The sequence below is a fragment of the Paenibacillus sp. VTT E-133280 genome, assembly GCF_002264385.1.
In the GTDB taxonomy this organism is placed as follows: Bacteria; Bacillota; Bacilli; order Paenibacillales; family Paenibacillaceae; genus Paenibacillus_AQ; species Paenibacillus_AQ nitricinens.
In genome coordinates, this window is sequence record NZ_NFUX01000056.1 from 1 (window position 1) to 52,792 (window position 52,792).

The 52,792-nt window shown below is 42.6% G+C and carries 47 protein-coding genes and 1 pseudogene; 12 read left to right on the plus strand and 36 right to left on the minus strand.

From position 1 onward, the window contains the following. Positions 1–165: 165 nt before the first annotated feature. A pseudogene (locus CA600_RS21675) lies at positions 166–917 on the minus strand (TIGR00266 family protein). Between the two features lie 577 nt (positions 918–1,494). Between CA600_RS21675 and trhO the strand changes: the two are divergent. Then, positions 1,495–2,391 carry an oxygen-dependent tRNA uridine(34) hydroxylase TrhO gene (gene trhO, locus CA600_RS21680; RefSeq protein WP_094872820.1) on the plus strand — a complete coding sequence of 299 codons (897 nt, stop codon included), beginning with the start codon at positions 1,495–1,497 and terminating at the stop codon, positions 2,389–2,391. Between the two features lie 236 nt (positions 2,392–2,627). Here trhO and CA600_RS21685 read toward each other — a convergent pair whose 3' ends face one another. From CA600_RS21685 to CA600_RS21705, 5 genes are all read right to left on the minus strand, one after another. Beyond that, positions 2,628–3,299, minus strand: coding sequence for a YitT family protein (locus CA600_RS21685; protein WP_094872822.1), 672 nt, complete (start codon positions 3,297–3,299; stop codon positions 2,628–2,630). A 317-nt stretch (positions 3,300–3,616) separates the two neighbouring features. Then, positions 3,617–4,117, minus strand: a complete 501-nt coding sequence (locus tag CA600_RS21690; RefSeq protein ID WP_094872824.1) for a Crp/Fnr family transcriptional regulator — start codon at positions 4,115–4,117, stop codon at positions 3,617–3,619. A 271-nt stretch (positions 4,118–4,388) separates the two neighbouring features. Continuing rightward, positions 4,389–6,317 carry a PTS fructose transporter subunit IIABC gene (locus CA600_RS21695; protein WP_094872826.1) on the minus strand — a complete coding sequence of 643 codons (1,929 nt, stop codon included), beginning with the start codon at positions 6,315–6,317 and terminating at the stop codon, positions 4,389–4,391. Between the two features lie 38 nt (positions 6,318–6,355). Next, on the minus strand, positions 6,356–7,267 hold the full coding sequence (pfkB, locus tag CA600_RS21700) for a 1-phosphofructokinase (RefSeq protein ID WP_094872828.1): 912 nt from the start codon (positions 7,265–7,267) through the stop codon (positions 6,356–6,358). Between the two features lie 146 nt (positions 7,268–7,413). After that, a complete protein-coding gene (locus CA600_RS21705) occupies positions 7,414–8,178 on the minus strand; it encodes a DeoR/GlpR family DNA-binding transcription regulator (RefSeq protein ID WP_094872829.1) in 765 nt (254 codons plus the stop codon). A gap of 318 nt (positions 8,179–8,496) precedes the next feature. Between CA600_RS21705 and CA600_RS21710 the strand changes: the two genes are divergently transcribed. Further along, on the plus strand, positions 8,497–8,784 hold the full coding sequence (locus CA600_RS21710; protein WP_094872831.1) for a hypothetical protein: 288 nt from the start codon (positions 8,497–8,499) through the stop codon (positions 8,782–8,784). Between the two features lie 198 nt (positions 8,785–8,982). Further along, positions 8,983–10,092, plus strand: a complete 1,110-nt coding sequence (locus CA600_RS21715; RefSeq protein ID WP_094872833.1) for an AI-2E family transporter — start codon at positions 8,983–8,985, stop codon at positions 10,090–10,092. A 92-nt stretch (positions 10,093–10,184) separates the two neighbouring features. On the opposite strand, the gene CA600_RS21720 is transcribed toward CA600_RS21715, so the two are convergent. From CA600_RS21720 to rnhA, 3 genes are read right to left on the minus strand one after another with little or no spacing between them, the layout of a single operon-like run. After that, positions 10,185–10,589 carry a hypothetical protein gene (locus CA600_RS21720; protein WP_042190609.1) on the minus strand — a complete coding sequence of 135 codons (405 nt, stop codon included), beginning with the start codon at positions 10,587–10,589 and terminating at the stop codon, positions 10,185–10,187. A gap of 31 nt (positions 10,590–10,620) precedes the next feature. Further along, positions 10,621–11,289, minus strand: coding sequence for a uracil-DNA glycosylase (gene ung, locus CA600_RS21725; RefSeq protein WP_094872834.1), 669 nt, complete (start codon positions 11,287–11,289; stop codon positions 10,621–10,623). 44 nt (positions 11,290–11,333) lie between these two features. Continuing rightward, the gene (gene rnhA / locus CA600_RS21730) at positions 11,334–11,996 is read right to left on the minus strand and encodes a ribonuclease H (RefSeq protein ID WP_094872836.1); all 663 of its coding nucleotides are present in this window, start codon (positions 11,994–11,996) and stop codon (positions 11,334–11,336) included. Between the two features lie 309 nt (positions 11,997–12,305). Here rnhA and CA600_RS21735 point away from each other — a divergent pair, with 309 nt between their 5' ends. Further along, a complete protein-coding gene (locus CA600_RS21735; protein ID WP_094872837.1) occupies positions 12,306–12,878 on the plus strand; it encodes a hypothetical protein in 573 nt (190 codons plus the stop codon). Positions 12,879–12,965: 87 nt separating this feature from the next. On the opposite strand, the gene CA600_RS21740 is transcribed toward CA600_RS21735, so the two are convergent. The 4 genes from CA600_RS21740 to CA600_RS21755 form a co-directional block, all read right to left on the minus strand. Beyond that, a complete protein-coding gene (locus tag CA600_RS21740) occupies positions 12,966–13,538 on the minus strand; it encodes a type 1 glutamine amidotransferase family protein (RefSeq protein WP_094872839.1) in 573 nt (190 codons plus the stop codon). After that, complete coding sequence (locus CA600_RS21745) at positions 13,539–14,651, minus strand: DNA alkylation repair protein (protein ID WP_094872841.1); 1,113 nt, start codon at positions 14,649–14,651, stop codon at positions 13,539–13,541. A gap of 88 nt (positions 14,652–14,739) precedes the next feature. Further along, entirely contained in the window at positions 14,740–15,399 is a 660-nt protein-coding gene (locus tag CA600_RS21750; RefSeq protein WP_094872843.1) for a hypothetical protein, read from the minus strand. Positions 15,400–15,415: 16 nt separating this feature from the next. Continuing rightward, positions 15,416–15,946 carry a hypothetical protein gene (locus tag CA600_RS21755; protein ID WP_094872844.1) on the minus strand — a complete coding sequence of 177 codons (531 nt, stop codon included), beginning with the start codon at positions 15,944–15,946 and terminating at the stop codon, positions 15,416–15,418. A 188-nt stretch (positions 15,947–16,134) separates the two neighbouring features. Here CA600_RS21755 and CA600_RS21760 point away from each other — a divergent pair, with 188 nt between their 5' ends. Continuing rightward, on the plus strand, positions 16,135–16,353 hold the full coding sequence (locus CA600_RS21760) for a hypothetical protein (RefSeq protein WP_094872846.1): 219 nt from the start codon (positions 16,135–16,137) through the stop codon (positions 16,351–16,353). A gap of 88 nt (positions 16,354–16,441) precedes the next feature. Here the strand turns inward: CA600_RS21760 and CA600_RS21765 are convergent, their stop codons facing one another. Together CA600_RS21765 and CA600_RS21770 are read right to left on the minus strand one after the other, a co-directional pair. Beyond that, on the minus strand, positions 16,442–17,455 hold the full coding sequence (locus tag CA600_RS21765; RefSeq protein ID WP_094872848.1) for a Gfo/Idh/MocA family protein: 1,014 nt from the start codon (positions 17,453–17,455) through the stop codon (positions 16,442–16,444). Further along, on the minus strand, positions 17,449–18,327 hold the full coding sequence (locus CA600_RS21770; RefSeq protein WP_094872850.1) for a sugar phosphate isomerase/epimerase family protein: 879 nt from the start codon (positions 18,325–18,327) through the stop codon (positions 17,449–17,451). The genes CA600_RS21765 and CA600_RS21770 overlap by 7 nt, the downstream gene beginning before the upstream one ends. A 172-nt stretch (positions 18,328–18,499) precedes the next feature. Between CA600_RS21770 and CA600_RS21775 the strand changes: the two genes are divergently transcribed. Beyond that, a complete protein-coding gene (locus tag CA600_RS21775; RefSeq protein WP_094872852.1) occupies positions 18,500–19,405 on the plus strand; it encodes an AraC family transcriptional regulator in 906 nt (301 codons plus the stop codon). A gap of 357 nt (positions 19,406–19,762) precedes the next feature. On the opposite strand, the gene gnpA is transcribed toward CA600_RS21775, so the two are convergent. The 4 genes from gnpA to CA600_RS21795 form a co-directional block, all read right to left on the minus strand. Further along, the gene (gene gnpA / locus CA600_RS21780) at positions 19,763–21,931 is read right to left on the minus strand and encodes a 1,3-beta-galactosyl-N-acetylhexosamine phosphorylase (RefSeq protein WP_218832792.1); all 2,169 of its coding nucleotides are present in this window, start codon (positions 21,929–21,931) and stop codon (positions 19,763–19,765) included. 26 nt (positions 21,932–21,957) lie between these two features. Further along, the gene (locus CA600_RS21785; protein WP_256989959.1) at positions 21,958–22,812 is read right to left on the minus strand and encodes a carbohydrate ABC transporter permease; all 855 of its coding nucleotides are present in this window, start codon (positions 22,810–22,812) and stop codon (positions 21,958–21,960) included. 9 nt (positions 22,813–22,821) lie between these two features. Continuing rightward, entirely contained in the window at positions 22,822–23,763 is a 942-nt protein-coding gene (locus CA600_RS21790) for a carbohydrate ABC transporter permease (protein WP_218832793.1), read from the minus strand. Between the two features lie 90 nt (positions 23,764–23,853). After that, positions 23,854–25,332, minus strand: coding sequence for a carbohydrate ABC transporter substrate-binding protein (locus CA600_RS21795; protein WP_094872856.1), 1,479 nt, complete (start codon positions 25,330–25,332; stop codon positions 23,854–23,856). 431 nt (positions 25,333–25,763) lie between these two features. Here CA600_RS21795 and CA600_RS21800 point away from each other — a divergent pair, with 431 nt between their 5' ends. Then, positions 25,764–27,452, plus strand: coding sequence for a sensor histidine kinase (locus CA600_RS21800; protein WP_094872858.1), 1,689 nt, complete (start codon positions 25,764–25,766; stop codon positions 27,450–27,452). Between the two features lie 14 nt (positions 27,453–27,466). Further along, a complete protein-coding gene (locus CA600_RS21805; protein ID WP_256989961.1) occupies positions 27,467–29,074 on the plus strand; it encodes a response regulator transcription factor in 1,608 nt (535 codons plus the stop codon). 62 nt (positions 29,075–29,136) lie between these two features. Here CA600_RS21805 and CA600_RS21810 read toward each other — a convergent pair whose 3' ends face one another. Both CA600_RS21810 and CA600_RS21815 read right to left on the minus strand, forming a co-directional pair. Beyond that, positions 29,137–29,679 carry a DinB family protein gene (locus CA600_RS21810; RefSeq protein WP_094872901.1) on the minus strand — a complete coding sequence of 181 codons (543 nt, stop codon included), beginning with the start codon at positions 29,677–29,679 and terminating at the stop codon, positions 29,137–29,139. Positions 29,680–29,746: 67 nt separating this feature from the next. Further along, on the minus strand, positions 29,747–30,694 hold the full coding sequence (locus CA600_RS21815) for a helix-turn-helix transcriptional regulator (protein WP_094872862.1): 948 nt from the start codon (positions 30,692–30,694) through the stop codon (positions 29,747–29,749). Between the two features lie 141 nt (positions 30,695–30,835). Here CA600_RS21815 and CA600_RS21820 point away from each other — a divergent pair, with 141 nt between their 5' ends. Further along, positions 30,836–32,026 carry a coenzyme F420-0:L-glutamate ligase gene (locus tag CA600_RS21820; protein ID WP_094872864.1) on the plus strand — a complete coding sequence of 397 codons (1,191 nt, stop codon included), beginning with the start codon at positions 30,836–30,838 and terminating at the stop codon, positions 32,024–32,026. A 375-nt stretch (positions 32,027–32,401) separates the two neighbouring features. Here CA600_RS21820 and CA600_RS21825 read toward each other — a convergent pair whose 3' ends face one another. The 6 genes from CA600_RS21825 to CA600_RS21855 form a co-directional block, all read right to left on the minus strand. Beyond that, complete coding sequence (locus tag CA600_RS21825) at positions 32,402–33,541, minus strand: 5-methyltetrahydropteroyltriglutamate--homocysteine S-methyltransferase (protein WP_094872866.1); 1,140 nt, start codon at positions 33,539–33,541, stop codon at positions 32,402–32,404. A gap of 127 nt (positions 33,542–33,668) precedes the next feature. Next, positions 33,669–34,442, minus strand: coding sequence for an ABC transporter permease (locus CA600_RS21830; protein WP_094872868.1), 774 nt, complete (start codon positions 34,440–34,442; stop codon positions 33,669–33,671). Next, positions 34,420–35,403, minus strand: coding sequence for an ABC transporter ATP-binding protein (locus CA600_RS21835; protein ID WP_094872904.1), 984 nt, complete (start codon positions 35,401–35,403; stop codon positions 34,420–34,422). The genes CA600_RS21830 and CA600_RS21835 overlap by 23 nt, the downstream gene beginning before the upstream one ends. A gap of 433 nt (positions 35,404–35,836) precedes the next feature. Next, positions 35,837–36,940 (minus strand): alpha/beta hydrolase, encoded by a 1,104-nt coding sequence (locus tag CA600_RS21840; protein WP_094872871.1) that lies wholly within the window; start codon positions 36,938–36,940, stop codon positions 35,837–35,839. Between the two features lie 53 nt (positions 36,941–36,993). Continuing rightward, positions 36,994–38,343 (minus strand): MFS transporter, encoded by a 1,350-nt coding sequence (locus CA600_RS21845; protein WP_094872873.1) that lies wholly within the window; start codon positions 38,341–38,343, stop codon positions 36,994–36,996. 279 nt (positions 38,344–38,622) lie between these two features. Then, entirely contained in the window at positions 38,623–41,121 is a 2,499-nt protein-coding gene (locus CA600_RS21855) for a GH39 family glycosyl hydrolase (protein WP_094872877.1), read from the minus strand. 237 nt (positions 41,122–41,358) lie between these two features. Here CA600_RS21855 and CA600_RS31345 point away from each other — a divergent pair, with 237 nt between their 5' ends. Continuing rightward, the gene (locus CA600_RS31345; RefSeq protein ID WP_179281695.1) at positions 41,359–42,699 is read left to right on the plus strand and encodes a histidine phosphatase family protein; all 1,341 of its coding nucleotides are present in this window, start codon (positions 41,359–41,361) and stop codon (positions 42,697–42,699) included. A 161-nt stretch (positions 42,700–42,860) separates the two neighbouring features. Here the strand turns inward: CA600_RS31345 and CA600_RS21865 are convergent, their stop codons facing one another. After that, complete coding sequence (locus CA600_RS21865; protein ID WP_094872879.1) at positions 42,861–43,049, minus strand: hypothetical protein; 189 nt, start codon at positions 43,047–43,049, stop codon at positions 42,861–42,863. A 66-nt stretch (positions 43,050–43,115) separates the two neighbouring features. Beyond that, complete coding sequence (locus tag CA600_RS21870) at positions 43,116–43,748, minus strand: hypothetical protein (protein ID WP_094872881.1); 633 nt, start codon at positions 43,746–43,748, stop codon at positions 43,116–43,118. A gap of 96 nt (positions 43,749–43,844) precedes the next feature. On the opposite strand from CA600_RS21870, the gene CA600_RS21875 reads away from it, so the two are divergent. Then, positions 43,845–44,045, plus strand: a complete 201-nt coding sequence (locus CA600_RS21875) for a hypothetical protein (protein ID WP_042129998.1) — start codon at positions 43,845–43,847, stop codon at positions 44,043–44,045. Positions 44,046–44,168: 123 nt separating this feature from the next. Here the strand turns inward: CA600_RS21875 and CA600_RS21880 are convergent, their stop codons facing one another. Continuing rightward, positions 44,169–45,053, minus strand: a complete 885-nt coding sequence (locus CA600_RS21880; RefSeq protein ID WP_094872883.1) for a LysR family transcriptional regulator — start codon at positions 45,051–45,053, stop codon at positions 44,169–44,171. Positions 45,054–45,164: 111 nt separating this feature from the next. Here CA600_RS21880 and CA600_RS21885 point away from each other — a divergent pair, with 111 nt between their 5' ends. Further along, positions 45,165–46,550: an MFS transporter gene (locus CA600_RS21885; RefSeq protein WP_094872885.1), complete on the plus strand. Its 1,386-nt coding sequence runs from the start codon at positions 45,165–45,167 to the stop codon at positions 46,548–46,550. Between the two features lie 228 nt (positions 46,551–46,778). Here CA600_RS21885 and CA600_RS21890 read toward each other — a convergent pair whose 3' ends face one another. The 6 genes from CA600_RS21890 to CA600_RS21915 form a co-directional block, all read right to left on the minus strand. Next, complete coding sequence (locus CA600_RS21890) at positions 46,779–47,711, minus strand: hypothetical protein (RefSeq protein ID WP_094872887.1); 933 nt, start codon at positions 47,709–47,711, stop codon at positions 46,779–46,781. 96 nt (positions 47,712–47,807) lie between these two features. Then, a complete protein-coding gene (locus tag CA600_RS21895; protein WP_094872889.1) occupies positions 47,808–49,019 on the minus strand; it encodes an MFS transporter in 1,212 nt (403 codons plus the stop codon). Continuing rightward, positions 49,006–50,190 (minus strand): MGDG synthase family glycosyltransferase, encoded by a 1,185-nt coding sequence (locus CA600_RS21900; RefSeq protein ID WP_094872891.1) that lies wholly within the window; start codon positions 50,188–50,190, stop codon positions 49,006–49,008. The genes CA600_RS21895 and CA600_RS21900 overlap by 14 nt, the downstream gene beginning before the upstream one ends. A gap of 97 nt (positions 50,191–50,287) precedes the next feature. Then, positions 50,288–51,070 carry a COG4705 family protein gene (locus CA600_RS21905; RefSeq protein WP_373455901.1) on the minus strand — a complete coding sequence of 261 codons (783 nt, stop codon included), beginning with the start codon at positions 51,068–51,070 and terminating at the stop codon, positions 50,288–50,290. Positions 51,071–51,130: 60 nt separating this feature from the next. Next, complete coding sequence (locus tag CA600_RS21910) at positions 51,131–51,880, minus strand: ABC transporter permease (protein ID WP_094872893.1); 750 nt, start codon at positions 51,878–51,880, stop codon at positions 51,131–51,133. After that, entirely contained in the window at positions 51,855–52,610 is a 756-nt protein-coding gene (locus CA600_RS21915) for an ABC transporter ATP-binding protein (protein WP_094872895.1), read from the minus strand. Before CA600_RS21915 ends, CA600_RS21910 begins: the two co-directional genes overlap by 26 nt. Between the last annotated feature and the right edge of the window lie 182 nt (positions 52,611–52,792).

Sequence of the window (52,792 nt, forward strand, 5' to 3'; positions counted from 1 at the left end):
GCTCCATTTGGGCCATTTCACTCAAATCGAGAGCATTTTTGCCCTTCTTTCGCTCCATTTGGGCCATTTCCCAGAAATCGAGAGCATTTATGCCCCTCTTTCGCCTCAGCAAGGCCATTTCACTCAAATCCGGGGCATTTCTGCACTCTACTATCACTCACAACCTTATCTGCCATCCAGCAGATTGCCCAGTCCACCAAGTACACTGCCTTCTTCTTTGCGTCCGCTGTTACCGGCAGCAGACAAAATACGGTCAGCCATACGGCTGAACGGCAGTGACTGCACCCACACTTTGCCGGGTCCGCGCAGTGTGGCGAAGAACAGGCCCTTACCGCCGAATAGCGCGGTTTTGACACCTTTTACAAACTCAATATTATAATCAACTGATGACGTCATAGCTACAAGACAACCAGTGTCCAGTTTGAGCGTCTCTCCCGGTTGAAGTGTGCGTTCTATAACGTAGCCGCCAGAGTGTACGAATGCAAGACCGTCGCCTGCCAGCTTTTGCATAATAAAGCCTTCACCACCAAAAAATCCAGTGCCCAGCTTGCGCTGAAATTCAATACCGATCGAGACGCCCTTCGCCGCACAGAGGAATGAGTCCTTTTGACAGATCACTTTTCCGGCGTATTGCTGAAGATCAAGCGGGATGATTTTGCCTGGATATGGAGCAGCAAAGGTGACACTTTTTCGTCCATAAGAACCACTGTGTGTAAAGACGGTCATGAACAGGCTTTCCCCAGTCAGCAGACGCTTACCGGCACCCATCAGCTTACCCATCAGTCCGCTTCCGCGCGCCCCCCGCTACCATCACCAAAAATCGTCTCCATCGTAATTTCCTGATCCATCATCATGAAGCTTCCAGCTTCAGCAATTACACTCTCTCCGGGGTCAAGCTGCACCTCCACACACTGAATTTCCTAGCCCATAATGACAAAATCAATCTCGTGAGCACTCATCCCGCAGTCCCTCCTTATTATTTTAATGTCACCAAGTGACTCTTCGAATGAAAATTAATACACGCGTTGTGATTCACGGTTTCGCCAATCATAACAACCCATGTTATTCGCCTATATCCAGCAAAATGTAAACCAAAATTCTGGCTGACCTTAATCGTAGCATCCCCGAAAAATACAATTTACACCATCTGCCATCACCGCATAAATTGTTTCTTTAACAGGAATATAAAAGAGTGATCACACCAAAACGACTGCATCCAACATGATGAATACAGTACCTTCTTTGACTCCCACATCCACTGATCAGCAGCGACAAAATATCATCTCCCCCACTCGCATCGCCATTTCGCAGAATAGTCTCCATATGCATGATGATTCTGACATATTCATTTGCGCTGTTTTTCTTATTAATATCCAAGTTTTAACCATTACTGAATCAAGAGTTTCTCTTGTCAATGCTTGATAATATGTTACAATACTTTTTATACTTAAACGTTTATTTAGTAGTCTAATTCTAATGATAAAGGTGAAAAGAATGAAACCACAATCGGAATATGCAATTCTGCTATACTATAAATTTGTAAAAGTGCCGGATGCAGAACAATTCGCTCAGGAGCATTTGGCTTACTGCAAAGAGCTTGACGTAAAGGGACGAATTCTCATCTCAGATGAAGGCATTAACGGGACACTGTCTGGTACGATTGCCCAAACCGAGCAATACATGAAGGATTTGCGCGCAAATCCGATGTTCAGCGATATCGTCTTCAAGATCGATGAGGCAGATGGTCATGCCTTCAAAAAGATCTTCGTTCGTTATAAAAAGGAACTCGTGACGTTCCGGGTCGAGGATGAACTGGACCCCAACGTGATCACCGGAGAGCATCTGGCGCCTAAAGATTTCTATGAAATGATGCAGCGCGATGATGTGGTAATTCTGGATGGCCGTACCGGCTATGAATTCGATCTGGGTCATTTCCGCGGTTCCATCCGCCCTGAAGTTGACAGCTTCAAAGAATTCCCGGACTGGATTCGCGAGAATATGAGCGAGCTAAAAGATAAACCAATCCTGACCTACTGTACAGGCGGAATCCGCTGCGAGAAATTAAGCGGGTTTATGATGAAAGAAGGCTTCCAGCAGGTGTACCAGCTGGATGGTGGGATTGTGACTTACGGTAAAGACCCTGAGGTACAGGGACAACTGTTCGATGGAAAATGTTATGTCTTCGATGAGCGGATCTCCGTACAGATTAATCATACCGACGAGGATATCGTTGTTGGTCGTTGCCATCACTGCGGTCAGCCCGCTGACAAATTCATCAACTGCGCCAACGATGCTTGCCATCTACAGCATATTTGCTGTGAGGACTGTGAAAATGAGCATAGTGGACATTGCTCGGACGAATGCGAAGCTATCACGAATGCAGTGGGCTAAATAAGAGGGACAAGTGGTCGCAAATGTCTCTTCACGATTTAAAGACAAGCATAAGAGAGTCTTAAGTTAACAAAAAGGTGGCGCACAGGATTAATCCCGTGCGCCACCTTTGTTATGAGCGAAACGTCCAAGCAACGCCCCTGAAATCACTTATTCAACAAAAAAAAGTCAACCAGAAATTCTGGCTGACCTTATATATAGTATATCCCCGAAATAAGCTGTTTATACAGTCTTATTCACATTACCGTACCATCATGCGGTTTACGCAGCGTAGACTGAATCTTTGGCGCCTTCACTAACTTTGGTTTACCTAAAGAGGTTGTAAAGGTGATCACATAACCTGCGACGACTACCGCCATCACCGTATACATCGTTTCTCTAACAGGCATATAAAAGAGTGATAATGCCAGAACGATTACATCCAACATGATGAATACTGTACCTACTTTAATTCCCTTCCATTCACTGATCAGCAGCGACAAAATATCATCTCCACCACTTGCGCCGCCGCTTCGCAGAATAATTCCCGCGCCTAAACCTGTCAGTACGCCAGATAAAAGGGCTGCTAATGCCAAGTTGCCCTGCAAGTTGATGACCAAACCGGAATAACGTTCCATGAGTCCGTAAAAGATTGTAAAAGCTCCTACAGAAACAAAGGTGTTGCATACGAACGTTTTCCCTTTGAACATCCAAGCAATCAAGAGTACTGGAACGTCTAGAAGCAGAGTTGAAATTGAAGGTGATATTCCTAATACGTATTTGCCGAGAAGCGATAATCCTACGAATCCGCCCTCAGACAAATGGTTCTGAAAATTGATGTGATAATAAGCAAATGCAAGCAAAAATGTTCCAAACAAAATGACTGTCAACCGGAGCAGTACATTCACTCCGTAATTGTGGTTCCTCATACAGGTCTCCCCTTATCGTATATGGCGGCTAAACGTCCCACCAACCTCTACGACGGGTAAAACCGGAGGTATTGCTCCTTCGCATATATATACTCCTTCCCCTCGCAGAGGCGGTTCGTCGAGTAACAACGGTTCACGCACCTTCTACAGGGAAGCTAAGTATAAGACAGATCATAACGTTTCCAAATCGTCCTTTGGGGAATCGTCCTTCGGGGACACATGGTATCCTGATCCTTTCTGTAATTTAATAAGTTCTGAATACATTATACCACGGAGATCCACTACTCTAAACACTTCACTATAAAAATAGGCAGGAATCACTCCACGGTACGCAACAAACGATTGACTGTTTCGCGTCTCACACCGATCAATTGCCCAATTTCCTCCTGTGTCAAAAGCTCTGTTAGTGCTGCGCCATGAGAGTAGTCATTGAACCAGCGGGTTAACAGTTCCATACGTTCTGCGGGTGTTCCAACCGTAAGGTGATCTAGCCGAGTCTGCATAAAACGCACCTTCTCTTGAAGCAACATAGCGATTTCCATCGCTCGACCTGGCTCATCCCGTACCTGTTGATACCATTCCGCTGAAGGAACTGCCTCCACCTCGCTCTTCATCATCGCAACCGCTGTTCCATGCGCCTCCTTTGGCGAAATGAGTGAATGATGGGGAACCATCTCACCAGGATACAAGATGTTGAACAACACCATGTTCCCATTTTCATGAAGCCTTGTTACCTTGAACAGCCCACTTTTCACCTTATATAAGAATTCGCAGCTGTCCCCTTGACGGAACAAGACTTCCCCCTTGTGCAGTATCATCTCGCTCGCTCCTTTGCCCTCTTGTTATATATATTTTCAATTATACAAAAATAAACCTCAATGAAGGAGATTATTCTCGCAAGGGCTGGGGGCATCGTGGTCAACGTTTAGGTAAGAAGAATAGCCTTCGGCTTCTTCTTAGGGACGATGATCGTTTCTGCAAAAATAGAAGAATAGTTTTTAGCGTATGCATAAAAATTCTTATATTTCAAAAAACTGCCGAGTACCAGAAGAAGCGTCTGGCACTCGGCAGTTCAAATTATTTATTTTATTACTTTGCCTCAAGAGGTTTCTTCCATAATCCGAGCATTAATCCGGAAATAACAGATCCGATCAGAACGGCCAGTAGGAACAACAACGCATGACTCGAAAGCGCGGCTACAAAGATCCCACCATGCGGTGCTGGAACGTTGATATTCCAAAACTGAGTGAGACCACCAGCTACGGCTGAACCTAAGATACAAGAAGTCAGAACACGCAGTGGATCGGCAGCGGCGAATGGAATCGCCCCTTCTGTAATGAACGATAAGCCCAATACATAGTTTGTTAACCCTGATTTACGTTCTGATTCTGTAAATTTATTCTTGAAGAAGGTAGTAGCAAGCGCTATTGCAAGTGGAGGAACCATACCGCCTGCCATTACAGCCGCCATCATAAATCCGTTAGTATTTCCACTGGTAGTGAATACCCCGATGGCAAAAGTGTAGGCCGCTTTATTGAAGGGACCTCCCATATCAATAGCCATCATTCCACCAAGAACCAGACCCAGAATTACTGCATTAACCGTTCCAAGATCGTTAAGCCAATTAATGAGCCCTACGTTCATCCAGCTAAAGATCGGATCGAACAGGTAATACATCAATCCACCGGTAATTAATAGACCAAATACCGGATATAACAGAATCGGCTTTAATCCGTCGAGCGTTTTTGGCAGACCCGCAAACACTTTGCGCAGACCGATAACAACGTAACCAGCCAAGAAACCTGCAGCCAGACCGCCGAGGAATCCAGCATTGGAATTCAAGGCCATATAACCGCCAACCATACCTGGCATCAGAGCTGGACGGTCACCGATACTAATCGCAATAAATCCAGCAAGAACCGGAATTAGGAAATGGAAGGCACCATCACCGCCACCAATCGTCTGCAGCAGCTGGAATAGAGGGTGATTCTCTCCACCAACTTGTTCAATCAGGAAGGAGATCGCCAGCAGAATACCACCGCCGACTACAAACGGCAGCATGTGGGAGATACCATTCATCAAGTCCTTGTATATTTTACTGCCGATACTGCCTGATTTCTCTTTGGACTCTCCTTCATTACCACTACGACCTTCATTATGGTAAATCGGTGCATCGCCGTTCATTGCTTTGCGAATGAGCTCTTCCGATTTGCGAATACCGTCACTAACCGGTCTTTGCAGTACTGGCTTGCCATCAAAACGAGCCATTTCCACTTGTTTATCTGCTGCCACAATTACACCACTTGCACGCCGAATCTCATCGGGTGTTAAGATGTTTTTGGCACCTTCTGAACCATTTGTCTCTACACGGATATTAACTCCCATTTCCAGAGCCTTCTTCTTGAGCGCATCTTCAGCCATAAAGGTATGCGCAATTCCAGTAGGACAAGCAGTAACAGCTACGACGAATGCTTGGGAATCTGGGTTGCCGACGATTAGCTTTTCAGGTTCTGACTTCTTGGCAGCTTCAGCAGCTTCGCTCTCTTTCTCCTTGGCTTCCCCTTCGGCCTGCTTCGCATCGAACAAGGCGGATACCTCATCTGGAGTTCGGGTATTCATCAGCTGTTCAATGAACTCACTATCGATCAACAGTCTGGACAGCGAGGCCAATGTACGAAGATGCATGTTGCCCGCTCCTTCTGGGGCGGCAATCATAAAGAAGATCCGAGCCGGTTCATCATCAAGTGATTCGAATTCCACGCCCGTCGCACTTTTGGCAAACACAACTGTCGCTTCATTCACCGCTTTAGTCTTGGCATGTGGCATTGCGATACCGCCACCAATCCCAGTACTGGACTGCTCTTCACGCTTCAGGATCATCTCTTTAAATAGAACAGGATCATTGATACGACCACTTGCGGCAAGACTGGCAATCAATTCATCAATTGCACCTTCTTTAGTGGTTGCTTTTAAATCCATAATCATTGTTTCTTTTATCATCAAATCCGTAATTCTCATTTCTTCCAACTCCCTTGAGTACTTTGAATGCTGTTAGCTTACACTTCTGAGATGTTGATCAGCGGTCTCAGTTGCTCAATGAATTCTCTATTTGCCAGGTCATCAGAGAAAGCTGTTGCGCTGCCTGAGGCAACACCTGCACGGAAAGCTTCCATTAAATCTCCAGTCAAAGAAAATGTGCCAACGAATCCAGCGATCATAGAATCGCCTGCGCCTACAGAATTTTTTACTGCTCCTTTTGGAGCATTGGCGTGGTATACCCCCTGTTCCGTAATGAACAAGGCACCTTCACCAGCCATTGAAACTAACACATGCTTCGCGCCAGCTTCGAGCAGCTTACGACCATAAGTAATAATTTCTTCCTTAGTCTCTATCGTAACGCCGAATAGCTCTGCAAGCTCATGATGATTAGGCTTAACGAGCAACGGCTGATGAGGAAGTGCCTTTTTCAGCGCTGAACCTGTAGTATCAATGACAAATTCGGCCTCTCTTTGCTTGCATACAGATATCAACCTGTCATAGAAATCAGCACCCAGTGAAGGAGGAACACTTCCGGACAATATCACAACATCACCTGCATTCAGAACAGCCATCTTCTGTAATAATGCCTCTGCCTCCGTATCTCGGATGACAGGCCCTGCACCATTAATCTCCGTTTCCTCTCCATGCTTAAGCTTGATATTAATTCGGGTATCATCAGAAACAAATACAAAATCACTTGAAATCGACTCTTTCCGCAACCATTCCTCAATATATCGTCCAGTGAATCCACCAAGGAAGCCTATAGCTTTATTCTGAACCTCAAGCTGATTTAACACGCGTGATACGTTGATCCCTTTACCTCCAGGAAGCTTCAAATCACGTTTCATCCGGTTCAAGCCACCTAGTCTCAAATCTTCAACTTCCACGATGTAATCGATGGAAGGATTAAGCGTTACTGTATAGATCATAATTATCCCTCAATTATTTTGGTTTTCTAAGCCATAGATTACCGGCTAAACATGCGGCAAATGTAATTTCTCCAAACGATCTTACAATGATTCCATACCACTCAAATTAAAACATTTTCTAACCGTAGAACAGCCTCCACCTAGGGTCATACCAGCGAGAAATCCACACCCATTTGCGTAATCTCACGGATGAACTTGTCAGATGCACCAGAATCAATAATGCAGTGATCCATTTCCGTCACGTCGGCAACCTTACAGAAGGATACTTGACCGAGCTTGCTATGATCAGCCAGAAGAATTACTTGCTTTGCAACCGAGATCATCTTACGCTTGGTCGCTGCTTCAAGCATATTAGGTGTAGTGATTCCTTCTCTTAAGTCTAATCCGTTGGTTGCAAGAAATGTTTTATCCACTCTTACCATCTCTAAAGAGCGCTCAGTCATCGGTCCTACAAAAGCCAATGTATCCGGTCGCAACATTCCGCCTGTAATTGAGACTTCTATATTGCGACAATCCCGCAGTTCATTAAGCGCCATAATTGAATTCGTAATGACTTTTATATTAGAAAAAGCCCTCAGCTCTTTAGCAATCTGAAGCGTTGTGGTTCCAGCATCCAGCAGAATAGCATCGCCTTCCTGAATCATCTCTACAGCCTTACGTGCTATCCTCTGCTTCTCATCCAACAATCGATCTTCCTTATCTGGATAAGCCGCCTCAAAGTTAACGCTCTGCAGGGATACTGCACCCCCGTGCGTTCGTTTCAGCAACTTGGCTTCTTCAAGCTCTTTCAGGTCACGGCGCACAGTAGACTCCGATACGCCCAGTTCCTGACTTAGCTCCTGTACCGAAGCTCTTGAATTCTTTTCCACAAATAGCACGATTCTTTGTTTTCTTTCTTCCTCAAACAACATCGTGGTTCGCTCCTTTTATTTACAGTGCTGTCCCATTTATTAAATGCGCTTATCTTTGGAATTTCATGACCATTATTTGATTATATATGACTGTTATTGATCATTTGTGCTCGTTTATGATTTTAACAGCGTTTTCATCATCTGTAAAGCGCTTTAACATTAAAAATGATGCTTCGGGAAAATGTAATAAATGGAATGATTTCATCCTACGTCCAAGGTGAAACAGGCCCATTAGAAAATTACATACCAATTGCCTATCTCATCACTGGAGTTTAAAACATATTAATACTACATATAGGAAAAAGCGGGTGATCAGAAATGGCCAACGGAAGAAACAACAAAAAAATGGGCGGTAACAGCAACACTAAGCGTAATGGAAATAGTAGTGGAAATAACAACGGGAACGGCACCAGTGAGGAAAATGCAGAATTAAGCGCTGAAGATTATGAAATCATTGCTGCCGCACTGGCCACTTTAGGGGAATTTTTTGCTTTTTTATCTCTCGTCAAGGCGAGACAAGTTACGAAGGAAACCGGAGGCGAAATTGAAGTTCCAGAAATATTCACCCTATCCACAAAGAAACCTTCTAGACGGAAGTTAAGATAATCTACGAAGCCCCCGAGAATCGAAATGATGATGTTATGGTTATGAGTTGTGACCTCTTACTTGGCGTAGCCTTAGCCATATGAACACCCTCCACGGATATGCCAAGAACTACCTAAAGGGGAGTAAACCACATTTTTGAATCAAGACATGTGAATTAGGGTTATTAAACTACATAGATTATTATTTTAAACTTGGGGGATGTTCCTATTGCAACAACAGAAATATTTTCGGACAAGTCTTGCTATTATCGCTTTTTTACTTATTTTGTACTTGGGCTCCAAAGTAATGTTTCTATTCGCACCACTGGCTGCCATTATCAGATTATTACTCGTTCCTATGGTACTATCAGGTTTCATGTACTACTTGTTACGACCTTTAGTAAGGCTTCTTGAGAAAAGAAAATTAAACAGGGCCTTCTCCATCCTGCTCATTTATTTCCTGTTTGCCGGATTGTTTATCCTCTTCTGGATTTTAGTCTGGCCGACGCTGCAAGAACAAATTCAGAACTTTATTGATAACACTCCTTATCTCGTTGAGGGACTACAGGATCAGTTCAATGCATTAAAGGATAATCCGACATTGTCACGTTTTTTCCAAGGGGACTCCGACATAGCTGCCCGTATATCAGAATATCTTAGCGAGGCTATTACTTGGGTGACCAATTCGATGTCTAATTTGATCGGCGTAGTTTCCAGCATTGTTATTCTAATCGCTACCTTGCCCATCATTCTGTATTACATGCTAAAAGATGACTATAAGCTATCACCAAAACTACAAGGCTTAATCCCTAGAAAATACCGCAAGGAAGGTAAAGAGATGTTCGGTGATATCGACAGCGCACTGAGCAGTTTCATTGTCACACGCGTGGTGCTAAACGTCGTACTCGGTATTATGTTGTATATCGGTTTCCTTATCATAGGTCTCCCTTATTCGCTATTGCTGGCAATCATTTCAATACCGCTCAATTTCATTCCTTATGTGGGTTCTTTCCTTGCGGGAGTCCCCGTAGTTATTGTTGGATTCATTGAATCACCCACGATGGCCATATGGTCGCTGGTCGTCATATTCATTGCACAGCAAATCCAAGATAATGTACTCTCACCGATCATTTACGGCAAATCATTAGATGTGCATCCACTGACCACGGTCCTTCTTGTTCTTATAGGTGGGGATTTTTACGGTATTATTGGTGTGCTTATTGCGCTGCCCGTTTATATGATTGCCAAAATAATTTTTTTACGAGTGTATGAGATTATTGTTGCAGATCGAGAGGAAGAGGCTGAGCCTCTCAAGCATGAGAATCTATAGCACTTACGACGGAATGAAGTTCCATTAATAAAAAAAGGTACGTCTCCGATTAGAGATGTACCTTTTTGTGCTTCTTTATAGGATTACTGAAATTAACCTCGTAAGGAACGAACTACAAATATGTGATTGCCTTTCATAAGGTTCTGTCCATCTTGAAGTGTAACTGAACCTTTGGTATGCGAAATGATAGTCGTATTCAGAGCAATCAGCCGATCTTCTTTCCAGACACTTACAGCCGATTTAAAATATACTGCATTATCAAATTGCTGCCGTTCCCTCATCACATAACCCACAGAATGCAAGACTGGAGGCAGTGCTCTTTCTCTAGGAGCCAAAGCTTTGATGACCACAATATCCCGAAATGGCACAGCAATTTCCTGATGACCGATGACCGCTACAGAAGCGGAAAGATCCCATTTGCGCAGAATGCCTTTCATGATCGTGTAAGGTTCGTCGCCGCAGTACATGATAACCGGTTTACCAACCCAATGCTTCATAGCTCCCTCCCCCTTCCCAACATCCCATTAGCTATAAGTCCGAAATGAACCAATCGATCCCTTTCATTCCCTTCGACTCCAAAAACTGATTAACCTTCGAAAAAGGTCGACTACCGAAAAATCCACGATACGACGAAAGCGGGCTCGGATGTGGAGACTGAATCACCTCATGACGACTTTGGTCTATGAAGGCGCCTTTTTTTTGCGAATGACTTCCCCATAAAATAAAAACCATCGGCGTAGTTCTTTCATTTAACTTCTTCATTATGGTGTCTGTGAATGTCTCCCAGCCTAGACCTTTATGAGAATTCGGCTCTCCCTCACGTACCGTTAGTACCGAGTTGAGCATAAGCACTCCCTGTTCTGCCCATCCCATTAAAGAACCATGATTTGGAATCGGAACACCGATATCCTCATTTAGCTCCGTATAAATATTACGCAGGGAAGGGGGTATACGCACCCCCGGATTTACTGAGAAGCTTAAACCGTGAGCTTGTCCCGCTCCATGGTAAGGATCCTGTCCCAGAATAACGACCCGTGTCGCGCTATAAGGCGTAAGCTTTAACGCCGTAAACAATAATTCTTTTGGCGGATAGACTGTGTGTTCCTTATATTCACTATCTAGCTTAGCCATTAGCTCCAGAAAATAGGGCTTTTGCATTTCATTCTGTAATACCTCATCCCAATCGTTTCCAAACATCCCCAATTCTCCTCCTCTAGCCGAAACCCAGAGCCTTACTGCAACTATTTCCGACCATAATCTGCTTTGATTTCGCCCCACTCTTTGGTCTGCCACTTTAGCACTTTATTGTCATATGTATTGGTTTGTAACCAACGTTCTGCCCGATCAATAAGCACCCATATTTCCTCTGTTGAAGCATCGCGTGGCAAGGTTGTAGCCACCTTCTTCTGCTTTACCCATTTCATTGCATTCACAGAGTCACTGTAGACCGTTCTATTACTTCCCTCTTTCTTCAGGAGCGCCAAGGCATGCACAATCGCTAAAAATTCACCTAAATTATTAGTGCCCTTTTTAATCGGCCCACAAGAGAAAATAATATCTCCAGTTTGTGTATCCACGCCTTTGTATTCGACAGGACCCGGATTGCCACGCGTACCTACATCCACAGAAATACTGTCGTAATCGATTTCCGCTGAAGTCTCCACTGTAGCGCTTCGTTTAAAAGAATTTGTCCCCTTAGATTTAGCCGCACTGGTTGCCGATGCCCCAGTTCCCCAATTGCCTTTCCAACCTGCTTTGTAAGCCGCATCTGCTGCCGCTTTAGATTCATAAGATTTATATTTAGCTCCGGTATAATGATCCGTCTGCGCCTGACATTCTGCCCAAGTGCTATAGACTCCCGGTTGCTTGCCTTCCCATACTACATAATATTTCTGTTTAGCCATTGGTATAGCTCCTTTTCCGCCTTAACTTATTGTAATCTAAAATGCTTCTTCACCAAAAGAAGAATGTTATTTTTCGTGAATTTCTTCGAATAATTCATATTTTCCAGGTCATACTATACGCCAGAGATGTCCAGGCCTATATTACCATTTGTAGAATGATCGGTAAATATTATTGTGTCCACAAGCAGAAATGCCTTCAGCGTCCCTCAAGGACGGTAAGCGTTTGTGCTTACACCACATTAATACTAACTAATCAGTCTATATTAAGCTCGTAGGATATCAGTACAATTACTCAGGGAGGTTATACAGATGAGAAAGATAGCAAGCGTAGCCGCAGTATTTGCAATTGTGCTGTTGGTCGGATGCGGAAACTCAACCAATAACAATGCCAACGTTACCCCTACCGCCACTACTACACCTGGTAACACCAATAACGCTGGCAACACTAATAACACCACTGATGCTGTAACCTCAGCGTCGGTAGTAGATAATGAAGAGGCCTTTAAAAAGGCTATCAGTGCGGACGGTACTTGGATTGCTGCTACGCTGAAAGACTTAACCTTCACCGAGGATCTCGTGCTGGACGGACAATTCACGAATAAAGATGAACCTGCTCGAAAAATCGCTCTCTACACACAAGATGCAGATCACAATATCACTAACTCTTATAAACTAACAGCACCAAAACTTACGATCAAAAGTAAAAATGCCCGTATTCAAGGCGGCACATTTATTGGTGATGTGTACGTAGAAGCGGAAGGCTTCAGCTTAGTAAATGCAACGGTTGAAGGGAATGTTTACTTCACAGATGCTAAGTATCAATCCACCTTCGACACCTCGGATCAAGGAAAAGTTACGGGTGTTACAGAAGTGAAACAATAAGGTTGTCGCTCAAGCGGAAGCAGCTACACCTCTTATATTTCAAAAAAATGCTCTCCAGTTCTATCAGACTGGAGAGCATTTTTTTTATTATTCCTGATAAAATCCATTTTTAAAAAAGTGATACCATCCATCAACTTTTTCTAATGGCATTACCTTTAACTTCTTCAAGATTTCCCTTGTAAATTCCAATGCCGCCGTACCATTTGCAGTAATGATATCGTCACTGGAAACGGTCTGTTTTTCTAAAAAATTTGCCTGTCCTTTATAATTAGGAGCGAACTCTTTTAAGTAATCTAATGAATTTCCAGTGTGAGGAATGTTATCTAAATATCCATGTTCCGCCAAAAAGGTTGATGCATCACATATAGCAGCTATAGGAGTTCTATTCTGTATACAACTTTCAATCACTGGAGTAATCGCTGAATTATCTTTCCAGCCCGTACCCCCAATTAAAATTAACATTTCAAACTGGGAGGGGATATTGTCTAGATGATAATCTGGAATAACAGTAAATCCGCCCATAGATTGTACATTGTCGCTATTCAAAGAAACTGTCTTCACTCTGTATTCACTTTCTGGCTTGTTTAGTTCGGCACTTATATAGCCAGCTTCCCAATCCGCATATCCATTAGAAATAAAAATCAATACTTCTTTTTTCATTTACTGCCCCCCCTCAAGTTTCAACAACGTATCTGCAACTTCCCGCCCGTTAACCAACAATACAATCCGATGTTCCCCGGGATAATGACGACGAGTGGTTAAATTCGCCCAACGATGCGTCCGATTACCTGACAGAATTGTACCCCCAGGTACTGTTTTATCCGAAAGTAAGAAAGATTTACGAGAGGTTCGACCTGTAGCCTTCACGAAATAGATGCCATATTCTATTCGAACACGGGCAGGAGTTCCTTCACAAACTTGAAGTTTGTATTGTAATTCAGAGTCTTCTCCAATTCGCAATAGGGTAGGATCAATCGTGATAGAAGCACTCGTTATTAGGGGTGTTGCTTCATCTGTTTGCTCTGCATATCCGAATAAAGCCATAATCTCCGGATTCGCTTTACGGATTAAAGAACGACAACCATGCCGCACAATCCAGTCCGTGAGGGCATTTGTCCCTATCCAGCGTCGAGCGGTTTCAAGCACCACCTCGGGGTGATCCTTCGCAATGTCGTTCAAATTGTTGGCTACGCTCTTGCGCACATATAGGGAAGAATCCGCCTTAAGCTGCTCAAGTACAGGCAGCACCGGGGCTGGATCAAGCTTAAACATCGGGAGCGCCTGTCCCCATGGCAGACGAGGGCGACAACCCTCACTTGCTAACCGGCGCACATGCTCATCGGGATGTTTGGACCATACTAGCATTTGCGCCATCATCCGCTCCGGTTCACGCAAGAGAAAGGGTCTAACTGCAAACTCTGCTGACGACTTTGGTGTGAACCTTTCCAGCGCCTGCATAGATAGCTCCCAATGCTCAGCCCCTTGACCAAATACCTCTACAAAATCCGGAAAGATCAAGTATGGAAATCCAACACAATCCTCAGTAATAGCGGTCAAAATCGCCAGCGCATCCTCATAAGGAAGCTGTAAATGATTTCCCAATGTCTCTGTAATCCGCCGCATCCTTGCCTTCAGTTCGAGTGTTTCCCAAGGTTCCGTCATAGCCGACATCACAAACGCATCTGTGTCAAATACACTATGTACACTGCGAATCTTTTCGCCGAAATGATGCAGAAATTGTTCATTGTACATCGCTTTTAAAGGTTCAGCCATGGTGTATCCCTCTTTTTCTTCTATAGATCATCAGATTTAATCTGTAATGGAATCGTAGCACACCCAATTTGACAACAGTATGTCAACTTCAGCCGCTCCCTAAATTAAGAATATCAACCTGCCTTGTCTTGAGATTAATAATGCGACTTCTCGTATCATTGCTCGAAATATAAATAGGTTCTCCGGTAGCGTCAATCCAATAAGAGATGGGAATCGAGATGCCACAATTTCGGTAAGATCCGTCCGCATGGCTTGTCCCCATAATCATCGTGTTATATTTCACTGCAATTCTAGTGGCTTCCTCGATCCATAATGCAAACTGTTCTTCACTGAACATGCCTACCCCAATCGGATGCGCGATGAAATCCAACGACTCTGCTTGCCCCTCCAAACCAACGTATCCTTGCAGCAGTTCCACACATAGCAAATAACCAAACCTGAGACCTTCCGTTTCCACTATAGACGGGTGATACAGCTGTTTATCCATCGGAGATTTGGCTCGTTCCAAAATGATGTCCCCGGAAGGATGAATGATTAGCGCTCTATCCTTATTATTACTGTTCCTATATCCTGTAATAATCAGCTTGTTATACGTTTTGGCTAGTTCACATAAGGTCCTCACACTGGCTTCATCTGCAACATAACCTTCCGGATACAACATCGCGTCAAAAGAATCCGGTTCTTTTAGTTCCTTCAAAAGCTGCTCCAAATGGGGCTCATGATTGGGTTGAGCTACAAGTAATCTCATATTTCCCCTCCAACGGTTAATTAATTAGCACCTTCACCTGTTCTAAGCTTTGCTCTGCACGACTGTTCAAAGCTCTCTTATCTTTAAGGCCAAGCTCCTTAAGCTCATGTCCAGGGTCAATGACCATCGGCTGTGAAATTACATTTTCGAGGATTTGTACAGCAACTTTGCAGGCCCCAAATAACAGCTCCTTTGAGATCACTTGTTTATGGGAGCCAATAATTCCAACCAGTTTCTCTGTGTAGATCAATCTAACCAGGCTATCCGCACTCATCATATTCCTCGAGGCAAAAGAAGATACCCTCTCCACAATCCAGCTGTCTTGATAGTTTCTCGATAAAGCGTCTAGTGCATTAATTGCATCCCAATCTCGGATCGACAACTGCCCGGCGTACGCCAAGGCCATTTCATTGAGCCATTCTATCTCTTGTTCTCTAGGAATTTCAAAACTCTTATATTCCTTAAGGAAACCTGCCTTATGCATATCCAAAAAATGACCCAGAAATTGTGTGTATAACTCCTTGGCTCTTTGTAGCTGTTCTGTCATTTGGCGATCATCCTTTCACTACATAAATCATATCCGTCCGCAGGTTTCTTTTCAAACCAGACCAAATTTCGCATATTTTTGACCCAAATCAAGTAATTCCTCCTCAAAATCATCTGCAAATCGTGGTAAAATAGTTCCTTAGGATTATTTATATTCATAATGTTGAAGATATCACCGGAGGGAATACCATGCCACATACACTTAATAAAAACATTGATTTTTTTATAGCCGCTTTATCCCAAACTTATATCACTGCCCTGCAGCTTGATCCTGATGGTATGTATTCTGAGGTAGCCTCAGGAATTGTTGAACAGTTCTCCGATAAACAAGTACGGCTAAGAAGATATGACGGCTCTGTATCACACTATGCTAGGGACAATACAAAATTCCAGCGCAATAAAGGTTAGGCGAGAATGCATGCCAAAAAGACGTGACTGGAGAAATCATCTACAATGATCTTTCCTTCAGTCACGCCTATGCTTACTCTATATCCTGCTAGTTAAGTATAATCCATTCCCCTTCGGCATTCGCTGACTGTACTTCCGCCTCTATGATTTCCAAAGATTCGGCTGCACTTTCCGGCGTACAAATGACAATAGGCTTATCTTGAATAATCGCATTCAGGAAATAGACCAGCTCTCTATAGTAACCCGCATCCGGCGAAAGCTCCACCATAAAGCCTGCTCCATTATTAGGATTCACCTTGACTTCACTACCATCAAATACAACATTTCCTCGCTCGAAGTTAACCCTGTACCCCATGTAGAAACCAAAGTCGCCCTCCAGCGTCCAGTCCACCTGAGCATTGATCACTTTTGCGTCCTTATAAAAATAGTGTGTAGACGCTATGTCATAGCCACTTCCCGGCAGAACGTTCCGTCCTAAGGTCGATACTTTGTCCGGTCTGCCGAACAGATAGTTAATCATATCCGTATCGTGAATATGCATATCCACAATGCATCCACCGCTTAGCTTCTCATCCAGAAACCACTCTTTAGGAGCCCCTGAACCACGGTAGAAATACCCTTCCGTCACTTTACCAAATTGCTCAGTTTCCACAACTTCTTTCAAATACTCATACCCTGGCCAAAAACGAAGGCACTGTCCGATCATCAATTTCTTTCCACTGCGCTCCGCTGCTTCTACCATTTTCTGCGCTTCTACTGAAGTTCTAGCCATCGGCTTCTCACAAAAGACATGATATCCTCGTTCCAGCAGCGAACAAGCCATTTCAGCATGCAGGTAAGTAGGAACTGCAATATCGATCATATCCAGTTCCTCATTCGCTATCATTTTCTCCAGATCATCATAGAGACTGTAAGCTGTTAAATCATACACTTCCCGAGCGGTACTCATATTGCCGTCCGCCTTACCGTCTTTTAATTCCTCAATTCGCAAATCACAGATAGCTTTCAGGGCGATGGGATGTCCCTCTTCCGTTAAGCGAACATAATTATCAAAATGCATCCGGCCCATAAATCCAAAACCAATCAAACCTATTCTTAACATAGTGAAGCCTCCCCCGCTAAAGCTTTGAAAGTGGTACGTCCGAGAATAGTATCCATAGCAGCAGAAGTATTGAAAATAATTTGCTCCGTATAATGTGTGTATGACGGTATCATTTCACCGGTAACATAATTGTTGTATCCAATATCTTCAAGCGCTTTCATAACTGCTGGATAATCCACATCCCCGGCGAGCAGATCAACAAATCCGTGAAGCCCACCAGCCGTCCGACGGTAATCCTTGAAATGCACCTTCTTGATTCTATGGCCTAGAATCCGTATCCATTGCTCTGGATAACCGGAATGCACGATATTCCCAACATCAAGATAGGAACCTACATAACTGGAACCGACCGTATCAATAAAAGTACGTAATTCAAGCGGAGACAGCAAGAATTTATTCCACACATTTTCGAGACCAATAGAAACGCCCGCTTGCTCAGCATCCTTGGCTAAATGACTAATCGCTTCCAGTGCTCTATCATAAGCTTTTTCATAATCAACAACCTCACAGCCCTCGATGAAATCCACACCAACAGCGCCAGGGATGACAAGAATCGTATCTACACCAAGCGCAGCCGCCAGCTCCAGTTGCTTTTTGCATACGTCGATTGCCTTGGTTCGATTCGCTTCAGATTCACTAGTCATCGCATAAGACCAATATAGCCCTGTTGCCAATCCTGCGATCTCTAGACCTGTTTCATGAATGGAATCACGAAGAATACGCGCCTCCTTCTCAGTGGTTTGCAGACCAAGCTCACCTGACTCGTTCAAGGACAGCTCGATCCCTTCAAATCCAGCAGCTTTGGCTAGACGTACACATTCTTTAATTTCTGTTCCTTCGCGAAACGACCAGATGTTTATTCCCTTTTTCATTTGAGCCCTCCTCAAATTTGTTGTTTTCCGTTTTTGGCTCCCTAGACTTAGATGTACTTCTATCCTTTATTTATTTATATTATAATAGATTCAAAGTTCGATTTATTTAGGAAAAAAAGAGACTTTTTGCATTATTCCGATATGTTCTATTAAACATCAAGGAGGCAGTGCCATGTCTGACAAAGATCCCTCTTATCCACTTAGAAAACAGGTGCCCTCTCGTGATTGGTCACCCGGAATTCACTATGCACAATTGCAGACCCTTCCTCCTTGCACCTTTCCAAGAAGAAGGCTATATGACTACGAGTTACTCTATGTTCGCCAGGGCAAATTATTAACAAAGATGGATACGGTGGAATATGTACTGAACGCTGGGCAGCTAATCTTTCTCTCAGCTGGGGTATATCATCAGAATGCGATCCTGTCGGATTCTGACACCAAGCTTATTGGTATCCATTTTGATTTCTTTGGGGAATCCATTATTACACATGAGGAAGATATGGTAGTTAATGAGGAAGATGTAATGGACGATAAATTCGCCTTTGAAGCCGTGACCGCTCCTTTCATGCCATTGTCACAAGAACCGATCTACTCTCCGCCTCCCGAATGTGTTCATGCCATGGAACAACTCGTTCATGAATTCACCATGCGGCCTGCCGGCTATGAGTGGGTCTGTAGAGGGCTACTACTCGGCATTCTGACTTCGCTGCTTCGAACGCAAAACTCCCGGGATGCTGCTAAATCTTCGGTTCACACCGAGCGGCTCAGAGCATTAATCGATGAGATAGAAGAGCGGTTAGCAGAACGCTGGACCAATAAATCCATGGCCACATCCATGAATATGCATGAGGACCACTTTGCCAAGCTCTTTCGTGAGGTCGCAGGTATGCCCCCCGGGGAATACCTCCGCTCGATCCGGCATAGGGAAGCGCGTAAGCTGCTGCGGGAAACGGATTGGCCGATTGAACGGGTGGGCGATCAGGTCGGTTATCCCGATATCCATTATTTCAGCAGGGTGTTCACGGCGAATGAGGGGATTTCTCCGCGGGCGTATCGTAAGTTGTCCCGGATTCTCTAGATACGGAAACCCCAGAACATCTCAATCCAAGTAAGAAGAACTCGCCAAAAACATTGCGGTTGATGGATGCATGCTTATGCTTAAAAAGCAAAAGCCCCCTTCCCTGAAAAATTGAAGAAGGGGGCGGCTCTAAACTAATTAGGGAAAAACTCCCTAATAATAAGGGGGATCCCTTTAATTGCTATCGAATCAGCTAAACTTTAGGGAGGTTTTCCCTGATTAGTAGTCTAATGACCAAAAATCCCGGAATTTCAGGGAGAAATTCCTCAATTACTCTATCGAAGCGGTACAATTCAGGAAATTTGGAGACAACAGCGGCCGGAAGTCCAAATATTCTCCGTAGCTACGACGGACTCCTTAAATGTATGCCCTCATAGAATTCATATCCAGCCACACACTTTCCATTCCGTTCAATTCCAGCTCCAGTCTCATATCATTCTCCATCAGGATCGTCGTCTTCTGGGTCTCCGCTGTGTTATTCACTGCACAAAAGCGCCCAGTCTCAGGGTAGGCATGACACTCTACATTCGGATTCACTGAGAACCAAGAATACAATTGATTCTCTTGATGTGCAGCCCAAAAGATCGCCCGGCTCAATAATCTAGTATTCTGGATACTATACGGCAGCCCTGCAATATAAACACCTCGACCATCCCCGACTGAATTCACAGCAAGATTGCAGCTTTTGTCCTGCACATCCAATATTTCAGCGCCAGTCTCTGCTTGATAGATCATGGTCATCCCTTCACCATAATCGATGTCGCCTTCCAAATCTTCCGTAATGAAATGCTCCTTTACTGGCGTTACCTTAGGCTTATTAACGCTTGCTGTAAAACCCATTTCCTTTTGAACACCTAAAATATCTGCCAGTTGAAAGAGAACCCCTTGATGCTCATAAGCCGTTGGATCACCAATTCCAATAAAGCCGCCGCCTTGATGCACCCATTCGCGAAGCGTTGCCACCACTTTCGGGTCGCTCCAGTGATCGTCACCGCTCCAAGAAGTATGAACATCACCTGCATTAATAATCACACCGATACTAGGATCAATCCCGTGTTGCCGAATATCATCAAAGCTTATAAATTCAATGTCGAAAGGCAGTCCTGCGAGCGATTCCAGTGCCCCTATGTAGGAATAACATCTTTGATTCCATAAAGAGTGAGCCACCTGATGTGTCTGCCAAGAACGGATGTAGCCCCAAGTATTAAGAATCGCCACTTTAAACGAAGCTTTATATGGCTGAGTCCCTTCAGCATTTGCATGAATGCCTTTAAACTGAGCCGCGATCTCCGTCACATGATCAATGAAATTAGGGAATTGGTACGCCAGACTTAGATATCCGCCATACCCCATTCTTCCAACCGATTTACGCATAAGTGCCCGGCGACATTTTATCCAGATCGGCATGGACTCCCCAACAGGATCTCCACCTTCAAAGAATACATCTGGGAAAAAGTAAGGATAGAAACGGGCTTCAGTATCCTTAATCGGAATATCCGCGATCATACGGGTCGTAACCCCATCTCCGGCAGCCCCAACCACCGCATCTAGCCCAATCTGGGAAAAATATTTACCATAAGGCTCTGTGCCTGCCCAGTGATCCCCAAAGAACATAATCGCTTTCTTACCAAAATCATGCACCATATCAACACATTGTTTGGCATAACCTGCAATGAATTTCTGATTAAATTCCATCCAGTCCAAATACCTTGGCGTCGGATTCTTAAACGGTGTGTTATATCGTCCCTGATCCACAAAATCTTCCGCAGTCAGACGATATCCATAGGCTTGTTCAAACTGATCTAATGCTAATGGACTTACGCAGCTTAGATAGCCAAACCAATTAACTTGCTTCTCCTTACCTTCCTTATTAAAAATCAAGTCAAAATTATAAAAGAAGGTAGTAAAACGAACGATATCAGTCTTCGGATGCTTTGCTAGCCAATCTTTCAGCACCTTCAATACCTGCTCTTGAGCCTCGGGATAACGAACATCCAGTGGTAGGCGATGCTCTTCCGTCCAGTTATTCGTGATGTGATTGTACATAGAGACCGGTTCCCAAATCTGATAGGCCAAGAAACTGACGGTATATTTGTGAAACTGTTCCGCCTGCTCAAGCGTGACGATCCCCTCTGCGTAACTCCAATGTGCCGAAGGTACTATTTCTCCTGTGGTCCGGTTTACAACCTGCCAATATTTTTTAATATCTACATCTATGTTAGGAACAAATTGATCTGCAAAAAAATCTGCCATAATATCGATGGTGTTTACCTTCGATGTCACAATCAATGGTGCAGACATCAGATAAATCTGCTGTCTATACTGTGGATGCTGCTTTGCCCACTCGTTGTCCTCACGCACCAGACATAGCGTTGAATAGATTTGCAGACCCATATCAATAATGTCCTGCGATAGACTCGTGCCATCACTGTCACGTACAGCATCTACGCCCCATCTCTCTACAAGATCAGCTATGACCTCTTCCATTCCTGTTTCACCAGGTAGTGTAAATCTTCCTTTATCCACACAAATTCCCTCCATGACTTTGTTGTTCAGCCCTTAATTCCGCCAGCGCTTATGCCTTGGAGCAATTGTTTTTGTCCTACCACATATAGGAGAATCGTTGGAATGAGTACCAAGATCAATGCGGCAAATAGTGCGCTCCAATCTGTAGCATACCTTTGAACCTCAAACAGATTGGCTAAGCCCACCGGTAATGTTTTTTTGCTATCCGTCTGAATTAGAACTAATGCCAGTGGATACTCATTCCAAAAGCCCATCGCTGCCAGCATACAGACCGTTACAATTCCTGGCTTAGCCAGTGGCGCAATGATTCTGACGAGTACCCCTGTATTCCCGCAACCGTCAATCTTAGCGGCTTCTTCATAATCTCTAGGGACAGATCGTAGAAATCCGCTCAACACAAAGATCGCAAAGGGAAACTGAAGGACAGCATAGATCAAACCGAGCATCCCGCGATTGTCCAGCATCCCGAAAGAATTCACTTGAATAAATAAAGGGACCATAATATAAGAAGCTTGAAGAAAGATACACGCCATATAAATATTAAGAATCATTTTGGAACCCCAAAACTTAAATCTTGTTAATACATAAGCTATAGGGACCACAAAAATAACTAGAATCGCAGTTGAAAGCACCACTAGAAAGATAGAATTCAGGAAATAACTTCCCATCTTGGATTTCTGAAAAGCACGTACATAATTATCCAAGTGTAAGGCTTGTGGAAAGGCAAAAGGATCGGTTAAAAATTCCGTGTTGCTCTTAAATGAGGCTAAAAGATTCCATACAAACGGATATAACAAAACAATGGTAGCCACAATCAGAAACAGCCGAGTGATCCAATTGATAATGTTCATTTTTATAAGACTCTGTTGATTACTGTTCACCCTTCTCCCCTACCCTTCTGCTCGATTTGTAAGTAGTCTGGACAGAAAAGAAAGGGCAAAGGCAAAAGCAAGCGTAAAGATTGCGATCGCCATGGCATATCCAAAGTTCGCATTTTGGAAACCTTGCGTGTACATGTAATGGAGTAACACAGTAGTACCACCTGCCGGCCCACCGCCAGTCATGATAGTTACAACTATAAAGCTTAAATTGATCGTACCCGCCAGGGACAGCACGAAGGTTATACCAATGATTTCTTTTAACAGTGGGATCGTAATGCTGATAAGCTTCCGGAAATACCCCGCACCATCAATGGTCGCCGATTCGAACACATCCGCAGAAATCCCATCAATAGCAGCGATATACATCACCATATAGTAACCAACCGCCTGCCAGATCAGAGTGACCGCTACGCACCATAATGCAGTTCTGCTATCCCCAAGCCAAGTCATAGTCAGTTGATCCAGCCCAATACTTGAGAGAATATTGTTCAAGATCCCCATGTTCGGATGAAATACAAAGGACCATATGATCCCGACTACCGTCAAAGAGATAATGCTGGGGAAAAAGAATACTGTCCGGTAAAAGCCGCGCTCTTTCAGCTTCGTCTGCGTCAATAGAAAAGCAAGCACTAAGCCAAAGGCTAAGGTAACCACCGGCACGACCAGCATCAGCTTGAACGTATTACTAAGCGCTTTGAGGAACATCTCATCTTGGAACATATATTTATAGTTATCCAGAAAGATAAACTTGTTCTCATCACTCATCCCGGTTGCATCCGTAAAAGACATAACGAATGCCCGAAAGGTTGGAATGATCATAAATACGAGAGTCAACAGTAGCGCAGGAATGGTACATACGGCTATGAATAGCTTCGGATTTTTAGTTTTCGTTGACTTAGTCTTTATTTTTCTGTTTCTAGGAGCTACTTCCGTTAGTTGCATCTCAGACATCTTTCTCACTCCTCTTCATGCAAAATGCATCCTGTTCATAGATGTCCTTATCCATTCTTAACAGGATGCATTGGCATGAGATGCTATAAATTATTTACTAGCTGCTTTCTCTTTACGAATCTGTGCAAAAGCTTTTTCAACATTATCCATCCATTGGTCAGTGGTCATTTGACCTGTCATGACTGGCGTCATCGTATTTTTGAACATTTCAGTGACTACACTAACCTTGGAGCCCTTCGGTAAGGATTGCCAGCCTTGCAGAATTGAAATGGAACCATTATAAGCCTCAAACATGTCATATACACCTTTGGTCAAGTATGGCTTCGACAGCTCCTTCGCACCGTTAAGTGCATACGCACCATTAGCTTTTTCCGCGAATAATTTAACGGACTCATCCGTATACAGGAACTTCAAGAATTCTTTAGCCAGCTCTGGATTTTTAGCTTTTGCTGGAATGGAGAATTGCTCATAGCTGGAAAGCACGTACTTCTGATCCCCTTTATTAAATACAGGCACAGTGGTCATCCCAAATTCAAAGCCATTCTCTCTAGGCGAATCCTTCATTTCATTTTCCATCCAGTTGCCGTTTACGATAAACAACGCTTTCCCCATCATCATATCGGTCTGCGATTGGGTATGATTCAGGGCAACCGTACCATCCATCAGATATCCGTCTTTAGATATTTTGTAGAAAATATCCAATACTTTTTTGATCGTGTCGTTCTTAAATGATCCTTCCTCGTAAGCAAATACTTTATCTAACGTTTCTTTACCACCCGCACTAGCAATGGCAGGATACAGGATTTCTTCCAAATAGTCCGGATAGATGCCTTGGTAAGTGAACAACGCTCTTTTCGTTTTCGTTCCATCTGCATTGACCAAGAAGTTCTCTTCTTTTTTCAGCTCATCGCCTAAAGCAAAGAACTCATCCCAAGTCTCAGGAACACTCCAGCCTTTTTCCGCGAACAATGTTTTGTTGTAAATCAAGCCCATCGGTCCAGCGTTAAAAGGTGCCAGATAGATCTTCCCGTCTTGATACGGCTGAAATCTTGTGCTGTCCAGCATTCCTGGAAGAATCATATCCTTTAGCGTCTCATCTTTATCTAATGCTTTGCTTTCGAATACATCACTGATATCTAGGAGTCCTTTTTCTTTAATGAGGGACAACATAATCCCACTTTGCTCTGTGTCCGTAACAGATAGGAAGTCAGGAGGATTACCGGCCACAATCTGTGGTCTGATCACTTCACCAACCTTAGGGTTGATCGTCATATTCACTTTTACCCCTGGATAAGTACTCTCGAATTTGCTGACAATTTCATTCCAATAATCGGCGCCATATCCTCCTTGGAATACAGCAATACTCAGTTCCTTGTTATCAAATTCCTTCTTAGCATCCTCTTTAGAAGTATTCTCAGCGTTCGTTGTACTTGTGGCTTGCGCGGTACTTGTAGCTTTTGTTGCATTCGAATCATTTGAAGCAGCAGGTTTATTCGTGCTATTCCCACAGCCAACCAACCCTACACCTAGCAGCGTAACCGCTAATAACGTACTCATCGTCTTTCTCATAAACGCCCTCCTTAAGATGTTCTTGCTATCAATCCAATCACAGATTCAATATTGAAAACGCTTTATCTGATAACTTAAGTATAGAAGTGTTTACGTTTAATTTACATTTACAATACAAACGTACCTATGTATTATTTTATCCATCTATCATTCAGGTTTCAGATATACTTATTCATCAGACTCACATGACTTGTAAACTTAGCAGTTAAAGGAATGGATAATACTAACGATTCCATAGATTATTCTTGCTTTTCGCCCATGCATATATATTCCATTCTTCTTTTTATGTTAACTTGTAAGTAAAGGATATCGAATGGGAGGTCATCCACCTGAGTCATAACAAAGGGAAGCGGTATTTTCCTAGTCCCCCACAAATCATAAGAAAAATTAAAATTCAAAATCGCTTAACCGTTATCTTCTTAATCGTTTCCGTGATTCCCATCATCTTTATAGGTTTCTATTCCTATACTATCTACTCCAAATCCATTAACAATAAATTAAGTAAATCTACCTTTCAGGCTTTGACACTGCTCAATCGAACGATGTTAAGCGAGCTTAATAACTATCAATATCTTGCCGGATCTGTTTCTACCAATCCTATTATTCAGGAGCGTTTAACGGCAGCACCTAATGAACCCGCTCCTAGCAATGCTACCATTAACCACGCTATGGATAATGTGTACAGAACCATTTATCCGGGATATGTTCAGAACGTTCGGATCATAGATTCCAAGAACGAACCGATCTATGAACTAGGCTATGATGGCATTCCCAATTCAAAATATGGGGAAATCATGAAACAGGTAGATCTGAATGCTCCTTATGACAGTCTTAATTATGTAAAAAGCTATCGTGCTTCCCATACGATTGTCCTGGGGCGTAAAATTTTTGATCAAGAAGACATTGGCGTTCCATTAGGTTATGTGTTTGTTTTTATCGGCGGGGAGTTATTCTCAAAAGTCATTCTTTCCAGTGTGGACTTAGGAACTGGTTCTAATCTGCTTATCATGAATAGAGAAGGAATAGTGATGTCCTCCAACCTAAAGGGTACAACACTTGGAGCAGCCTATGATAAAGGTCAACTTTTCAACCAAATCAAAGAACAAGAGTCACAGAAGAACCATTCCTTTCAAGGCTTAGTCAATGGCAAAATGCATCAGATCTCCTATATCAATAATAATCAATTAGGCTGGTACATGATTTCTACGGTTCCCTTCTCTTATATTAATTCTGAGACAAGTAAAATCACCACGGGACTCCTTATCGTTGTCAGCATCATTGTAGTCCTTTGTATCCTAATTATCATCGTCTTGTATAAAAGTATCCTGAAGCCTATCAAACAAATTATTGTCTTCTGTAATCAAATTTTTTATGGCAATTTATCCAATCGTATAGAAGATCACAGTAACGATGAGATGGGTGTTCTGGCAAATAGGATTAATAGTATGGTCAGCCGGATTGAGCAACTGATAGAGGATCAACAGAAAGATCAAAAGAGGCAGCGTTCGCTTGAATTACAAATGCTACAATCACAGATTAACCCTCATTTTTTATTCAACACTCTAAATTCCTTGCGATGGCTCGCAATGATTAACCAGGTTCCGGTGCTAAGTGATGGTATCTCCTCTCTCGCAGAATTACTGCGAAGTACCATCATCGATCAAGATGAGGAGATAACCATCAAACAAGAGCTTAATAATCTGGACAATTACTTTGCCATTCAAAAAATACGTTATGCTGATCGATTTGACGTTGAATATGATCTAGATGAATCGGTCTTAGATAGTCTGATTCCTAAACTTATTCTGCAGCCGATCGCTGAGAACGCTATCATCCATGGGGTTACGGATATTGGAGGAAAGGTTCTTATTCGCATTAAGGTTTACGCAAAAAATGAATACACACTTGTTATTGAAATCATTGATAACGGAAAAGGCTTTGACACGAAAAAATCGGAAAAGGCTGATACGCTGTCCGGTATCGGAATTTCTAATGTAGCCGATCGCATTAAGCTTCAATATGGTGAGAGCTACGGACTATTCATCACAAGCTTAGTGGGTCAAGGCACCTGTTGCCGCCTAATTATCCCCAAACAAACCTACGAAGAAGATAAGGGGTGATACTAGTGTATCCAATGTATAATGTAATGCTGGTGGATGATGAACCTATTGTAAAAGTCGCGCTCAGAACCATGATTCCGTGGGAAGAGCTTGGATATATGATCTGTGCTACAGCCTCTGACGGAATTGAAGCTTTAACCCTTGTCGAGAAATTTAATCCCCATATCATCATTACAGATCTCAAAATGCCTAATATGGATGGTTTGCAGCTGATAAAAGAACTGAATAACAGAGGGTTTGCAGGAAAAATCCTGGTGGCAAGTAACCACGGGGAGTATGAGTTGGTTCGCGAAGCATTAGTTCTTGGCGCTGTAGATTACATGCTTAAGATTAGTATGAAGACTGCGGACCTCATCCAGTTGCTGGAGAAATCCACGCACCTAATTCAAGAACAGCTTCAGTCCAAGCAGCAGCTAGAGACACAATCTCAGCTATTGCAACACAATTTAAAGAGTGTAAAAAATGCGATTTTAAAAGATTATTTTACCGACCCCTATTATGATATGAACCAGCTTGAACAGCAAGATTCTATAACACTCGCTTTTAGTGAAAATAGCTGCTATTTGTTCTACATTACCTTTGAGCAAAATAGCGCCAGCCCTAGCGAACGGAAAAATCAACTTTCGGTATCCTTCATTGAAAACATCATCTTAGATATCCTGGAAACCGTAGATCAATTCGAAATTATTCAGCTTGAATCGAATGCATTGTTGCTGCTAATCTCCACTGATACCTTAGATAATCAGCAAATTATCCGTACCGACTTTATCCATAGAGTCATCCAGTTGATCAAAATGTATATTTCCATTACCCCTACCATTGTTTATTCCCAGCCCATTAGAGGATACGCTGAGGCGAAAGTAATGCTAGAGCGATGTAAAGAATCCTTGGAAATCCAATTTTACAACGATATAACGATTATTGATCCCGAGATTGTCCATTTAAATGATACGCTCGATTTCGAAAACGTTCATGAGTTCTCTACAAATTTAATACAGGCCTGGAAACGCTCCGGCGTTGAAGCCGTTAATCAAGCCATTCATAATTTCCTTGAGACCTGCAGATCGAAACAAATAAAGCCGGCTGAAGCCAAAACATTCATCGTCAATTGTCTGCACTATCTTCCATTATGCGATGCTCACATTATCGTTGAAGATCCAAAGCTTTTGAAAACAACTATTGAGAATATTGCAAATAGTAAGCGAAGTGCTGAGATTCTAACGCAGATGGAGCTTTTATTTCAATTATTCACCCATCAAAAACAACAGATTGTGACTACCCATAATAGGGATGTTAAACAAACCATTGATTACATCAATGCAAATTATCAGAAAAAGCTGACCTTATCTCTGATTGCCAAGCAGGTCAACTTAAGTGAGAACTATCTATCCCGAATCTTTAAAGAAGAAGTCGGCCAAAGTATCATTCATTACATTAATACCGTAAAAATGGAGAAGGCCGCAGAGTTAATTCTAAAGGGCAACCCTTATGTCAAAGAGATTTCCACGCAAATCGGTATACATGATCAATTTTATTTCACCAGACTTTTCAAGAAGCATTTTGGTGTTAATCCGAGTGAATATAAAGATTATGTTCAAGCGACGCTTGGCTCAGGAAATTAAAGATCATTTCTTTTACGACGAAAGGCCATTGCTGTAGATCAGCAAAGGCCTCTTTTTTTGGTTTACATCACTTTCCGAAACAATTCCTTGTTTAATCGCTCCAGCTGCAGAAGATGATGACGATAGTGCATTTCAATAAGCAGGAACCATTCCTCCGCGCATAGTCCACCGAATCGCGGATGAGATACGGTATTAAGTTTGGACGCTTTTTCAAGAGACGGTTCGACCTCTCTCATTCTTTGGATGACTGATTGTAACCCTTGAATTAATTGTTCTTTGCTCTCCGGCTGCTCCGGTGTATATTGGGCAGAAGGCGGAACCTGAATACGAATGGGTGGAAAGCTTCCTTGTGCAAATATAGCCGCACCATCCTCGGTTTTCCCTACATGAGATATTAAGGGATCTTGGCTTGGCGCCAGACATTGATCAATATTACGAAGCTGCATATACAGTGCCGAGTTAATGAGATGTTGAACCATCTGTCCGATGGACCACTCGTTTTCACTTGGCTTTTGCTTCAGCTGTTCCAGATTGAATCGCTCTAATTCATGAATATAGTATGTCGCAGTTTCTTCAAAACGTTGTAAGGCTTCTTTAGTTGTAATCATCATATTTCAGCTCCTCTAGTCATTAATTATCCAAGTATACAAAAACGCTACTGACAGCGTTATGTCAGTAGCGTTTTAACATTATTTCCAGCTCGTTTCTAACTTGATGGCGAAAAGATTCCGGCTCTAGCACAACCATGCCGCCTCCCCAGCCCAGCACCCATTGCAGCAATTCCGCTGGCTCTCGAACTCGAAAAGTAACCAGTAAGCCTTCCGCATGCTCCTCTATAGTTTCAATATAGAAATTGTTCGATTCCCTTACCCTATCGGCTATGTCCGAATGGACTAAGATAAGCACATGAACGTTGCGATCATCAGGAGGTTGGTATACCTCCAATTGGAAATCCGCTGGCAGTATGAATTTATCTTCCAGATCTATAAGCTCCCTCATTCGGGATAACCGGAAATGACGGATGCCTTGACGCAATTCACACCAAGCGACGAGTACCCATGATCCTTGATGAAGCACAAGTCCGTAAGGAGCAACCGTACGAATACTTTGACGGTTCCCATCGGCTTCGGCGATTCTTTTGGCATAACGAAATCTTATTTTCCTCTCCTCCAATATCGCTCGACGAATGGCTTCCAGACATGCCTTTTCTTGTATTGGTGCTATATCTGCTGCGGATGCAAATAAACGAAAACTTTTGCGGATCTGTGACGCTTCACTGCGGATGGCTTCTGGAAGGATAGCTTCTATCTTTGCTTTAGAGCTTCTAGCCTTATTGCTATAGTGGGCATCAAACCACTGCTCGATAAAGTCAGTCCCGATAAGCAATGTCACTGCTTCGTCCAGCGTGAAACTAACGGGTGGCAGGAAATACCCCTCGATTAAGGAGTAGCCCTGCCCTGGCGCTCCTATTATGGATACGCCCGCTTCACTCAGTGCCTGAATATCCCGATAGATAGTTCTCACACTCGTTTCAAACGTAGCCGCCAAATCCTCCGCCCGTAACATTTTATTTCGCTGCAGTTCAAGCACTATAGCTAACAATCGATCCATTTTGTTCATACGGCGCTCCCTCTATAAATCCTTTTTATATTAGATATCACAAACATTAATTTCACTTATATCGCTTAAAAGGGTATAGTAATATAGGATAAAAACCATTACTTATATAGAGAGTATACCCTTATAAGAGGAGAGATTGTATTGGAAAGAGTAGTTGGAACAGTGGTGCGCGGACTTCGCGGACCCATCATTAACAATGGGGATAACATAGAAGAAATCGTAGTTCAGACCGTATTGAATGCTGCAACAATCGAGGGTTTTAAGATAGAGGATCGCGACATTGTAACCGTAACAGAATCCATTGTGGCTCGGGCACAAGGAAACTATGCGACCATTGATAATATTGCTGCTGATATTAAAGCAAAATTCGGTGAAGAGACTGTGGGTGTTATTTTCCCTATTCTTAGCCGTAACCGGTTTGCTAACTGCTTGCGTGGAATTGCCAAAGGGGCACAAAAAGTAGTCTTAATGTTAAGCTATCCATCGGATGAAGTAGGCAACCATCTTGTAGACATCGACGAATTAGATGCTAAGGGTGTCAATCCATGGACGGATGTATTAACTGAGGCTCAGTTCCGTGAACATTTCGGCTATATTAAGCACCCATTCACAGGTGTTGACTATATCGAATATTATAAAAGCTTAATTGAAGCTGAAGGTGTGGCTTGTGAAGTCATCTTCTCCAACAATCCGAAAACCATTTTAAACTACACAAAAAATGTATTAACTTGTGATATTCACACACGGTTCAGAACCAAACGAATTCTCATGAGCAATGGTGCTGAAAAAGTATTTGGTCTGGATGATGTTCTTACACAATCCATCGATGGCAGCGGCTTTAACGAAGCTTATGGTCTGCTTGGCTCTAATAAAGCAACAGAAGAAAGCGTAAAGCTATTCCCTAATAACTGCCAACCTATCGTAGATGGTATCCAAGCAAAAATTAAAGAAATTACAGGTAAAACTGTAGAAGTAATGGTCTATGGCGATGGTGCATTCAAAGATCCGGTCGGTAAAATATGGGAACTGGCAGATCCAGTTGTATCCCCTGCCTATACTGCAGGACTTGATGGAACGCCAAATGAGGTGAAATTGAAATATTTGGCCGATAACAACTTCTCTCATCTTCGTGGTGAAGAGCTGAAACAAGCCATTTCTAAATATATCCAGAATAAAAATGAGGATCTGGTTGGTGCGATGGAAGCCCAAGGGACTACACCTCGTAGATTAACGGACCTGATTGGTTCATTATCTGATTTGACTTCTGGTAGTGGAGACAAAGGAACACCAATGATTTATATTCAAGGTTACTTCGATAACTATACAAAATAATATAAGTACAAAAAAGGGAGCCTCTTAACGAGAGCTCCCTTTTTTGTACTTTGCGTTTTATAGATTAGGGAATTTCTCCCTAAAATTCAGAGATATTTGATCATTAGGCTGACAATTAGGGAATTCCTTCCTATAATTCAACTGATTTGGTCGTGAATTTAGTTATCCCCCGATTTTTAGGGAGGAATTCCCTGATTCGATTCATTTAGAGGAATGATCGGCTTTTATTAGGGAGATTTTCCCTAATCTAGTCACTGGTATAGATAGAACTAGCCAAGTATATCGATGCACTCGCTTTAAATCAAAATAAACCTTAAGCCGAGTCGGATGAATATCCGTGCGGTTTAAGGTGTTTTTTTAACTTTTTACTTATCCTTAATTCCAGATCTCTTCCGCAATCTCTTTAATATACGCAAGCTTGCGCCATTGCTGCTCCTCTGTCAGGTGGTTACCTTCTTCCGTAGAAGCGAATCCGCATTGCGGGCTCAGGCAAATCCGGTCCAGATCAACATATTGCTTTGCTTCTTCAATACGCTTCAGGATATCTTCCTTGCTCTCCAGCTCACCAAATTTGGAAGAGAACAGACCAAGCACGACCTGTTGATTGTCTTTTAGGAAGCGCAAAGGTTTGAAATCGCCCGCCCGTTCCGTATCAAACTCCAGATAGTAACCTGAGTAGTTATTGATGTTCAGAAGTGTTTGCGCGATAGGTTCATAACCTCCGCCTACTCCAGCATAAGTAGAAACATAATTGCCTCGGCATACATGTGTCGTTACAACCAGATCTTCCGGCAGACCGGATACTACTTCTTCGTTCAACTTCGCAAGCTCGTTCGCATATTCAGCTACATTCACACCAACCTGATTCATAAATGCTATAAACTGTTCGTCGCACAGAGCTCCCCACGTGCAATCGTCGATTTGAATGCTGCGGCAGCCCGCTGCATAAAAGGCAAGAATTGACGCTTTGTATGCTTTGGCAATATCCGAAATTAGCTCTTCACGATTCGGGTATAATTCATTCGTGCTTTCCTTATTTTCTGCCCGATCCAGCTCAAACAGGAATTGCGCAGCTGCAGGAATCGATTGACGCGCAACAACGCCCTCGCCTGCAGCGCCTTTTAAGAATTCATAATGCGCTACAAAAGGGTGGCTGCAGTAGCTTATTTTCCCGGTCAATCGGGCTGTTTCTGGTCTCGACTGCGCGCCGTTAAACTGGTAGCCTTGATCAATAATAGTCCGCTCTACACCATCAAATCCCCAGAAGAAATCTAGGTGCCACCAAGAACGGCGGAATTCGCCGTCAGTTACAGCTTGAAGGCCTACCTCTTTTTGCTTCTGCACTAGCTTAACGATTTCTTTATTTTCAATTTCCTTCAGCTGCTCAGCGGTAATTTCGCCGTTTTTGAATTTTGATCTAGCCTCTTTCAACGCTTGAGGGCGCAGGAAGCTGCCAACAATATCATATCGAAATGGAGTAACGGTTCGTTGTTTAGGTTCGGTTTGAGTGCTCATATATTAATCTCCTCGTAAAAAATTATTAAAATTAATATAGCATATCCGATGGCCTATACCGTTACACCAATGAGTTATGGCAGGTTATAAGTATTAGCTATACCTAAAGAATAAACGTTTGTGTAGGCTAATATTGCCCGAGAAGACCTTTCTTCATGGCTATTTTCTCGCACCGATCAAACACAAAGAGCCCTAAAATCAAATACACTAGCGAATTTAATAGTAATACGCCATAATCTGATAAGGGCAACTCCGTTAGCGTAAGATTCTCTATCATCACTGTTCTTACCATATTCACGCCTTTGACGAATGGAGCAAACGCCAGAAATGGTGCGACAGATATCGGAACAAATACAAGTCCCATCAAAACGAATTGGAAAATCTGTAAAAATGCTTGAATTTGTTTCACGATAACAGCCAAACCAGCAATCATAAAGCTGACCCCCACCATACTTATCATCGTAACTATAATGATTGGGATCGTAGTCATAGGATTTAAGCTCAACCACTGCCCGGAGGTCAGCATCGCACCAAAGAGTAAAAGGATCATAATAACAGACTGTAAGCCCAATTGACTGATGATCCGCGTGAGCATGATTTTCCACACGCCCAAGGGAGACATATATAACTGTTCTAACGTTCCACGCGTCGCTTCTGTGATTACCGAATAACCAATAAAATTCATCGTCATCATCGTTAAGCTCCAAAAGACCACACTTACAATGGAGTATTGAACATTCGTATCAAAGCTGGCCGGATCTCCTATGAACATAATTCCAAAAAATGCAGCCAGAAATATAATATAAAAAGTGGCTACTAACGCAATCGTGTTCGGTAGATAACGTTTCATCTCAATATATTCCTTACGAAAATTCGCATTAAATAAATGGAGCCATTTCATGAGTTCTACCTCCTTTCACAATCTGAATAAACACTTGTTCAAAATCAATCGTAATACGATCAATACTTTCCACCATGGTTCCTTCCTCTTTCAGGAGATCAAACAACTCGTAGATATCCTGCCCATGCTCTAAGTTCACTTCCACAATCGTTTCATGAGAGCTTGCTTTATAAGTACTTAAAGGGAATATACTCAACAGTTTATTCTCCTGTTCTAGGCTTAATTGCTCACCCAGCTTAATGGAATATGCCCTTGTTTCAAATAACTTAAGTAAATTCTCCACCCTGTCATCAATCACAACTTCACCTTTATTAATGATAATGGCACGGTCACACAGCTCCTGAACGACGGGCATATCATGTGAGCTAATAATGATCGTACGTCTTTCTTCCCTTACTATCGTTTTTAGAATATTACGTAATTCATAACTAACCTCAACATCCAAACCGAGCGTTGGCTCATCCAGCAAGATGACATCCGTATTAGCTAATAACGCCACAGCGATTGCCAGCTTTTGCTGCATCCCCCGGGATAATCCATTAACCAGCTCATTCTCCTTTTCTTTAAGATTGAATTGCCCTAATAATTTCTCTGTTTGATCGACTATTTGCTTCCGAGAGTACCCCCGGTTACCTGCAAAATATTCTAAATTTTCCCGTACGGTAAGACGCCAATATAAATTCCGGTTTCCCTCTAATACAGCACTAATATGCTCTAGCGCTTTCAGTCTCTTCTTGCATATATCTAAACCATTAATGGAAATAGAACCCCCATCCGATTCTAACAAACCACAAAGCATCTTTATTGTTGATGTTTTCCCAGCCCCATTGGGGCCCAATAAACCGAGAACCTCACCACGATTTACATGAAAAGAAACATTACGAACGGCATGTATTTTCTCTTTCGTCTTTCTTTTCGCATAGACCTTGCTAATCCCCTGTACCTCTATAATTTTCTCCACCTTATAACCATCCTCTCCCGTACGATTTTTAAAGAGTGATTCCATTGTTAAATTCATTTTATTTTAGAATCTAAATTTAGATAACTGGCTCCAGATGGATACTTTCTCCGTCTGGGGGATGAGATTTGGGAAAGCGCTTGTTTATACAAGTACGACAAAGAGACACAGCTCTTGAGATGTGTCTGGAGTCTTATTTTCTTCATGAAAAAAACTAAACCTAGGGCTTGCTGAACATTCAAATTTCTCTGTAAAAACAAGGGTTTGTAGCTTCCAGACGAATTCCCCTGCCTACTGTATAACATCAGAATGACATACTAAAAAAGCTGTGTATTAATAATAAGAAAGTGGTGAAATTTTAATAAAAATCGCCCTCTTTCATCTTGCTGATTAGACAAGATAAGGAGAGCGATCTTTTATATTACCATGCACGTTATTATCCGAAAATGCGCTTAATTCCTCTAGCAATTTCATTCATACAATCCTCTGCTTGTGGGTAAACGCCGATTTTATCCATGAACGCGTGGTCCATTCCATTATATCGGATATACTGTGTATTAACGCCTGCACGTTGTAGTTTTCTAGCGTAGGCTTCACACTCAAGTGTCAAATAATCATACTGTGCAGTAATAATTAACGTGTCAGGCATACCGCTTAAATCCTCTACTAATAAGGGAGAAGTATAGGCGCTTGTTGCAGGAATTTTGCCTTGTAAATAAATATTGTCCAGCATAGTCGTCATATCCCCCATACCCATTAGTAGTCCCTTGATCAGCTCATGATGATTGTTAATCGTGTACTCTTCGATATTCCATTCGAAATCATCCGTTGCTGCCCCAGCCATGTTCACCGTCGGATAAAGCAAAGCCTGGAATTTAATCATACCTGTTCCTAGATCTCTATCCTTCATCGCGCATACCGTTGATAAGTTCCCACCTGCGCTATCGCCACATACTGCGATTTGATTCGGATTTATATTCAGTTCTGCCGCATGCTCATATACCCAGCGAACAGCATCAAAGCAATCGTTTAATCCTGCAGGAAACGGATGCTCAGGTGCAAGGCGGTAATCCACCGAAACAACAACTGCATTTGCTTTCTCAGCAATTGCTTTACACGGATTCTCCACTACATCCAAAGTACCTCCCAGGAAACCACCACCGTGAAAGAAGACTACCGCCGGGACCTTCGAGCCTTCAGCTGGAGAATAGATCCGAACTGGGATAGAACCCTCTGAACCTTCTATATCTTTCGATTCTGTAAGAATATCCGTTGTTGTTACATCTGTATTCGGCGAGCCCATCATTGCACGCATCCCCTGAACCATTGCCATTAAATCAAACTCTCCCTCAGGTGGCTTGCCCATCGCAGCCATCTTTTCAGCACTTTCGATGGTTGTCTGCAAAACACGAGCGTCCATTTCTCCCTCAGCATCTGAATCTGGAAGCTTTTTAATCATCATGTCTAGACCTTTGACATTCTTAACCTCTGTCCGTCTCTCTAGTTCTGCCAACAGATTTTCATATAGATATTTTTCCATGATGTCCTTCATCTCCCAAGTTAAATTCTTAGTTTTAATTATATAATTCTTATTTAGGCTCCAATTCCGGGGCCTCTACGAGCTTTCAAGTCACTAATCATTTGGGGCTCATCTTTATCTAACTTATAAAACAGGAATAATAGAATAACAATGACATTCGCAATTAAGGGTAACCATACAAAATTGAATTCAATTGCTAGCAAAGCCGATGGCGCTTGCGCTTGATTCGGTACATATTTCCCTAACGCTAGAACCCAAGCTGCAATCGCACCCCCAAGCCCCATTCCGAACTTAGCACCAAAACTGCTTGCGGCAGATAGTAAGCCTGGTGCCCTTACTCCTGATTTCCATTCTCCATAATCAATCGTGTCAGCAATCATCGCGAACAGTAGACCAAATGCAAAGCCCCCACCAAAATTACTGATTATGACACCCGTTAATGCAAGCGGAACAGACATCATCTGTGCACCTAGATAGACAATGATTTGCCCCACAATACCAATGATCATCCCCGTAAAGACCACATTCCGTTTACCTAATTTCTTACTAAAATAAGGAACTAGTATAATCGCAAGTAACATTAGAACGTTAAGGCCATTAACAAGCGGAATTAAGTCTTCTCTACCTAGGTTATATTTAAAGTAATAAATAGTAGCAGGACCCTTTGCTGTAACTCCGATAAATACGAACAGGCCAGTAGCCAAAAGGATCCACCAAGGTGTGTTCCCTTTAATTGCCTTTACTCCTTCTTTAAAAGGGACGGGACGATTGCCTTCAACTTGAACACGTTCCCTTACATTTTTAAATGTAATCAAGAAAAATACGACTGCTACACCAGCATAGATCATCATCGTTAACATAAAACCCTGTTTTTGATCGCCTTTTCCTAATACATCAACAAGAGGTAGTGTCGCAATACTGACAAATATAGCTCCTACTTGCGCCAGAATCATACGAACCGATGACACTACCGTTCTTTCCTGTGAATCACTTGACATGCTTGGCAAAATCGAAGTGAGGGGCAAGTTAATACCTGCGTATAAGACATTCAGTAGAATATAGGTAATATACGCGTAAGCCAATTTTCCTGTATCCCCGAAATCCGGAGACAGAAACGCAAGAATTGCAATTGCCGCGAACGGAATCGATAACCAAAGAAACCAGGGTCTGGATTTCCCATATTTCGAAGTCGTGCGGTCAATTAAGACTCCAAATACCGGTCCGTCGAACGCATCAATAATTCTCGCTAAAAGGAATAAGGTTCCTACAGCTGCGACATTCAACCCATATACATCCGTGTAGTAAAACATTAAATATAAGGTAACCGTCTGGAAAATAAGATTAGAAGCCGTATCTCCTAGACCATAACTGATTCTTTCTTTCCATGAAACTTGTTTATTCATACACGTACCCCCTGTAAATTTCATAGTAAGGAAGCTTCGACCAACCATAATGTAACCCCTTACATTTGTGATTATAGACAATTTTCATCCATTCCACTTTCCGTTTCTTAATCAAAAATAGACCAAATTTCATGATTTTTATCATTAGTAAATTAAGCGCTTTCAATAAAATCATAAAAAAGGGCTGATCCAAATCCATGAAATGGATTTGGATCAGCCCTTTTTGAGTGTATTGATTTATATAGTTTTTTAAACCTATTAAGATTTCATTTAAAAGCACTATACATCATACACAGGCCATAGTTCATATAATCGAACTTCATGAGGGTTTAATTTACATTTAATATCGAGCGAACTTTGGATATCAATCGTCTTCCTCACTTGATTGGGTACAGCCTTACGATTCAAATAGGCCACTTCCTCTGCATCAAGTGAACTTGGTGCACCCATCTCAAGCCATGTATCATAAGCGCTGCCGTGATCCCGATTTATCGTAGTTTGACGAAGCTTGTATACACCACTTGGTATTCCTTGGATCACAAAACTCATCTCTAAATTATTCGTGTCTCTGAAGACGTGATATCGATTCAAAGCGTCAATTCCTAGTGAATCAGACGTACCATACAATCGATCAAAATGACAATAATGGTAAACCATCAATTGATAGCCTTGCGACGATTTTGTGAGACAATATCCAGCGCCAAGCTCCATTAGGCGATCACCAAGCTTGCCTAACAGCTCATAAGCATAATAACCTGGCTTTAGAATTCCATTGCTCGTTACTAAGCCCAATCCACCATGAAAGGGTTCCTCTGCTGGCGGCAGCTCCTCCAGTAAGTCCGTCAAGGACCAGTAAGCTAAGCTCTGCAGTTCATCTAAATTCTCTAGTACATTCTTCACAATATAGGCTGCTTTATAACAGGTATCGTTCGTCAAATCGCGGTGAAATGGTGTTGAATTCCATTCCGTTACTTGAACATCAGGCACTTGCGAGAGCTTTGCTTTCAGTTTATCTTTTAACAAATGAATCGTTTCATTCAAATAATTATCGTTACTTAAATGTATCCAAGATATTGGTTTATCTACTACTCGCTGCTCTCGTACTGGATAACTGTGGAACGAAATAACATCGGGAATACAATGATTTGTGATACAGAAATCTAAATAATGATCTAACCAAGACTCTTGATATACCGTTTCTGAAAAAAGATCTGGCCCCCCCATTTGGAATTTAGAGCAGCTAGCTTTAACAGCTTGATAAGTCTGAATATACATTTCGCCATAATCTTCGAACGCATCTGGCCAAAAAACTTGCAAATCAGGTTCATTCCAGCAAGCAAAATACCAATGCTTCATCTCTTCTTCGCCATAACGGTTTTTGCAGAACAAAAGTAATTGCTCCACGAGCTTTCTCCACTTCCCTATGTCCTTGGGTTTACTCAGATTACTCTTCTTATAGAAGAAAGAAGACTCACTACTCGCTAAATCTTTAGGCATGAAGCCAAGCTCAATATAAGGGCGAAGTCCAATGCTTCGTATAAAATCTATTAATTGTCCGACATAGAAGAAATTAAAAATCGGACTGCCTTGTACATCCTCACGATAAACCATCATCTCATCATCAAATATCCCATGAAACCTAATATGACTAAACTGGACCTTTACCTGAATCAACTTTAAATGTGTTTGCACTTCACTCATTAAAATTTCCTTCGCCTTGCTTATCGTACATATTTTTCGCCAATAAGGTTTAATCACCGTACTCTTACCGGAGAGATGCACCCTAATTTCTTTTGAGACTACACCTTTATCAAGCGTCTTATCGGCTGTTTGCTGATCAGGTGAAGGCAAATACTTGAATAAAGCCTCATACGCATTCTCACGATCAAAATCCAAGTAAGTTGCATAATCATTTGAAGACAGGTTCTCATGCTCCTCATACCTTTGCAAATCCTTACGGTATTGAATCGGTGTTATTTTATAAACCTCCTTAAACACCTTGTGAAAAGATTTCAAACTCGGAAATCCATGGTCCATAGCAATTTGAGTAATGGAATGATCCGTGTAAGTAATATCTCTGACAGCATGCTTCAATCGAAGCTGATTGACATATTGACTAAAGGACTTCCCCATACTTTTCTGAAAAAAACTAGACAAATATGGAACCGATAAGTGTTCCTGCTCCGCAATATCGAACAAACTAAGTGATTTCATATAGTTGCCTTGGATGTAGTTCACGATACTTAACATACGCTCTGTGTACTTGGAACCAATTCGACTACTATTATCTTCGCGACTCTCTCTGAATTTCCAAAGCAGTACGTAAATTAGCTGGAATAGTAACGACTTTATTTTGAGCTCATAGCTATAATTTTCTTTGTTATATACCCACATCATTTCGGCTAATAAAGAGCGGATTTCATTAAATTTCTCTTGCTCTTCCTCTCCATATAGAAAGGATTTGCATAGGAACCTAACTTGATCGATATCGGCAAATTCAGTTTTAATGAATGAAATGGGAATCTGCAAGGCAAGCACCAAATTATTCTCATGGGATTGAATGGAATGAATTTCATTGCTGTTGATGATCAAGACATCCTCTTCTTTTAGGGTAAATCTTTTCTTTTCAATATAGACATCGACTTTCCCTTTGAGAACGAACAGTAACTCAATGCTGTCATGCCAGTGGTCCTCCACAAATTGCGCATTATGAAGAAATATATTAATTGGCAAATCATTGTTCATTTGAATGCTTTCATAAATGTAATCCAAAGCCACCGTTCACCTCTCTTCATCCGTTTCTTTGGTCAAAACGCTAAATAGCATTATACTCCGCAAATTCATTTTTATATAATAGCTTTTTTTAATTTGGATATATAAGTACATCTCACATTCAAACGAAACATGAAAAAATAAGCCTTAATTTTGCTTAAAAAATGGATATTTTGAATTTAAGACCCTCGATATAATTACAATGTTAACGCTTTCAAAATAGATAGTAAAGGGGATATGTATATGAACAAGAGTTTATCTAAGTTATTTACTGTCATGATGGCTTTCTTCGTTTTAAGTTCATTTAGTGTAGGCAATGTTGGTGCAAGTGCAGATAATACTGCTAATAAGGAAGATCAAGATCAAGGGATTACTTTCTATCTGGTACGGCATGGAGAAACGATATTCAATGTACAAGAACGTATGCAAGGGTTCTCCGACTCTCCTCTAACAGAGAAAGGAATTGAAGTAGCCGAGAATCTAGGCAGAGGCTTGAAGAACATTCCGTTCGTTGCTGCGTACAGCAGTACGAGCGAACGGGCAAGCGACACGGCCGATATTGTTCTTGAAGGCCGCAATCTCAAGCTGATCAAAGACAAGCGGTTGAGAGAAATCAATTTCGGTGACTTGGAAGGTGCTTATCAAGCAGATGTTATGAAGCATACAAATGTTGCTTCGTTCCAGAAACTCGATTACACCTCGGTGAACGGCGAGAATATGCAAGGCGTGTTCGAGCGGGCTAAAGCATCGCTGGATCAAATTGTTGAAGCAAATAAAACAAAAGGCGGGAATGTGCTTGTTGTTTCGCATGGCATCACCATTCTCGATTTGGTCATGGGTCTCGACCCGAAAGCCTGGGATATGAGCAAGGGCGGCTTGCCGAATTCCAGCGTAACGAAGATTCAGTGGAAAGACGGCAAATACACGGTGCAAAAAGTCGGCGATCAGAGCTATGCGGAAAACGGCCAAAACAAGCTCACGTTCTACTTCGTTCGTCACGGCGAAACGCTGTTTAACGTACAAAAACGGATGCAGGGCTTCTCGGATGCTCCGCTTACGGAAGAAGGTATCGAGGTTGCCGAGGACCTGGCACGAGGCTTGCATGACATTCCGTTCAGCGCAGCATACAGCAGCTCGAGCGGACGTGCGGTAGATACGGCCGATACCATTTTGGAAGGCCGAAACATGATTCTGAAAACGGATAAGCGGTTGAGAGAAATGAACTTCGGTGACTTGGAAGGCGCTTATCAAGCAGATATTATGAAGCATACAAACGTTGCTTCGTTCCAGAAACTTGATTACACCTCGGTGAACGGAGAAAACATGGCTCAGGTTTTCGCCCGGACGAAAGCGGCAGTAGACCAGATCATTGCCGATAATCAAGGGTCGAAAAAGAATATCCTTGTCGTTTCCCACGGCATCACCATCTTGGATTTGGTCATGGGGCTTGACCCTAAAGCTTGGGATATGAGCAAAGGTGGTTTGCCGAATTCCAGCGTGACGATCGTCGAATGGGAGAACGGCAAGTTTACGGTAGGAAAAGTTGGCGACACCAGCTATTTGGAAAAGGGGACACCTAATTAAGGAGCAATCCGATGACTTCTGTATTCATCAGGAGTCATCTTTTTAATGTCCATGGGTATTACAGGTTCGGAAAAAGTCATCGATGGAGGATACTCCACTCAATAATGATAAGGACAGCCCTCAAGTTGAATGAGGGCTGTCCTTTTTTCATTACAACACCATTAAAAGATCCATATGAGTAAGAATATAACTGCAATGATTGCCACCACAATTAAAAGATTGGTCACTTCGCTCCAAAATCCGGGAACGCCTTGTGTATGATATTTCTGCGCATTGACATCATGGTTTGCTTTATGACCACCAGGGTCCGTCGTATTCGAACTAGGTCCTGGATTAAAAAAGTCTGACATAGAAATCAACCCCTTCCCATGATTACCAACCATATTATACCAGTATATTCCTTTTTTATTAATAAATCACTTAGCTCCATTCATTTGAGAATAAAAATAAGGTAAGTGTTTCTTTGATAGAGCTTTTTCGATTAGTTCTTGATCGTAGCCATATTTTTGCAGTGCAGTAATAATCGCTTGTGTCCTGTCGGACCGTTGTCGTCTTAAATTAGATTCCAGTTGTATTTCTAGAGGAACCGTAGGAATAGTGTACCGTCCGATAGTTACATTCTTACAATGGTTCCAAATGAATCGCCCACCTTCCCATATCCCATCACCATCCATAGAATCAGGAATTCCCGCTGAGTTGGAGATATGAACGACTTCCACTTTGAATCCATTGATAATCCAACTTCCCTTTGTCCACGAAAAGCCCGAAGAAAAGGTCTGAGTGTATGCAGGTTCTTCTAAAGAGGATAACCAGTTCTCCCCATGAGGAAGTTCACATTTGTCTATCAGGGAATATTCCTTCAGAAGTTCTGCAAATTGTGCAATCCCTTCTTTATTTTTAGTATAAATATCAACGTCTCCCGGAGTCATTTCACAGCCCTGTAAAACCGAACCCACCGAGCCAACCAAGATCCATTCTAATTTCGAATTCACTTCCGATGAAAAATAAAGCTCACATACCTTTGACAAAGCTGTTTCCCAGCTGTTCATAATTTCACCCCAAATTGACTAGTAAGTTCGAGTACATGAAACCTTAATAACCTCAGATGCGTTAAAGAACTATACAAATTCACAGGAGGTTTTAAAATGAGATACAGTGCTGCTGGCGCGCGAATAACCTGTCCTTGTTGTCAAAACGATACCTTTGATCTGGATTATAAACTGCTTAACACAAGCGGAGCATCATTTCTAGGATTTGACTGGGCAAACAAAAACGCTGCAATCCTTATTTGTAAGAGATGCACCCATATCTCATGGTTTATGGAAGAACCAACATCAGATAACTAAACACTACCAGATTCTTCTACATCCTCATTATAAAATATATCTTTAGACCATGTGTCCTTGAGCTGGATGCAATTGTTCTTATGTATCCAGTTCAATACCTCTCGATACCCATCCTCAATTATCTTAATGCTCTTTAGATATCGCTCCGAAATATTCTACAACTACCTCACGAAATTCCAGAGCAGCTTGCGAAATATACCGGCTCTTGTGCCAAATCAAAGCAATCTCTCTTTCCAATTCATGATTCTCAACTTGGAGATATTTGATATCTTCCCGTGAATTCCTTGCCGTACTTGGAATGAAGGCTAAGCCAATTTCAGCTTCCACAAGCGCACTAAGCCTTGCAGGTTCATCCCCCTCATATACATATTTAGGCACAAATCCAACCGATTGGCACACAGAGTCTATTAAATCCCGAGTTCCATAACCACTCTTAACCCCGACGAACCATTCATCTCTCAGCTCTATCAAGGATATGCTACTTCGATTAGCCAACCGATGCCCCTTTGGAACGGCTACAAGGATTGGATCGATAAATACGATTTGGCATTCGATATCGTCCCCTTCTATAGGTGGTGAGGACAAACAGAAATCCACCTCTCCTCTATCCAAAAGTGTGATCATTTCCTGCGTGGTCAGCATCTGCACATGAAATTGAATATCAGGTCTCTTTTTTCGAAACTCGCGAAGGATATTGGGTAATGTGCTCGCGGTGGTCACCGCTAATTCAAGCGTGTTATGTTCCGGGTGAGATAAATCACTAAGCTCCTGCTTTCCCTGCTCCAATTCAAATAAAGCTCTTTCAGCACGGCGAAGGAATCGTCTGCCGAACTCATTCAATCGCAGCTTTCTCCCTACCCGATCGAACAAAGGGACCCCAAGATCCTCCTCCAAACGTTGAATCGTTCTACTTAGGGATGATTGAGTAACATGTAGATTTCGTGCAGCTTCAGTCATATGCTCCAAACGAGCTACTGCGAGAAAATATTGCAATTGCAGAAGTTCCATTTCATGCCTCCATTCATTCCTTCAAATCAATGAGATCATAACATGAAATGCGTTGGAATGAATAAACGAATTCAAGTACGATGAAATTAATAAGTAATGGGAGGCTTCATAATGAGTGTTCGCAGCAGGTGGTTAATGATTTCAGTGGGTTTGGGGATATTATTGAATCCTTTAAATTCTTCAATGGTTTCTGTTGCTATTCCAAGGCTGCAAAATGTATTCCAGCTTGACTATACAGGTGTTTCCTGGATCATTTTTTCTTTCTACATTGCAAGTAGTGTCGCTCAACCTGTTATGGGAAAAGCCAGCGATTTATTCGGCCGGAGGAAGATATTTCTTACTGGCCTTGTCGTATCCTTCATTGCAGGCTTATTAGCTCCAATATCCCCGAATTTCGGGTGGCTCATCGTGTTCCGGATTGTGCAAGCCATTGGAACAAGCATGATGGTAGCCGTTGGAATGGCCATTGTACGTATTCATATTACGGAGAAACAAGCGACAGCGCTGTCTGTTTTGTCCATATTCCTGTCCGGAGCGGCAGCCATTGGACCCTTTATTGGCGGGGTCATCATTCACTGGTGGGACTGGCCCGCTATCTTTTTCGTCAATATTCCATTCGTCGTGGCGAGCTTTCTTTTATCTTGGAGAAATATCCCTAAGGACGAACCGTCAACAACCGTTACCCGCGGGATATCCTTTCGAAATTGGTTTAATTTGATGGATGTGACAGGAATCCTGCTCTTCACGATGGGACTGATCGCCTTACTTGTTGGATTGCTCTCAGCCAAATCATCCGGGCATGTCGCATTAGTAAATGTTATTGCCCTACTAACAGGAATCGCTTTGTTAGGAGTATTCGTCCGGCATGAGTTAAAAGCGGAGTCACCCTTTATTCCTTTGCGTACCTTTACCAAATATCCGGCGATGACTTTGGTTAATATTGAATTTATGCTCGTTAACGTACTTTTTTACTCCCTCTTTTTCGGGATTCCATCTTATTTGCAAATGGTACGGCATGTCAGTGAGTTCCAAACCGGGATTCTCATGCTAACGCTAGGATTATGCTCGTTGATTACTGCTCCAATAGCAGGACGCTGGATCGATAGATCTGGCCCCCGGCCAGCATTGCTGGTATCCGCAATACTAATGACATTGGGATCGGTGTGGCTTGTCACATTAAATCAGACTTCACCGGTTATCAGTGTATGTGTGGCATTGGCTGCCTTCGGGATTAGCAATGGGTTGAACAATGTAGGTCTGCAAGCCGCTTTGTTCCAAAGTTCTCCAAAAGAAATCATCGGTGTAGCATCGGGCTTATTTAACACATCAAGATATCTGGGAACCATCCTATCTTCCTTGTTGATAGGGATAATTATGGGAGAAAAATTCAACTTTGAGGGATTTCAAGTCCTTGGGATTATGCTCACGATCATTGCATTATCTTTGGTATTCATGAGTTGGCAGCACCGGAAGTCGGGGGAGTTCAGTAGAAGTTAAATTGATTAATTACTAATAAGTTCGCTGATTTCTTCATAAGTCATTTCAGTTGTCACTTTCGTTAACTAAAGTTTTCATTCAAACACCTCCAAATTGTGGGGCTTGCCTAGCACTAGTATATGCTAAAACAACCCTTAAACAAAGAAAGTCTCTATGACCATTCACATCATAGAGACTTTCTATTTGCAGACTTTTTAGTTGTTCCACACTTATTTAATCACAACAACGTTAATCATGATGTCCGTGTTCATGATCCTCTTTCACCTGCTGCACTTGTTTACCTGTCAGGTCAATAGACTCTGTCGTAGTCGCATTGAATGCAGAGAGTTGAACATCCAGACTAGCAGCCAACGTATGGGAAGCTCCTTGCTCATCCTGACCCACAAACGTAAGATCTAACTGTTGGTGCTGAAGCGCATTGGCTGGAGTGATATCCGCATTCAGACGGATGCTTTGAATCTGTACGCCGTTCGTCATATCAATGGCTTGAAAATCAAACAGGTTCTGCTGAATAAGATCTTCTGGATCTTTCGAATCTACAGCAGTGTCTTTACTGGACTCATGATCCTTCTCTTCTGAAAGATTCTTGAACAGAACTGGGGCTAAAGCCTGCATCACTGCCGGAATTTGCGCATTATCAAGCTGCAGCGAGATATGCTTGGCACCGTCTTTATCGGTGGTAGATGTGAACTCATTCTTCAAATTACCGATCAAAGCATCCATGATTGTCTCTTCTTGGCTACTTAACCAAACGGCTTCCTTGGGTTCTGTTCCTGATTCCTGATCCTTCTTATCCTTTATATCCTGCTTTACGTAATAGATATCGGAAGCATCACTCCTCCAGACCTGTCCGTCAGGCTGACTATAGAGGCTAAGTACATGGGAACCTTGTGACCCGCTAATCTTTACAGCCCCACTAACGGCTTCATTCGCCAAGTTTGCTTTCAAGCTTCCTTGTGCCTGACTAAGAACACTGCCGTTATCTTTAAGTATCGCATCAGCTTGTACGGTAATACTCTGCATGTTCTCTGCAGTATTCTTAAGTGCCGCTTTATAATCCTCATACCCAGAGGTTCCCGCAAACGCCGTCAGTCCAGTAGCCAGCATGATAACCCCGCTAATCCCTGCTGCCCCTCCTGTGAGTAACCATTTCTTCTTCATTCTTTTTCCTTCCCTTCATTACTTATTTAGTCTTGCATATTAAGCTTAGGTGCAATTCCTAAATTCGTTGTGAAGAGTCTATTAAATAAATCTTAACTACGATACATTTGGAAGCTTCTCGATTACTCTGTTTCTGTGAATAAATAATCGGGCAGGGGATAGTAAGTAGACAACACTAATCAATCCAAACAAACAGGCACTGACTTGAAATGGCAGCAATTGATTCCCTGAGCTTCCCAGCCAGCCTCCAATTAGCGGACCAATAACCACCCCTAAACCTTCTATAGAAAACAATAAGCCCCAGCTGATCCCTACGGAATCTTCGGGAATGTAACTGGCCATTAAAGCATTCCAAGAGGGAAGTAAAGCAGCATAAGCACATCCCAGCAGAAGCGAGAGTCCAATGGCGGCGGAGAAGGAATTAATAGAAGTTAAGCCGAACAAGGCAACCGCAAATACGCCGAACCCAATCACAAGGAACCATTTACCTCCAACTTGATCAAACCATTTTCCCATGGGCACAAGAAATAGAACTACACCTGCTCCTCCCATAAATAACACGATCGACAGCTGAGAATGGGACAGACCTAAATGAGAAATAGCAAAGCTGGTTAGAAAAGGGACCAGTATCCCGCCCGCTGTAGTCTGCAGCAGCATGCCAGGGACGAGAAATCCCCCTTTCTTCACTTTGTTCCATAGAGATACAAACTGCTCGCCTACGGATATATTCACACGCTGCACCGAGACCTTGTTCATCTTCACAAGACCTACCATGATCCAGCCCGCTACAAAAAATAATCCAATGACAGCAAGGGACAGTGACAGTCCACCACCCATTAATAAATTCATCATTACGGGACCCAGACCTAGACCTGCCATCCAGTATACGTACAACGTACCCATCTGTTGTGCTCGTTTTTCCTCTGATACCTGGCTCATACATAGGATCCAGATCGGTGAGAATCCAGCCCCCAAGCAAGCAGAGGCTACAATAAGCATCCACGGACTATGCGTTGTCACCATCATTAACAGACCTACGAATCCTAGAAAGAACCCTCCATGAAGCACGGTGCGCCCAGGATATCTATCCAAGAGATAGCCAATGAAGCTTTTGATCAAGCTGTCCGTTAAATAGTGTACGGAGACCGCAATGCCAACTACTGACGTTGTAAGCCCCCAGCTCGTCAATATATAAGTGGGTAAGAACGTGATTAGGACAGCACCTCTTATCCATTCTATAAAAAAGAGAATTATTGCAAGGCGGGTAAACGTCTGCTGTTGCCTTTCTTTCTTCCTAATAATATCCATGAATCGTCTTCGCCTGCCCTTCAACAAGCATGGATTTTACTGCGGGAACAGAGGACTGACGCAATTTAATAGCCTCTAAGGCTTCGGTAACAATAGCATCCGAGGCTGATTTCCGCGAAAAGACCCTCATATGCTGTTCCCTTTCCTCTCTGTACGCCATATGCTCCAATCGCTGAAGCTGCTCTACTAACTGCTCCTCATTTCGTGCGATCTCTATCAAATGGTGCCCAGATAACCATTCTGCATTGCCTGCCTCCTGACCGGGGAGTGGTCGATAGACGATAACTGGAAGTGCTAGAGCCATCGCCTCAGTCAAGGTAATCCCGCCTGCTTTGGTCAATAGACAGGAAGCTATGCACATCAGCTCCTGCATTTCTTCCGTATAGCCCAAAATGTGAACACGAGGGTTCTCTTGAAAAAGCTCCACCGTAGCTGTTCGAAGCTTATGATTATTCCCGCATAATACAATGACATCGAAGCTTGATTGAAGCAGTACTCTTTTTATTAAACTGCTAATATCACTTAATACGCCGTAAGCCCCTGCCGCTAGTAATAGATATTGGCGATCTCCATGTAACCCATGTTTGCGTAAAAGTGCTCCACGATCCTGAGTCTGTTCAAAAGCCTCGCGAATAGGGATCCCGCTGACCACAAGCTTCTCTTCAGCAATCCCTGCTGCCATCAGAGTTGCCTTCATGCTTTCTGAAGCGATAAAATATTTCGTCGTTTGTGGGTGAAGCCACCTGCCATGAACTACATAATCCGTCATAACCGTGAATAGAGGCATCCGACTTCCTGTTGTTGATGCTAGCTCAGCTGCAGCCAAATAAGGAAAGGTATGAATAATAATATCCGGCTGTATCACGTCGATGATCATTTGCACTTTTCGTTTGCCCATAGAATGGATGAGTCTACCCATGAACTGCTCTGGCCTCATCTTACTCGTCATTGTGTACAAGAATCCATAAAATTCTTGGGTATACCCTGTGTTGTTCAAATAGAATCTTCGGGATAGCTCATTCAAGGTAGGATGGACTGCAGCGAATAGATCCAAGGTGGTAATCCGGCTAATGCCCCGACTTCGAAATGAATGTTCGATGGCCTCGGCTACTTTCATATGCCCGTCTCCAAATGCCGAAGTAACAATAAGTACTTTAGGATCTGTGTTCATGACAAAGCTCCTTTTCTCATGGCCTCCTTTAACTCTAACTCTGAATCGTAAACGGATAGTGATGGGAGTCTTAACTGAGTATTAATTTCAATATTTTCTAAAGTGCTACCTCGTCTTTCTTTGTCTTGGTTAAATAGATCACTAACCCGAGAATAATAACAATAAAAATAATACTTGTTCCCGTCGTGCCCAGTTCTAACCCGCCTTCACTCCGGTCCTGTGAAAGATAGTCACCCAGTGATGCTCCTAATGGCCGAGTCAGAATATATGCAAGCCAGAAGGCAGTTACTGCATTTAGCTTAAAGCGATAGTAAGCGAGTGTTATCGCGCCTATCAGAGCGGCAAAAATAATTGCTGAGAGCAGGTATCCCCAGTTCAGACTTTCTGCAACTAAATCTCCAGCGGCTGTGCCTAAGGCAAAGGTAAATAGAATGGTTAGCCAGTAAAACATCTCGCGCTTTTTGGTAATAATCGAATGGATAGATAATGTCCTCTCACTGGCATACCAGACTCCAAAGGTCAGGCTTAAGAGGATAGAAAAAACTATAGTGGTCGCCTCCAGTGATACGCCAAGATTGTCCACCAGATTGTCAGTGATGAGCGTACCCACGACACTGATTAATACAACAGCAAGCCAGTAAAGAGCAGGTACATATTTTGATGCTGACATCTGGAAGTATAGTGCTGCAATCAGCAGTCCACTCATCACCAAGGTTGTATTAGATAACCCCCAAAAGAGGTTGAAATTAAGAAAATCCGCAGCAGTTTCTCCAACAGTGGTCGCCATAATCTTAATGATCCAGAAAAAAACAGTCACCTGTGGCACCTTATTCCATACATTCCGATCTTCCGATAATAATGAACTGGTTTCCTTCACCAATCATTTCCCCTTCCTTTAGCAACACAATTGATACTCCGAGAAGCAAAAGTAGCGCCCAGGCTAAACCTCTTTCCGATCAAAGAAGAAATAGCCCACTGATAGAAATAACAATAATCCTGAAAGTAAGAACAAGGTAGTTGTCGCAAGCCTGCCTGCGGAAATTGCATGACTTAACCATAGAGAGTACCCATTCGTATAAGAAATTATAGAAAAGGATGAGAATCCACTTATAAAGTAAGGCACAGCCTTACCTCCGGCGAAGACAAAGATCGAGAACATTAGAAACCCACCTGTGCTGCGAAAAAATTGAGCGATGAACACAAACAAGGCTGCCAGTGAACACATCGAGAGAAATGCTGCTGTATAAGCTTTTATCAAGCTAATAATACCTACGTTCCCCATATGGATAGTTCCAAACAGAATATTACATAACGTGCTCACTATCCCTAATAGAAACAGTAGTCCTCCGATCGCAAGCCCTAGCGCAAGGAACTTAGCGGTGTACGCTCCCAATCGCGTAATCGGTTTGAGTAACGTCAGCTTTAAAGTACGAGAGGATACCTCTTGTGGAAATAGCTCAGAGATCTCTAAGAACATAAACAATGGAATTAAGAATGTTGTGCAGATTCCCAGCACCTGGACTGGATACGTGGAACCAACAGCCACAATGCCCAGAATAGGGTGAAGCGCCTGAAATAATAACATCAATAATAGTGGAATAAAGGCAGAAACAATGAAGAACATTAGGGTCTTTTTGCGGTAAATCATCAGTAGAAGCTCATTTTTAATTCCCGCTCTTAATCCCTCCATTCTCAAGCACCTCCTTTCCTTTCTTTAGCTCCGTAATGTAAAACTCCTCAAGGGATAAGCTGTCGGTCAGTAGCTCCTGTACTTCCCCCTCACGAATCAGAACACCTTGATTCAGAATCCCTACTCTATTACATAGCTGTTCCAATTCATGAATCATATGGCTGGAGATGAGAAAGGTAATTCCCTGATTAGCAGAAAGCTCTTTAACTAAAGCACGAAAATGAACAACCCCCTCAATGTCCAGCCCGTTAGTCGGCTCATCCCAAATCACTAGCTCTGGGTGATGGATGATAGAGGCAGACATGGCGAGCTTTTGCTTCATTCCTGTAGAGAAATGTCTGATTTTTTCTTTGGAGAACAAGGCGAGACCTACCGCCTCCAATACCTCGGTGATCCGTTTTGGACGAATATTCGGATAAAAGCTGGCTGTCAGCTTCAAATATTGTACAGGTGTAAGATAGTCGTAGAAATCAGCCGATTCGATCATACAGCCTACTTTCCTCATACTAGATGAATAGGATGAACCCAGATCTTGCCCGAACAGTGAGATACTGCCGAAGCTGGGTGAAATCAGACCCGTTATTACTTTTAAGAGTGTTGTTTTCCCTGCACCATTCGGTCCAAGTAATCCGTAGATATCCCCCTTTCGAAGCTCCAAAGAAACCCCGCTAATCCCGCTGCCATTACGAAATTCTTTGGTCACTCCTGTTAGCTTGATTATGCTCTCCATCTCAGTTCCCCCTTTACTTCAATTCTTGTCCTCCATTTAACAACTCCATTTCCCTGCAATATTAGACTAAGTCGTAAATCTAAAATGCCCGTGAACAGACCCTTAAATAATTCTTAACTCCTTGTATTTTTACAAGCTTAAACGCCTTTGGCGTCCTTTTAAGGACGGTAAGCGTTTATGCG

Excerpts from the sequence above, each read along its gene's own strand:
- CA600_RS21695 (WP_094872826.1), bottom strand. The coding sequence starts at position 6,317 with ATGAGAATTACGGATTTGATGATAAAAGAAACAATGATTATGGATTTA.
- CA600_RS21815 (WP_094872862.1), bottom strand. The coding sequence starts at position 30,694 with ATGAACAAAATGGATCGATTGTTAGCTATAGTGCTTGAACTGCAGCGA.
- CA600_RS21705 (WP_094872829.1), bottom strand. The coding sequence starts at position 8,178 with ATGTTGTTTGAGGAAGAAAGAAAACAAAGAATCGTGCTATTTGTGGAA.
- CA600_RS21865 (WP_094872879.1), bottom strand. The coding sequence starts at position 43,049 with ATGTCAGACTTTTTTAATCCAGGACCTAGTTCGAATACGACGGACCCT.
- CA600_RS21685 (WP_094872822.1), bottom strand. The coding sequence starts at position 3,299 with ATGAGGAACCACAATTACGGAGTGAATGTACTGCTCCGGTTGACAGTC.
- CA600_RS21765 (WP_094872848.1), bottom strand. The coding sequence starts at position 17,455 with ATGTTAAGAATAGGTTTGATTGGTTTTGGATTTATGGGCCGGATGCAT.
- CA600_RS21760 (WP_094872846.1), top strand. The coding sequence starts at position 16,135 with ATGCCACATACACTTAATAAAAACATTGATTTTTTTATAGCCGCTTTA.
- CA600_RS21875 (WP_042129998.1), top strand. The coding sequence starts at position 43,845 with ATGAGATACAGTGCTGCTGGCGCGCGAATAACCTGTCCTTGTTGTCAA.
- CA600_RS21715 (WP_094872833.1), top strand. The coding sequence starts at position 8,983 with ATGTTCCTATTGCAACAACAGAAATATTTTCGGACAAGTCTTGCTATT.
- CA600_RS21895 (WP_094872889.1), bottom strand. The coding sequence starts at position 49,019 with ATGGATATTATTAGGAAGAAAGAAAGGCAACAGCAGACGTTTACCCGC.
- CA600_RS21770 (WP_094872850.1), bottom strand. The coding sequence starts at position 18,327 with ATGAAAAAGGGAATAAACATCTGGTCGTTTCGCGAAGGAACAGAAATT.
- trhO (WP_094872820.1), top strand. The coding sequence starts at position 1,495 with ATGAAACCACAATCGGAATATGCAATTCTGCTATACTATAAATTTGTA.
- CA600_RS21900 (WP_094872891.1), bottom strand. The coding sequence starts at position 50,190 with ATGAACACAGATCCTAAAGTACTTATTGTTACTTCGGCATTTGGAGAC.
- CA600_RS21740 (WP_094872839.1), bottom strand. The coding sequence starts at position 13,538 with ATGAAAAAAGAAGTATTGATTTTTATTTCTAATGGATATGCGGATTGG.
- pfkB (WP_094872828.1), bottom strand. The coding sequence starts at position 7,267 with ATGATCTATACAGTAACGCTTAATCCTTCCATCGATTACATCGTGGAA.
- CA600_RS21915 (WP_094872895.1), bottom strand. The coding sequence starts at position 52,610 with ATGGAGAGCATAATCAAGCTAACAGGAGTGACCAAAGAATTTCGTAAT.
- CA600_RS21710 (WP_094872831.1), top strand. The coding sequence starts at position 8,497 with ATGGCCAACGGAAGAAACAACAAAAAAATGGGCGGTAACAGCAACACT.
- CA600_RS21745 (WP_094872841.1), bottom strand. The coding sequence starts at position 14,651 with ATGGCTGAACCTTTAAAAGCGATGTACAATGAACAATTTCTGCATCAT.
- CA600_RS21885 (WP_094872885.1), top strand. The coding sequence starts at position 45,165 with ATGAGTGTTCGCAGCAGGTGGTTAATGATTTCAGTGGGTTTGGGGATA.
- CA600_RS21845 (WP_094872873.1), bottom strand. The coding sequence starts at position 38,343 with ATGAATAAACAAGTTTCATGGAAAGAAAGAATCAGTTATGGTCTAGGA.
- CA600_RS21830 (WP_094872868.1), bottom strand. The coding sequence starts at position 34,442 with ATGAAATGGCTCCATTTATTTAATGCGAATTTTCGTAAGGAATATATT.
- CA600_RS21790 (WP_218832793.1), bottom strand. The coding sequence starts at position 23,763 with ATGTCTGAGATGCAACTAACGGAAGTAGCTCCTAGAAACAGAAAAATA.
- CA600_RS21795 (WP_094872856.1), bottom strand. The coding sequence starts at position 25,332 with ATGAGAAAGACGATGAGTACGTTATTAGCGGTTACGCTGCTAGGTGTA.
- CA600_RS21720 (WP_042190609.1), bottom strand. The coding sequence starts at position 10,589 with ATGAAGCATTGGGTTGGTAAACCGGTTATCATGTACTGCGGCGACGAA.
- CA600_RS21840 (WP_094872871.1), bottom strand. The coding sequence starts at position 36,940 with ATGGAAAAATATCTATATGAAAATCTGTTGGCAGAACTAGAGAGACGG.
- CA600_RS21870 (WP_094872881.1), bottom strand. The coding sequence starts at position 43,748 with ATGAACAGCTGGGAAACAGCTTTGTCAAAGGTATGTGAGCTTTATTTT.
- CA600_RS21910 (WP_094872893.1), bottom strand. The coding sequence starts at position 51,880 with ATGGAGGGATTAAGAGCGGGAATTAAAAATGAGCTTCTACTGATGATT.
- CA600_RS21755 (WP_094872844.1), bottom strand. The coding sequence starts at position 15,946 with ATGACAGAACAGCTACAAAGAGCCAAGGAGTTATACACACAATTTCTG.
- CA600_RS21750 (WP_094872843.1), bottom strand. The coding sequence starts at position 15,399 with ATGAGATTACTTGTAGCTCAACCCAATCATGAGCCCCATTTGGAGCAG.
- rnhA (WP_094872836.1), bottom strand. The coding sequence starts at position 11,996 with ATGGCTAAACAGAAATATTATGTAGTATGGGAAGGCAAGCAACCGGGA.
- CA600_RS21775 (WP_094872852.1), top strand. The coding sequence starts at position 18,500 with ATGTCTGACAAAGATCCCTCTTATCCACTTAGAAAACAGGTGCCCTCT.
- CA600_RS31345 (WP_179281695.1), top strand. The coding sequence starts at position 41,359 with ATGAACAAGAGTTTATCTAAGTTATTTACTGTCATGATGGCTTTCTTC.
- CA600_RS21690 (WP_094872824.1), bottom strand. The coding sequence starts at position 4,117 with ATGATACTGCACAAGGGGGAAGTCTTGTTCCGTCAAGGGGACAGCTGC.
- CA600_RS21805 (WP_256989961.1), top strand. The coding sequence starts at position 27,467 with ATGTATAATGTAATGCTGGTGGATGATGAACCTATTGTAAAAGTCGCG.
- CA600_RS21890 (WP_094872887.1), bottom strand. The coding sequence starts at position 47,711 with ATGAAGAAGAAATGGTTACTCACAGGAGGGGCAGCAGGGATTAGCGGG.
- ung (WP_094872834.1), bottom strand. The coding sequence starts at position 11,289 with ATGTTTGGAAACGATTGGGATGAGGTATTACAGAATGAAATGCAAAAG.
- CA600_RS21735 (WP_094872837.1), top strand. The coding sequence starts at position 12,306 with ATGAGAAAGATAGCAAGCGTAGCCGCAGTATTTGCAATTGTGCTGTTG.
- CA600_RS21880 (WP_094872883.1), bottom strand. The coding sequence starts at position 45,053 with ATGGAACTTCTGCAATTGCAATATTTTCTCGCAGTAGCTCGTTTGGAG.
- CA600_RS21825 (WP_094872866.1), bottom strand. The coding sequence starts at position 33,541 with ATGAGCACTCAAACCGAACCTAAACAACGAACCGTTACTCCATTTCGA.